This window comes from Ruegeria sp. YTSA226, assembly GCF_059609905.1.
Map to the genome: position 1 here is coordinate 338,303 of NZ_JBXWMQ010000004.1, position 55,532 is coordinate 393,834.

Here is a 55,532-nt window from a genome sequence, read left to right on the forward strand (position 1 = left end):
CCGGTGCATTCCGTGCTGTGGTTGATCCTGTCCTTCCTGTCCGCGGCAGGATTGTTTGTGCTGCTGGGGGCTGAGTTCGTGGCGATGCTGCTGATCATCGTCTATGTCGGCGCGGTCGCGGTTTTGTTCCTGTTCGTCGTGATGATGCTGGACGTGGATTTTGCTGAGCTCAAGGCCGAGATGGCGCGCTATATGCCGCTGGCCCTGCTGATCGGTCTGGTTATCCTGATGCAGTTTGTCATGGCCTTTGGGGCTTGGGACAGCGCGCAGGGTGCTTCCGCCAATCTGGCACAGCCGGTTCCGGTGGATCGTCACAATACCGAGGCACTGGGTGTCATCCTTTACGACCAATACTTCCTTCTGTTCCAACTGGCGGGCCTGATTCTGCTGGTGGCCATGATCGGCGCCATCGTGCTGACGCTGCGCCACCGTCAGGACATCAAGCGTCAGGACATCATCGGCCAGATGATGCGCGACCCGGCCAAAGCGATGGAGTTGAAGGACGTGAAACCGGGGCAGGGGTTGTGAGGTTCGGTGCCATCATATCTGGTTTTGCTGTGGCAAGTATGCCTTTGTCAGTAGTCGCGTTTCCAATAACGGAGTGCGATGGCCTGCCGTTGTTGTCCCATCATTGGATTGCAACTGAGCACCAAGTGATCGGTGACGGAGTTGTAGCTTTCTACGAAGCCGGCGGTCTTTGCGACGAAGAATTGGGATGCACGGAATCGACATTCCTAAAAATTTCAGCTTGCGAGACTGGGCAAACACTTAATGTCGTGACGCAACTCAACAGGGAATACGACAATACCCTTCTGGATCGAACTGACGAGGCAAGTGAAACCCTACAAAAACTGGCCAAAGGTGGTGCAAGCCATTCGTGGGATTCGGTGAAAAAGACATTCGATCAGAAAGCCTTCGACGTCAGCGAAATCACGGAAACGAATGAAAACTGCGCCTGTGCGGCGGCTTTTCCAGAGCTCCGTAACGGGAAAGAGAAATTCGAGGGACTATGAGACGATGATCGGACTTGAACACTATCTTACGGTCGCGGCGACGCTGTTCGTCATCGGCATCTTCGGTCTCTTCCTGAACCGCAAGAACGTCATCATCCTGCTGATGAGCATCGAACTGATGCTGCTGGCGGTGAATATCAACCTTGTGGCGTTCTCCAGCTTCCTGGGCGATCTGGTCGGGCAGGTGTTTACGCTGTTCGTGCTGACCGTGGCGGCGGCCGAAGCGGCGATCGGGCTGGCCATTCTGGTCTGCTTCTTCCGCAACCGCGGCTCGATCGCGGTTGAAGATGTCAATATGATGAAGGGGTAAGGGCACATGGAAACCACCATCCTCTTTGCCCCGCTGGTGGGCGCGATCCTGTGCGGGTTCGGCTGGAAGTTCATTGGCGAGAAAGCCGCCATGTGGACCGCCACGGGCCTGCTGTTTCTGGCCTGTCTGCTGTCGTGGATCGTCTTCCTGACGTTCGACGGCCACACCCAGCAGATCGAGATCATGCGCTGGATCGAAAGCGGCTCGCTGTCGACAAGTTGGGCCATTCGTCTGGACCGGCTGACCGCAATCATGTTGATCGTGGTGACGACCGTCTCGGCGCTGGTGCACCTGTATTCCTTTGGCTACATGGATCACGATCCGCAATGGCGCGAAGGCGAAAGCTATAAGCCACGCTTCTTTGCCTATCTGTCCTTCTTTACCTTTGCCATGCTGATGCTAGTGACGGCGGACAATCTGGTTCAGATGTTCTTTGGCTGGGAAGGTGTGGGCGTCGCGTCTTATCTGCTGATCGGGTTCTACTATCGCAAGCCCACCGCCAACGCCGCTGCGATGAAGGCGTTTATCGTCAACCGGGTTGGGGACTTTGGCTTTGCGCTTGGAATCTTTGCGCTATTCCTGCTGACCGACAGCATCAATTTCTCGGACATCTTCGCCTCTGCCCCGGCATTGGCCGAAGGGAAGCTGCACTTCCTGTGGGGTGAATGGACCGCGATCGAAGTGATCTGCGTTCTGCTGTTCATCGGTGCGATGGGCAAATCGGCACAGTTGTTCCTGCACACCTGGTTGCCGGATGCGATGGAAGGTCCGACGCCTGTATCAGCCCTGATCCACGCCGCGACCATGGTGACCGCTGGTGTCTTCCTGATCTGCCGCATGTCGCCGCTGATGGAGTTCGCGCCGGGTGCGACCGGGTTCATCACCTTCCTTGGTGCGTCGACGGCGTTCTTTGCCGCGACCGTGGGTTTGGTGCAGACCGATATCAAACGCGTCATCGCTTATTCGACCTGTTCGCAGCTTGGTTACATGTTCGTCGCCGCGGGCGTTGGTATGTACTCGGCTGCCATGTTCCACCTGTTGACGCACGCGTTCTTCAAGGCGCTGCTGTTCCTTGGCGCTGGTTCCGTGATCCACGCGATGCATCACGAGCAAGAGATGACCGAGTATGGCGGATTGCGGAAGAAGATCCCTTATACGTTTTGGGCGATGATGATCGGCACGCTGGCGATTACCGGCGTTGGTATTCCTCTGACCACATTTGGCTTTGCCGGGTTCCTGTCGAAAGACGCGATCATCGAAAGCGCCTTTGCCGGAGGCACCGGCTACGCGTTCTGGATGCTGGTAATTGCGGCGGTATTTACGTCATTCTACAGCTGGCGTCTGATTTTCCTGACCTTCTATGGCGAGCCGCGCGGGGACAAGCACACGCATGACTATGCGCATGAAAGCCCGTTGGTCATGCTGGTTCCGCTGGGCGTTCTGTCGCTGGGTGCGGTTTTCGCCGGGATGATCTGGTATGGCAACTTTTTTGGCCACACCGACAAGGTCGGCCAGTTCTATGGCATTCCGGTTGCAGAGGCTTCGGTGGATGGCCACGCGGCAGAGGGCGCGCATGGGGACGATACCCATGCCGAAGATGATCACGGCGACGATACGCATGCGGATGCCGGTCACGCGGAGGACAGCCATGGTGAGAAGGACGCGCAGGGCGGCGATCACCATTATGCCTTTGTTGGCACGCCCGGAGAAGGCGCGCTCTACATCGCACCGGACAATCATGTGCTGGACGATGCGCATGCTGTTCCGAAATGGGTCAAGGTCTCACCCTTCGTTGCGATGCTGCTTGGTTTCATCGTGGCCTATTGGTTCTATATCGTGAATACGACGTTGCCCGCGCGCTTGGCAGCAAACCAGCGTCCGCTTTATCTGTTCCTGCTGAACAAATGGTACTTTGATGAGATCTATGACGCGATCTTCGTCAAACCTTTCTTGGCACTTGGGCGGTTCCTGTGGAAACGCGGAGACGGCAACACGATTGACGGTTTCCTGAACGGGGTAGCGATGGGCATCGTGCCATTCTTCACCCGCCTCGCAGGCAAGGCGCAGACCGGTTACATATTTACCTATGCCTTCTGGATGGTCCTGGGAATTGCTGCCCTGGTCACCTGGATGTCGATCGGCGGAGGCGCACACTAATGGACAATATCCTCTCGATCGTCACCTTCATCCCCGCAGCGGCGGCCGCCATACTGGCGCTGTTTCTGCAGGGCGACGACGCAGCCGCGCAACGCAATGCCAAATGGGTGGCCATGGTTGCGACGACGGTGACCTTCCTGGTCTCGATTGGCATCTATACTGGCTTTGATCCTGAAAACACCGGCTTCCAGATGGTGGAAGAGGGCCAGTGGCTGATGGGTCTGAAATACAAGATGGGTGTGGATGGCATCAGCGTCCTGTTCGTGTTGCTGACCACTTTCATTATGCCGCTGACAATTCTGGCCAGCTGGAATGTGACAGACCGTGTTAAGGAATACATGATTGCTTTCCTGCTGCTGGAAACGCTGATGCTTGGCGTGTTCATGGCGCTGGACCTGGTGCTGTTCTACCTGTTCTTCGAAGCAGGTCTGATCCCGATGTTCCTGATCATCGGCATCTGGGGTGGTAAAGAGCGCATCTATGCCAGCTTCAAGTTCTTCCTCTACACGTTCCTTGGCTCTGTGCTGATGCTGGTGGCTATGGTTGCGATGTATGCGGATGCAGGCACGACGGATATCGAAGCGCTGATGGCGCATCATTTCTCGTCCGACAGCTTTACCGTTCTGGGCATCCATATCGTAGGCGGTATGCAGACGCTGATGTTCCTGGCGTTCTTTGCCTCATTTGCGGTGAAGATGCCGATGTGGCCGGTCCACACCTGGCTGCCGGATGCACACGTTCAGGCGCCGACCGCAGGGTCGGTCGTGCTGGCGGCGATCCTGTTGAAGATGGGTGGCTATGGCTTCCTGCGGTTCAGCCTGCCGATGTTCCCGGTGGGGTCGGCGGTGATGACCGATCTGGTGCTGTGGATGTCGGCCATCGCTGTAGTTTACACATCGCTGGTTGCTCTGGTGCAGGAGGATATGAAAAAGCTGATCGCTTATTCCTCGGTCGCACATATGGGCTTTGTCACCATGGGCATCTTTGCGGCAAACCAGCAGGGTGTCGACGGAGCCATCTTCCAGATGCTCAGCCACGGGTTCATCTCGGCAGCGCTCTTCCTGTGTGTCGGCGTGATCTATGACCGGATGCACACCCGCGATATCGAGGCCTATGGCGGTCTGGTGATCCGGATGCCCGCCTATGCGCTGGTCTTCATGCTGTTCACCATGGCCAATGTCGGTCTGCCGGGCACCAGTGGTTTCGTCGGAGAGTTCCTGACCCTGATGGGCGCATTCCAAGTCAATACCTGGGTGACTGCTGTGGCCGCGACTGGTGTTATCTTCTCGGCGGGATATGCTTTGTGGCTGTATCGTCGGGTCGTATTTGGCGATCTTATCAAAGAAAGCCTCAAGGCGATGACTGATATGAGCTCGCGCGAGCGGTTGATATTTGCCCCCCTGATCGTCATGACGATCCTGCTGGGTGTGTATCCATCGCTGGTAACAGATGTGATTGGCAACTCGACTGCCGCGCTGATTTCGAACTATGATACGGCTCTGGCCGCGGCTGAGACCGCGACCCAGACAGCCGCCTCGCATTAAGGAGGCTTTGGAGACATGATCCAGGCTGATCTGACAATTATCCTGCCAGAGATCGTTTTGGCACTATATGCGATGGCGGCATTGCTTGCGGCTGTTTACACCACCAAGGACGGGCTTGCGCCGACATTGGTCTGGGTGACAGCAGGGCTGATGGCGCTGCTGGCGTTCTGGATCGCAACAAATGGCGACGGAACAAACATCGCGTTTAACGGCATGTTTGTTGATGACGGGTTCTCGCGCTTTGCCAAAGTGGCGATCCTGCTATCTGCCGCAGCCGTTTTGATGATGAGCCAGGACTATATGACCCGCCGCGGGTTGTTGCGTTTCGAATACCCTTTGCTGGTGGCGCTTGCCGCTGTCGGCATGATGATGATGGTCAGCGCGGGTGACCTGATGTCTCTGTATATGGGTCTCGAGCTGCAATCGCTGGCACTCTACGTTGTGGCTGCGCTGCGTCGTGACAGCGCCAAATCCACCGAGGCTGGCCTGAAATATTTCGTTCTGGGCGCGCTTAGCTCGGGTTTGCTGCTGTATGGGGCTTCGCTTGTCTACGGCTTTACGGGTACCACGCTGTTCTCGGGCATCATTCAAACAGTTCACCACGGCGATGTGACCCTTGGGTTGCTGTTCGGGATGATCTTCCTGATCTCGGGGCTTGCGTTCAAGGTATCGGCCGTTCCGTTCCACATGTGGACACCCGATGTCTATGAAGGATCGCCCACACCAGTCACTGCCTTCTTCGCCACGGCGCCCAAAGTGGCCGCTATGGCCCTGTTTGCGCGCGTGTTGCACGACGCATTTGGAGGTGTCGTAAAGGACTGGCAGCAGGTGATCGTACTCTTGTCTGTTCTGTCTATGCTGCTGGGGGCCGTGGCTGCCATCGGACAACGCGACATTAAACGGCTGATGGCGTTTTCGTCGATTGCCCATATGGGGTATGCGCTGATCGGACTGGCGGCTGGGACCGAGCTGGGTATCAAGGCGATGCTGATGTATCTGGCGATTTACGTGACCATGAATGTCGGAACTTTCGCCTTTATCCTGATGATGGAACGGGACGGTAAACCTGTTACCGACATTGACGCCTTGCGCCAGTATTCCAAACGCGATCCGGGTAAGGCTCTGGCCGTGCTGATCCTGATGTTCAGCCTTGCCGGTGTTCCACCGATGCTTGGGTTCTTTGCGAAATTCGGCGTCTGGCAAGCGGGTATTGAGGCTGGCCTGACCGGTCTGGTTATCATGTCTGCCATCGCCTCGGTGATCGGTGCATTCTATTACCTACGGATCGTATACTATATGTATTTCGGTGCCGAGAATGACGACCCGATCGACGCAAATTCGTCTCCGGTTCTATGGGTTGCTCTGATGGGGTCAGCTGCATTGATGTTGGTTGGCGTATTCTATCAGTTTGGGATTGAGGGCGCAGCGGCAGCTGCAGCGGCGACGCTTGTTAACTGATTTCGACCATTGCCCGCGGCCTATTGTTCTTGTGACATGAGTGATTGGCCGGATGGATATGGGCTGCATGTATTGCAAGAGGTCGATAGCACTCTGAACGAAGCCGCCCGGATCGCGCCGATGGCTCAGGGTCCGGTCTGGATCCTGGCGCACCGCCAGACACAGGCGCGCGGTCGGCGCGGACGGGTCTGGACAAACCCCGAGGGAAATCTTGCCGCAACGCTGCTGATGCGGCCCGCAGGACGCCCGGAACAGGCCGCTCTGCGCAGTTTTGTCGCCGCCTTGGCCCTGTTTGATGCATGTGTGGCGGTCACCGGACGCATATCGGGTTTGTCGCTAAAATGGCCCAATGATGTGTTGCTGAACGGTGGTAAGCTTGCGGGGATTCTGCTGGAAAGTACCGGGCAGGGGCGGGACGTCTCGCATTTGGCAATCGGCATCGGCGTCAATCTCGCGCAGGCACCGGCTGCAGATAAAGTCGAACCAGGTGCGCTAAGGCCGGTTTCGCTGTTGTCCGAGACAGGGGCAGATGTCACCACCGAAGACTTTTTGACCGAGCTTGCATCGGCCTATGCGCGTTTCGAGGCCCAGTTTGTAACCTACGGGTTCGAACCCATCCGCGCTGCCTGGTTGTCCCGCGCAGCTAAGCTGGGCGAGGTCATCACCGCGCGTACTGTCACCACTGAGACGGTCGGGACCTTCGAAACGGTGGACGCACGGGGTAACCTTGTCCTAAACACCGCGAAGGGCCGCGTCAGCATACCTGCGGCAGACGTATTTTTCTGAAAGGGGCACCAATGCTTCTAGCCATCGACTGCGGCAACACCAATACCGTTTTCTCGATCTGGGACGGTGAGGAATTCGTCTGCACGCTGCGCACGTCTACGCACCATGCCCGTACGGCGGATGCCTATTTCACTTGGTACTCTACGCTGGTCAAACATTATGAGATCCAAGCTGATATCACCGATGTGATTATCGCCTCGACCGTGCCGCGTGTGGTTTTCAATCTGCGCGTCTTTGCGGACCGGTTCTTTGGCTGTCGCCCATTGGTCGTGGGCAAGCCGGAGTGTCTGCTGCCTGTCAGCCCGCGCATTGATGAGGGTACGGTCCCTGGCCCGGATCGCCTGGCCAATGCTGCCGGGGCGTTTGAACGGCATGGCGGGGATGTGGTTGTTGTCGATTTTGGAACGGCCACCAACTTTGACGTGGTGTCTTCGGATGGAGCATATGTCGGCGGCATCATCGCTCCAGGTGTAAACCTGAGCCTTGAGGCGTTGCACCAGGGGGCCGCCGCGTTGCCGCATATCGACATCACACGTCCGGAAAAAGTGATTGGAACAAATACGGTTGGCTGCATTCAATCTGGCGTGTATTGGGGCTATTCCGGTCTGATCGAAGGGCTGATTGCCCGGATAAAGGCGGAATATGGCATGCCGATGAAAGTCGTGGGAACCGGGGGGCTTGCGCCTCTGTTCGATCAGGCAGATGTTGGGTTTGACGCTATAGAAGACGATTTGACGATGCACGGACTGACCGTGATCCATCGCTATAACAAGGAAAATGGCTCAACATGAGCAGTGAACGACTGATCTATCTGCCCCTGGGCGGAGCGGGCGAAATTGGCATGAATGCCTATGTCTATGGCTATGGCAAACCGGGGAAGGAACGGCTGATCCTTGTCGATCTTGGCGTGACCTTTCCGGATATGGACACTACACCCGGTGTCGACCTGATCCATGCCGATATCAACTGGCTGAAAGAACGTGCCGACCGGCTTGAGGCGGTTTTTGTCACCCATGCGCACGAAGATCACGTCGGCGCTGTGGCGCATTGCTATGACGACTTGGGCGCCCCGATCTATGCACGCGCCTTCACCGCAAATCTCGCGCGTCGCAAGATGGAAGAGAAAGCCCATCCGACAGACGCGGTTCAGACCCTGTCAGCCTGGCCTGAACAGGTGACGGTTGGCCCGTTTACAGTCGGGTTTTTGCCGGTATCGCACTCGATCCCCGAAAGTGCGGCGCTTGTCATAGACTCGCCAGCGGGGAGGATCGTGCATACAGGGGATTTCAAGCTGGATGCCAACCCTGTGGTAGGTGAACCGTTTGATCAGGACCTTTGGGCAGAAATTTCAAAGGACGGTGTGAAAGCATTGGTCTGCGACAGCACGAACGTGTTTTCATCGCATGCGGGCCGCTCGGAATCCGAGGTAGGGCCCGAGATCACCAAATTGGTCGAAAATGCCAAATCAATGGTGGTTGCGACGACTTTCGCCTCGAACGTAGCGCGGGTGAAAACGCTGGCCGAGGCTGGCCAGCGCGCCGGGCGCTCGGTCGTTCTGTTGGGCCGTGCGATGCGGCGCATGATCGAGGCCGCGACCGAAACCGGCATTCTCACGGATTTCCCCAAGGTTATCAGCGCCGAAGAGGCCATAGATATCCCGCGCCAGAACCTGATGCTGATCGTAACCGGCAGCCAGGGCGAACGCCGTGCGGCCAGTGCCCAGCTTGCGCGTGGTAAATACCGCGGGATCGAGTTGAAGGAAGGCGATCTGTTCCTGTTCTCGTCGAAGACGATACCGGGCAATGAGAAGGGCGTGATCTTCATCATGAACCAGCTCAGCGAAAAAGGCGTTGATGTGGTGGATGACAGCTCGGGTCTGTATCACGTCTCTGGCCATGCCAACCGGCCTGATCTGGAAAAAGTGCACGCCATAGTCAACCCGCAGATGGTTATTCCCATGCATGGTGAACACCGACATCTGCGAGAACATGCTAAATTGGCCGAAGCGGGCGGGCGCACCGGGGTTGTGGCAGTCAATGGCACGATGCTGGATCTCAGCGGCAATGCCCCCAAGGTCGTCGACTACGTCGAGACAGGCCGAACTTATCTGGATGGAACCGTAAAGGTCGGAGCCTTGGATGGAGTTGTCCGCGACCGCATTCGCATGGCCTTGAACGGGCATGTAACCGTGACGGTTATTTTAGACGAAGAAGACGAACCGTTGGGTGAACCCTGGTGCGATACGATGGGCTTGGCCGAGACCGGAACATCGCGCGCAGCACTGGTCGAAGTTCTGGAAGAGGACCTGAACCAATTCCTCATGCGGGCGGATACCAAAACCCGGCGCGACGATGACAAGCTGGAAGAGGCATTGCGCCGGATCGTGCGTCAGACAGCAAAGACCGAGATCGGCAAAAAGCCCGAGGTGACCACGGTGATCAGCCGAATGAAGTAGGTTCGGCTAGAAGTCCTGTTCGGACATTGGATAGCCTTTGATCTGTAAGAACAGGCTTTGTTCTTCTTGATTGAGGAAGAACGGAACGCTTTGGGGTGGTTCGGGTCGTGTGACCCGGGCTGCAACTTCGGCCAGAACAACTTCGGTTATGAAGGGAAGATCAAGCTCGCGCGCCTTGTTCAACGGAACCCATTGCAGGTGAGACAACTCATCCGAAGCGCGGCCAAAGTCATCCAGATCGCCTTGCAGGGCGTCTGCATCTACCAAAAAGAATCGTGCATCAAACCGGCGCGTACGGCCGGGCGGGGTGACGGCGCGAAAAACAAACTGCAATGCCTGTGCAGAGGGCAGAAATCCTGCCTCTGCATAGCTTTGCCAGTCAATCGGCACCTCACCTGTCCAAGCGCCGGGAACTCCAAGCACCAAGCCGGTTTCCTCCCAGAGCTCGCGGATTGCGGCGGCCGCCAAAGCATTCTGCAGCCCGGGCGGAGACTGTTCAGCAAGCCGATCGCGGCAGAGCTGGGACATGTCAGCCGATAGCGGGACCAAGGCGTCCTCTGCGTCTACCGCGCCACCCGGAAACACGAATTTGTTCGGCATAAAAACGGCTTTTGCGCCCCTCTGACCCATCAAAATGGAAGGGTTCGTCATCCGGTCCCGCAACACGATAACTGTTGCAGCGTCCCGTATAGCCGTTTTGTCCGTACTCATCTCAGGGCCGACCCAATCATTCCGGTCATCGGTCCGTTTCGAACCCATGCATCCGTCGTGCCCACTGATAGGCGACAACGGCCCCTTTCATTCGCGGTAGCAGGAACAGTGTCAAGGCTGTACATCCGAATGCAAAAATCAGGAACATGTTCAGCGGGTCAGGGCGCCACTGGACATAAGAGATGTGCAAAGCGGGCGCCAGCAGGTGACCGACCAACAGGATCGTCAGATAGGCTGGACCGTCATCCGCACGGTGATGAAACAGTTCCTGACCACAGCTGCTGCAGCTGTCATTCACCTTCAGGTAGCTGTGCAACAGCTTGCCTTCACCGCATTTTGGGCAGCGGCAGCGGAAGCCTTTGATTAGCGCAGGCCGGGTTGGACGGTCGTTCTCGGATATTGTGTCGATCGTTTGATCTGTCATTTTGAAACTCGCGCATTCAGATTGCCCTGATATTGCGCTTGTTTTGCCCCACAGAAAAGGGGGGTGCGTCGCTTTGTGCCGCGATGAGATGTCCGGAAATTATGAGGTCGATGGCAGTGAGCAACAGAAAAAATTCAAATTGGGCGACGGAAACCGAAAACTGCACCGTTTTAACCTATGTGAGCAGCGACAAACCGGTCGCGAGAAACAAAGGAAAACGATATGAAAAGCGCGAAACTTATCCCGGCCATTCTGGTATCGGCCATTGCATTGACAGGCACAACCGCCTTGGCTGTCGGTCCGAAAGGCCGAGAGGACGTGACCTTTCAAGAGCTGGACCTGAACAATGATGGTCAGGTCACGCAGGAAGAAATGCAAACCTATAGGCAACAGCGTTTCACCAATGCCGACACCAATGGCGACGGCATGTTGAGCGTCGACGAGATGCAAGCGGCTAGCCAGAAGAAGGCGAATGAGCGTGTGAATCAAATGTTCGAAAAGCACGATGCCAATCAGGATGGCCTCTTATCCGATGATGAGTTGCCCAAGCCGCGCCGTGCTGGCAAGATGTTTGACCGCATCGACGCGGACAAAAATGGCACGATCTCGGAACAGGAATTTGCCGATGCGAAAAACCGGATGGGCTGGCATCACAAAAAACGTGACAAAGCTGGCACCGACGACAGCTAATGAAGGATGCGGGACCTGAGTACCTCATCAACGAGGGCTCGCAGCCAAAGTCAGGCTGCGGGCGACCCCGGAGACGATGCATTGTTGCGGCGGTTCGCCGAGGGTGACGCTGATGCGGCACGCATTTTGACCGATCGGCTTGGGCCGCGCAGTTTTTCGGTGGCGCTCAGGCTGTTGAACGACCGGGCCGAAGCCGAAGATGTCACACAGGAAGCCATGATGCGCCTATGGAAGATGGCGCCGGATTGGGTTGCTGGACAGGCAAAGGTGTCGACTTGGCTTTACCGAGTCACTCTGAACCTGTGTGTCGATATTCGGCGGAAGAAATCGGCGGACAGTCTTTCTGATGTTGCCGAACCTGAAAGCGATGCGATCAGTGCAACCGAACACCTTCAGGATGCCGCCAGGTTGGACGCACTGCAGTTCGCGTTGGCGCAACTTCCGGATCGGCAACGTCAGGCTGTTGTCTTGCGCCACATCGAAGAGTTGCCCAATCCCGAAATCGCGGGAATCATGGATATTTCCGTCGAAGCTGTAGAGAGTCTGACAGCTCGGGGAAAGCGGGCACTGGCACAGCAGTTAGCCGCAAGAAGAGACGAGTTGGGATATGCCGATGGATGAAAATAGCGACCTGAATCACCTGTTTCTACGTGCTCGGCAAGAAAATGAGCCGTTACCCGATGCACTCGCCCTTCGTATTCTGGCCGATGCGGAAACCGTTCGTTTGCAAAGGCTTCAGAAATCACCCCAAGGGTTCTGGGCACAGGCATTGGATAGTTTCTTTGGCTGGCAGGGGATGGGAGGCCTGGCGGCCGCGGGCATTGCTGGCATCTGGATTGGATTGACTGCCCCGGCCTTTTTGCCCGATCCGGCGACGTTGCTTTATTCGCAATCCTCTGGCTTCGAGGTTGCGGATATGGATCTGAATACAATCTTCCTGGAGGAAGGCGAATGAGCGAACAGTCAAAACCTAAACGCCGGTGGATGCCTGTCCTGCTGATCGTGTCCCTTGCTATCAATCTGCTAGTCATCGGTGCGGTTGTTGGCACGGCGCTGCGCGTCAGAAACAATGACCACGTCAAAGCCCCTCCGGGATTTGGATCGGCGCTTTATCGCGCGCTTCCCAAGCATGAACGCCAAGCGATGCGGGCCGAGCTTTCGGGCCTGCACCGCCAAGGTGTCGATCATCGGACGGCGGATTTTCAAGCCCTTGGCGACGCACTTCGCGCCGAACCCTTCGCAGCTGACGCTGTAGAGGCTTTGTTGGGTCAGCAGGCGCAGGTGATGTCAGAGATGCAGTCTGCTTTGCAGGAGCAGTGGCTGATCCGTGTGTCAGCCATGAGCCCGAAAGAACGCGTCGAATACGCTGATCGTCTGGAAGATGTGGTGCACCGAAAATCGAAAGCGGGCAGAAAACACGACTGACCGGATCAGGCTGCGTGATTCTGGACCATGACCTGATTGCGTCCCGCCTTTTTCGCAGCATACAGGGCCGTATCCGCAGATTTTATCATGTTGTCCAATGGTGCGGGTGGGATGCCCTGGCGAAACGTGTTGTCATCGGCCGTAATGAGGCCGATGCTGATTGTCACTGCGATTGGTTCGGCGGCCTCGGATAGGTCAAATGGACACTGGCAGATGTCGTTGCAGACGGTTCGTGCGATCCCCAATGCTCGAGGCCCCGTAGTTTCAGGCAGACCGATCAAGAATTCTTCGCCCCCGATCCGGGCCACAAAGCCGTCAGAACCAATGGAATTGCGCATGCGCTTGGCTGTTTCGATCAAGACCTGATCGCCTCCGGCATGGCCAAACTTGTCGTTGATTGATTTGAAATGGTCCAGATCGGCCACCATCACGGTAAAACCGCGCCCGGTCTGCGCAGACTGCCGGGCGATTTGCTTCAATGCTCGCATTGCATAGCGGCGGTTATGCAGGCCGGTCAGTGGATCCACCCAGGATTCCGCGATGCCACGCCGCAAAGAATCCCGCATCTGGTCAATTCGGCTTTTGCGGGCAAGCTGGTTATCAAGCCGCAACAGAGTTTCACGGGGGCAGAACCCCGCCATACAGATGGCATCCGCGCCACGATCCAGCGCTTCGGCAGCCAGAGACGCGTCATCCTTTCTCAAGATGCCGATCAGCACCGTGTGCCGTGTTGCCCCGCGCGATTTCAAATCCGCCAGAACACTCAGGCCTGAAGATTCGCCATCAATTTCGACAATAATCGCGTCCGGGATGGGGCCGGAAAGCAGGCGGTGAAGGTTCGATATCGTGTGAATTGACAGACTGTGATGCGTATGTTCGGACAGCGCCTTCTGCCAAAGCGCCCCGGTTTTAGCGGATTGCGTCAGTAGGGCGGCGCGCGCAGCTTTGGGTGGCGTAGCAAAGGCGCTTGTCGCTTCGGCAAATCCCAAACATGGCGATCCGCTATTGTCTTGCAATTCCTGCGTATCGGCGCGTGCCCTTAGCAAGCTGCGAACCCGAGCTAGCAACAACGTGTCCTTGAACGGGTGCGCCAATACATCGTCCAACCCATCTGACAATGCCCTCAACCTTGCGGATTTGTCGTTTTGCGGCGCGATAGCGACAATGGGTATATCCGCCAGATCCGGGTCGGCCATTACCACTTTCTTGACATCTGCCGCCGTTCCATCCGGCAATGACTGCGCGGTTAAGATCAAATCGGGGCGCACACGTTTCAACAGCCCATCAAGACCCCGCAGATTTTCCCCCTGTGCGACGTGATACCAGGCCGCAGTAAGCTGTACCTTCAGCATAATTCGATTGGTTGAGGTCCCGTCCAGGACAAGGATCGTTCCTTGCACCGACATATCAGTCACCGTTGATTGCATGCGTTGCTAAAGTGTTTATGACTCTGGTTAACAAACCCTTTCCAATATCAGATCAGGGGCTTCTTTATGCCAATTTCCGCTCAATCCGCCGAAACGCTGGCGCTGAATGCCCTTGCCTGGCTTGTCGGCAATGATGACCTGCTGCCTGTATTTCTGGGTTCGACGGGGGCTTCGGTGCAGGACATCAAAGACAGGGCGGCAGAGCCGGAGTTTCTGGGCTCTGTTCTGGATTTTCTAATGCTTGACGATTCGTGGGTAGTCGAGTTTTGTGACGTCAATTCTGTGCCGTATGATCAGCCGGGCCAGGCCCGCGCCTTGTTGTCCGGCGGCGCGGAAGTTCATTGGACCTGAAAGCCTACCGGGCAGGAGTTTCACAATGCCAATCCAAGCCATCCTGTTTGACAAAGACGGTACCCTGTTTGATTTCGCGGAAACCTGGGGCTCGTTCGGGCGCAATTTTTTACTGCGAGTGACGAACGGAGATCATGCCCGGGCGGCCGAGCTTGGGCAGGTGATCGGCTTTGACCTCGAACAGGTTGCCTATTCTGAGGACAGTGTTGTCATTGCGGGCACCGTCGAAGAAATCGCCGAGGTTCTAGAGCCGCACCTCCCGGAAATGCCGCGCGAAGAGTTGGTGGATCTGTTGAATGCCGAGTCGGCCTCATCTCCGCAAGCCCAGGCCGTTCCACTTATCCCGTTCCTTGAGGGGCTGCGTGAGGCAGGGCTGAAACTGGGTGTTGCGACCAATGACGGAGAAATGCCCGCATCCGAGCATCTTTCGTCTGCAGGAATCCGCGAACATTTCGATTTTGTCGCCGGTTATGACAGTGGGCACGGATTCAAGCCAGGCCCGGGTCAACTCTTCGCCTTTGCGCAGCATGTGGGGGTAAACCCAGAAAACATAGCAATGGTGGGCGACAGCCTGCATGATCTGCAGGCCGGACGGGCAGCAGGTATGAAGACGATCGGGGTTCTGACGGGTCTGGCGCGTGCAGAAACGCTCGAAGCGATGGCCGATGTCGTCTTGCCAAACATCGGACATATACCTGCTTGGTTGTACGAAAATGCGTGATCGGGCTGTGAATTCGGCGGTTCAGACGTCGAAACCGACATAGCCTGTCGCAGACAGAGCGGCCAACAGTACGCGTTCGGGGCTTGCTTCTAGAAAGCCAAGTTCCGAGGAGTGTCCAATGACCGACAAGAAAGCACGCAGAGGTCGCAGCGGAGGACGGGCCGGTGCCGCCGAGAGACGGGGCGCAGCGGTTATTGATCAGATGCCGTGGAGCCCTCCGATCAACACCGACAAACCAACCGAACCGTTGGACGAGATCGGCGTCGCGGCGATCCACGAGGGCGCAATGCGGATTCTCGAAGAGATCGGGATCGAGTTCTACAACGAAGAGGCAATCGGAATCCTGCGTGAGGCCGGATGTACGATCAACGGCGACAACGTTCGAATGGGCCGGGACTTTGTCATGGAAATGGTGCGTAAAGCCCCATCCACCTTTACCATCACACCGCGTAATCCCGACCGCGCAATCGAGATCGGGGGCAAAAACCTGCTGTTCGGAAATGTGTCGTCCCCGCCGAACTACTGGGATATGGAGATTGGCACCAAGGTACCGGGAAATCGCGAGATGTGCCGGAACCTGTTGAAGCTGACGCAGTATTTCAACTGTATCCATTTTGCCGGCGGATACCCGGTCGAGCCAGTGGATATACATGCCAGCGTCCGGCATCTGGATGTTCTGTACGACAAGCTGACTCTGACCGATAAGGCGATGCATGCCTATTCGCTGGGCAAGGAACGCGTCGAAGACGTCATGGAAATGGTGCGGATTGCAGGGGGTCTGAGCCATGAAGAATTCGAAGCCAAGCCGAGGATGTATACCAACATCAACTCGACCTCGCCGTTGAAGCACGATCAGCCCATGATCGACGGTTGCCTGAGGTTGGCGCGGCGCGGGCAGGCGATTGTTGTGACGCCGTTCACCTTGGCCGGGGCGATGGCCCCCGTCACAATGGCCGGTGCAGTAGCGCAATCCCTGGCTGAGGCTCTGTGCGCGATTGCATTGTTCCAATATGTGCGACCAGGGATTCCTTGTGTCATCGGTACGTTCACCTCGAATGTGGATATGAAATCTGGTGCTCCGGCTTTTGGAACGCCGGAATACATGCGGGCGACACAGATGACCGGCCAGATGGCCCGATTTTACGACCTGCCCCTGCGGTCTTCGGGTGTCTGCGCGGCAAACGTTCCGGATGGCCAATCTGTGTGGGAGACCTCGAACTCATTATGGGCGGCGGTGCAATCGGGCACCAACATGGTCTATCACGCTGCAGGTTGGCTTGAGGGTGGCCTGATCGCAAGCCCTGAAAAGTTCATTATGGATTGCGAGATATTGCAGCAAATTCAGCGGTATATGCAGCCGGAATTGACGGCAACCGGCCCTGACGAGATTGCTCTGGATGCAATCCGGTCAGTCGGCAATGACGGGCATTTCTTTGGCATTCAGCACACTCAGGATCGCTATACCACGGCGTTTTATCAGCCGTTTCTGAGTGACTGGAAGAACTATGAGGGTTGGGAAGTCGCAGGAGGCGTCTGGACCGCTGAGCGCGCGCATCACATGTTCAAGGAAATCATCACCAGCTTTGAAGCTCCGTCAATGGATGAGGGCATCCGGGAAGAGCTTGCCGACTTTGTCGCACGACGCAAAACCGAAGGCGGAGCGCCGACAGATTTCTAGCGTAATCTCAGTCACTTCCACTTCGATACTTGCGTGAATTCTATGTGGTGACGCCCGCGTGTTGGGTGTTTGTTAACAAATTTCAGAGCACACTGCGTGAGAAACCAATTTGAGGTCTCTCATGCATGGTCTGATCAACCGGGCGATTCAATCCTTTGTTGCGGTGACCTACGGGCAGCCGTGCTGGATGCGCGTGTTGGATTCAGCCGAACTGGGCTTTGCCGAGTTCGAGGCCATGCTTGTTTACGACGATGATATTACCGAGCAGGTATTGGATAAGGTATGCACGGTCCTGAAACGTTCACGCAGTGACGTTCTTGAAGACCTGGGAACGTACCTTGTGTCTCATCCCAACATGGAAGACCTGCGCCGTCTGTTGCGATTTGGCGGTGTCAGCTATCTGGAATTTCTCCATTCGCTTGATGATCTGTCTGACCGGGTCAGATTGGCCGTATCGGATCTAAATCTTCCGGCACTTGAATTGCACGAGCTTTCATCGACGGAATACAGATTGTCCTGCCATCCAGGCCTGCCTGGCTTTTCAAGCGTCATGGTTGGTGTATTGCGCGCGATGGCTGATGATTACGGGGCTCTGGCTATGCTATCGCATGAGGGCCAGCAGGGTGAGATCGAGTTTATCTCAATCGTTCTGGTAGAAAGCGCTTTTTCAGAAGGTCGGCATTTTGATTTAGGGGCGCGAAAACCATGATGAACGCGAATAATTTGGCAGAGCTTTTGCAAACCCTGTGCCCGATGTTTTTGTTGGTGAACGAGGATGGGAAAGTGACCCGCGTCGGATCAACCTTGCAAAAGCTGCGCCCTGAAAAGCCGATGGAAGGTCAGAGCTTTCTGGATATCTTTGAGCTGCTTCGCCCTAGGGCGGTTACCACGGTTTCAGGCTTGATGTCACAGGCTGGCACCAAGTTACAGCTCAGGTTCCATGACGCCCCGCGCACAGCATTGAAGGGCCTTATCGCTCCGCTGCCCAAAGGTAAGGGGGCGGTCATCAATCTGTCTTTCGGAATATCGATTTTGGATGCGGTTCGGGACTATGCCCTGACCAGTGCGGATTTCTCGGGCACTGATCTGGCGATCGAATTATTGTATCTGGTCGAGGCGAAATCGGCAGCGATGGAGGCGTCCAGATCTCTGAACCTGCGCCTTCAAGGGGCGATGCTTGCCGCCGAGGAAAAGGCATTTACAGATACACTGACGGGGCTGAAAAATCGCCGGGCGATGGATGTTCTATTGGATCACATGATCTCGTCCAAATCTCCATTCGCGCTGATGCATCTGGATCTTGATTTTTTCAAATCGGTCAATGACCAATTCGGGCATGCCGCGGGCGACTATGTGTTGCAACAAGCGGCGCGGATCATGGGTGAGGAAACCCGCGGAGACGATACAGTGGCGCGTGTCGGCGGGGACGAATTTGTAATTATATACAAAGGATTGACGGACGAGGGTGTTCTCTCTGCAATCGCCAGCAGGCTGATCGAACGTCTGCGGGAACCGATGAAGTTCGACAACGTGTCGTGCCAGGTTTCAGCCAGTATAGGCACGGCGCTTTCGACCCAGTTTCCATCGCTTAAACCTGCTGAGATTTTGCATGCGGCAGACCTTGCCCTGTATGCGGCCAAGCGAAATGGCCGGTCTCGCCACTGTCTATATTCGCAGCTTGTGGATCACTCACACAGATAGGTTTCCCCCTAAAGGAACCGGCAAAGTGTATGTGGTCAGACGACTCTATTTCGATGAAGAAAAAGCTTTGAGAACGGACGCTATGTGTTGCTGCACCAGTGGCAGTTCACCCACAACCGGTAAAACCTGTCCCTTGAACTTGGCCTTGCTTAATTCTTGCGGCACATCCTCAAGAACATGGCCACCCGTGCAGGCAAAAAATGGCAAACACAGGGTTTGGGCGCCGGTTCCTGCGGCGGCCACAGAAATCGAAGGGGCCTCTTCGACAAACCCAAGGCGCAGGGATCCAAGTGGTATCAGTTGCAACAAAGTGTCGCCGAATGCCGTTGCAACGGCGGAAGGGTTTCTGCTGCGGCCCGATCCATGCGCAGCGATCACAAGGTCCGTTTCTTGTGACCGCCAGTCTTTGTCCTGCAGCGTTCCCTCAAGGGTTTGCGCGACCAACTGGGGCAATTTCGGGTCCGCGCCCAAGGGATCCAGAATAGGGTTTCGGCGGTCACCAATACGTTTCGGCAGCACATCTGTGACAAACCACCCTTTGGCCATGAATAGGGGATAGATGACGGCGTCGCCGGGAATCTTGTCCAGTGCGCTGTCAAGTGCCCCAGGGGCTGCCAGCGTTGCAGAATGAACCGAAACACCGGCACACAGGGCATTTACATCGGCCGCATAAGCCGCCAAGACCGCTTCGGCTGGTTCTGGGTCAGAAGGTTGGCCATGGGTAACGATAAGGGCGTGTGTCATAAATCTGTCCTGTCCGCTTTAGCGATAGGTGCGTCGCGCCGTGTAAAAGTCAATCCGCCTGCCGCACCGTCAGCCCAATAGGGTCAGCCAAAACCAGATGCTCAGGATAGATACTGCCGTCCCCAACAGAACAGAGGATGCAGCAACCCGTTTGGCGCGGCCATAGATGTTTGCAAAGATATAGGCGTTGAAACCAGGGGCCATGGCGGCTGTCATCACTCCGGACCGGAATAGATCCTGTGGCAGTCCAAGGGTGGATCCGAAAAGCCAGAAAAGGCTCGGGTGCAGCAGCAGAGAAACGCCGCAGACAAAGGCGATCGCCCTTAGGTCACCTTCGGGTCTGTATTTAACCAGAACGCCCCCAAGCGCGAACAGCGCGCCGGGAAGGGCCGCGCGGGTCACCAGGCCAAGGGCATCATCCACAACGGCTGGCACGCCGAGCCCGGACAGATTTACGATGAAACCCAGTGAGATCCCGACAATCAGAGCGTTGCGAAACATCGCGGTCAGGACCGAGCGAACCATTCGCGATCCTCCGTGGCCTCGGTTCCGGATCACCTCCATTACCGTGATGCCTAGGCCGTAACAAAACGGCGAGTGAAAGGCGATGACGGCATAATTGCCCGTAAGGCTTTCAGGGCCATAAGCCCGTTCAGTAATCGGCAATCCCAGCAGGACGGAATTGGAGAACAGGCAGCAAAAACCGATTGCGACGCAATCTTCCCATTCGCGGTTGAAGATCAATCGCGCGCCGAACAGGCCGGCACAAAAGCAAAGCGCAGCAGCAGAGTAAAAGCTGATCAACAGCTTGGGATCAAAACTGACACTGAGGTCGAGATGTGAAATCGCAAGAAACAGAAGGCAGGGGATTGCAAAACCCTGAGTGAACTTCATCAGGCCATCAATGTGGTTTTCCTTGAAGTATCCAAGAAGAGTGGAGACGTAACCGGCTCCAATAACAAGAAAAACTGGAAGGATGACTTCAATGAGATTTTGCAGCATGTCAGCGTTCCGCAACAGTTATTCGCGCGGGAAAGGATATCTGCATGATCTCGGCCAGGGCTCTACAGAGCCTGATGTATCACCATGCCGTCATAAGCAGGGGTGATGTTGTCTGCGGTTTCTGCGTCGACCGTGGCATAGTCAAGATCGATATGCATGTTGGTCAGAACCGCGGTTTTTGGTTGCAACAGGTCGATCCAGCCAAGGGTCTTTTCCAAATGCGCATGGGTCGGGTGCGGGGACCGGCGCAGCGCGTCGATCACCAGACAGTCCAGACCCTCTAATGTGGTCCAGGCATCGTCATATATCTCTGCCACGTCCGGCAGGTAGGCCAGATTGCCCATTTTGAAACCAAGCGCGTCGATTGAACCGTGGTTCACCTTAAAGGGGTGAAATGGGATAGGGCCTCCGGGGCCAGTGATCTCGAACGGGCCGTCGATTGTCTTGAGGTTGAGGATCGGCGGGTAGGGTGAGTTTTCGGGTTGGATGAAGGCATAGCCAAATCGGCCCAAAAGATCATTCTGGGTGTCGCCATCAGCCCAGACCGGCACCCGTTCGCGCATGTTGAAGACAATCATGCGCAAGTCGTCAATGCCGTGGACGTGGTCGGCATGGGAATGGGTATAGACCACCCCGTCCAACCGCCCGGTGCCGGTGTCCAGCAGCTGGCTGCGCATGTCAGGCGTTGTGTCGATCAGAACCGAGGTGGTGCCTTCGGGCCCGTCACGTTCGACCAGCATCGAGCAGCGGCGGCGGATGTTCCTGGGGTTTTCGGGGTCGCAGTCGCCCCAGTGACCGCCAAGACGTGGCACTCCACCTGACGAGCCGCAGCCCAAAATGGTGCAGCGCAGCGTGGTCATGCCGCCGCCTTGTGAGAGGCGACCTTGGTGAAGAGTCTTTCGAAATTGGCCTGCGTCTGCGCCGCGAAATCGGTATAGCCCATGCCAAAGACCTCGGCGCCTTTGCGGGCGGTGTGGGCGGTATAGGCCGGTTCATTCCGTTTGCCGCGATACGGGGGGGGCGCCAGGTAAGGTGCGTCGGTTTCAACCAGGACGCGGTCTACTGGCGCATTTGCGAAAATATCGCGCAATTCCTGGCTTTTGGGAAAAGCGGCGATGCCCGACATGGACAGGTAAAACCCAAGATCCAGGGCGGACTGTGCCAGCTCGGCCGAAGACGAAAAACAATGCATCACACATGAATAGGGTGCATTGCCGTATTCTTCGGCCAGAATGCGGGCCATGTCTTCGTCCGCCGCGCGCGCATGAATGATCAAAGGTAGTCCGGTACGCTGAGCGGCCTCGATATGAACGCGCAGGGATTGCTGCTGAACCTGCGCACTGTCGGCGGTATAGTGATAATCCAGCCCGGTTTCACCGATACCAACAAACTTGGGGTGCTGTGACAGTGCCACCAGCTCGTCCACAGTTGCCATCGGTTCATCGGCTGCACTCATCGGGTGCGTGCCTGCCGCGTAGAATACCGGCGCGTGAGCCTCAGCTATGGCGCGCACAGTGGGTTCGTTCCTCAACCTGGTGCAGATCGTCACCATCCGGGTCACACCGGCTTCGGCCGCATTTGCGACGATCAGGTCCAACTGTCCTTCAAAATCGGGGAAGTCCAGATGGCAATGGCTGTCGGTGATTTGGGGGGTGTCGCTCATCTGTTCTGACCGGCGGTTTCCTGTATCTTGAACACCGTATCTAGGACCAGAGCGGCAGGGTCAAGGTTCACCGCCTGCCCGTGGCGGGCGCGGGCGGTGATCTGGGCTGCGGTTTCCGCCCAAAGGCGTGCCTGCTCCGGCGATCTGGACAAACGGGACAGGATATCACCTTCGTTCGGCGCGGCCTCTGGCGATGGCGGAGCACCAGTCGCACCGGTCACAGCAAGACGTGACAAGGCAATGTCGATCAGCGTCAACAGCAACTCGAACCGTTCGGCTGCTCCGCGCTGTGCGGCGGCCTCGGCCAGAGCCAGAGCGCGTTGTCTGTCCAGCCGGGGCAGGGTGCCCAGGATCACGATGAGCTCGGCATATATTTCGAGTCCGCTCAGATTTATCAGGCGGACGGCGTCCCCAACGGACCCGCTGGCCAGAGCGGCCAGATGGTCGGGGTTTCCAGTCAGCTCAACCCCGGTCTGGGTCAGTGCGGCGTTCATATCTTCGGCGTTCAGCGGCGAAAGGCGCAAGGTACGGCACCGGGATCGGATCGTCGGCAAAAGGCGGGACGGTTGATGCGATATCAACAGCAGCGTTGTCCGCGCAGGCGGTTCTTCTAGCATTTTCAGCAATGCGTTGGCGGCGCTGATGTTCATTTCATCCGCAGAATCTACGATGACGACACGGCGGCCCCCATCGGCCGAGGACAGGCCGAAGAACTTCCCAAGTTTGCGAATGTCGTCCACAACGATTTCATTTCGCAACCTGCCCTGATCGTTCACGGATCGTTTGATGGCGGCCAGGCCAGGCTCGGCACCAGCCAGAATACGATGAACAACCGGGTGATCTGGTGGAACCTCAAGCGTTTCAGGGGGAGGTGGCGCGCCAAACAGCCCGTCCTCTTCGACAGCCGGGGTCGCCAGCAGAAACCGCGCGATCCGCCAGGCCAGCGTCGCCTTGCCCACACCTCGGGGGCCGGTCAGCAGCCAGCCATGGTGCAGGCGATCAGAAGCATAAGCGCTAAGAAAGGCCTGCTCGGCCTCTGCCTGCCCAAACAGATGTGGCGTTTCGCGCGGATGAAGGGCACCGGGTGCCTGGTCCGGGATTGGGATGTCGTTGTTCATCAATCGTCTGTCACAAGGCTTGCATGACGATATCTGTCACATCGCGGGCAACGCTGTCCATGTCCCTATTGCCATCGACCAGGCGAAACCGGTCGGAAAATTCATCCGCCAGTTCCAAAAAACCGGCCCGCATCTTCTGTTGCAGGTGAATGCCGAAATCCTCGAACCGTTCTTCAGTGCCCTGCCGGCCCTTGGCCCGAGAGAGGCCGGTTTCAGGATCCATGTCGATCAACACGGTCAGATCCGGTTCACGTTTGATCATCAGCTTATGCAACTGATCGACCAAACCACGCAGGTCGCCGCGTGATAGGCCCTGATACATGCGGGTGCTATCGGCGAAACGGTCGCAGATGACGATCTTGCCCGCAGCCAAAGCGGGTTCAATGGTGCGTTCCAGATGGTCGCGCCGCGCAGCAGTGAACAGCAGGATTTCCGTCTCAGCTGACCAGCGATCGGGATCGCCTTCAAGCACCAGCCTGCGGATTTCCTCGGCCCCGTCAGAGCCGCCAGGTTCACGCGTTAGAACGACATCATGCCCGAGCCCGCGCAAATGCTCGGCCAGCATACGCGCTTGCGAGGATTTGCCTGATCCATCGATACCTTCGAAAGTCAGAAATAACCCGCCTGCCGTCACATCGCGCCCAACGGGTTACCAATGACATCTTTCGCGACAATGCCGCCAACTGTCATAATCCGCACGAAGAAACCGCCCTTTTCGACGCTTTCCGCTGCAACCAGGGGTCTACGGATCTCGGGCAGGCCATCGGGTTTGATGACAAGCTCAGCGATTTCCTGTCCTTTGGCGATGGGGGCCTCAAGCGGACCGTCATAGACTATTTCTGCCTCAACATTCTTATCCCCGAGAACAGGCAGCAGCAGTGTCAAATCCTCATGCGGGACAAGATCAACCGTTTTCGAAGTGCCCATCCAGATATCGGCTTGTCCTATCGGTTTTTCTGCTTCGGCAAGCTGCCTCTCGACAAAATTGCGAAACGACCAGTTAACGACGGCCTCAGCCTCCTCTGCGCGGCGGGCGACGCTGTCGAGCCCCGACAAAACGAAAATGACCCTGCGATCCCCCTGCTGTGCCGATCCTACAAGGCCATAGCCCGCTTCTTGCGTGTGGCCAGTCTTTAGCCCATCCGCACCAATCCCAAGTTTCAGTAAGGGATTCCGGTTACGCGAATTTGACGGCACCCGGTTGTCGAATTCGAACTCTTCCTCGGCGAACAGAGGGTAATATTCGGGAAAGTCGCTAATCAGATGGTCGGCCAGAATGGCGAGGTCATGCACAGACATCATGTGGCCTGCGGCTGGCCATCCGTTCGAATTCGCAAAGTTCGAATTATTCATGCCCAGCTGTTGCGCGCGTTGGGTCATGAACCGGGCAAACCCAGCTTCGGTTCCGTCCGGGCTGAGGGCTTCGGCGATAACAACACATGCGTCATTTCCTGACAGGACTATGATCCCGCGCAGCAGGTCTTCGACCCGGACACGGTCCTGCGTGTTCAGGAACATACTTGAGCCCTTATAGCTGGTCGCATGTTCGGAAACCGGAAGTTCCTCATTCAGTTCCAGGCGACCGTCCCGCAGCGCTTCGAATGCTACAAACAGGGTCATGAGTTTGGACATGGACGCGGGCGGCAACGGCTGGTCTGCGTCTTTGGACAAAAGAACGGTTCCTGTCGTTTGGTCCATGACATAGGCAGCACGGGCTTGGGTATCGAAAGCTTGTGCGGGCAGGGCAAACATAGCCAAACCGAGGGTCAGTACAGATGATCGAAATGAGGACAGCACGAGGGGGACCTCCTTTTGCTTAATTCTTCACGGTATAGGCGTCAGAAAAGCCCAGATCTTTGACGTCGCTTTGCATTGCGTTTCGTTCCGCCCGCGTCAAAGCAGGACCAACGATCACCCTCCAAACGGTTTTGCCATTGGCTTCGAGTTTTTGAACTTTCGCAGGCAACCCGTTTCGCCGAATTTTCTCGGCAGCACCTTCGGCATTTTCTTCAACTGTGAAGGTGCCCACCTGAATAAACGGTTTTGAAAGCGATGAAACGGAGGCAGCCTCAGTGCTGGCTGCGGTTGCTGCCGGGGTAGGGGCGGCCTCTTCGATGGCCGCTGCAGCGCCCTCTATCGGGTCCAGAGGTGTTTCGGTGATTTCGTCGGCAGACTTCTTTTGCCACCATTTACGCTTCGGTGCAGCCTCGGTTGGCGGCGTGACAGTGGGATCGGTCAGATTTGCGGTTGGTGCTGGCTCAGGCGCCGCCTCGATAATCTCTGTTGCCACCTCATCGGCCTTTTCTGCGGTTTCAGCCACGGCTGCAGCTGTCGCAGCACCAGCTGCGGCAACTGGAGCCTTCTTTTGCCACCATTTACGCTTGGCTGGTTTATCAACGTCTTCGGACACATCTGCCGTGGTCTGGCTATCGGTTTTCTTGTCCTGAGGTTCAACCGCCTCAGCCGTTGGGGTCTCTTCGGGTTCAGCGACCTCTTCGGGCTCAGGAGCTTTTTCTTCTACTTTCTCGGCAGGCTTGCGTCGCAGGGCAACAACTTCAACCCGAGTCGGTGCGCCTGCGAGGATACCCAGTTTCGCGGCGGCAGTCGAAGACAGTTGCAGCGCAGGGCCCGGCAAGTTGCGTTCGCGGCGGAAAAGTGCGCCGGTTACGGATTTGTTGTTCTTTGTATTCGTTATCCGAACACGTTCAGGCTGTGTAACGTCCGGGTGCGCGACCCAGATTCCGCCCAACGAGGGGCGCCCATCCCACAAACCGGCTTCGGTGACCTTGAAGACATCAGGAGCTTCAACATCATCACGCGCGTTCCCTGTCGTTTTGGGAAACAGCTCTAATTTGCCATCGTCCTGCACGCTTTCGTCCGCCTGCTCGGTGGATGTTCCACCCGATGTCAGGGCCTCGTCGCACCCTGACAGAGCAGCAACTGTTATTACCAGAACCGCCAGTGCCCGCGGTTTTGCGCGTGTCGTGGTCGCTCGATCCATATTTGCAATCCCTTGCCTGTAAGGGGCCTCTTTCATCGTACCCCGCCGCCGATCGCTGGTTCTGAACTGCCAGCCTGTCACGGTCTTTCACGCAAAGCATAGCCTGCACGTTCGGCCATGGAAAGTCTGCTGCACAGGCTTCGGCAAGATTTCCCTATTTGGTCTTGCCACCGTTTAAAGATAGCCTTAGACCCGGCCCCACGCGGGGAGGTGGCAGAGTGGTCGAATGCGGCGGTCTTGAAAACCGTTGGGCGTGAGAGCGTCCCCAGGGTTCGAATCCCTGTCTCCCCGCCACTCATACCTGTCTCACTTGAATTGTTTTTTCTGATCCTGAATTGTGCCGCAATTCCCGCGAGTTGGCGCATGCGCTTTCAATCAGAGACGGAGCAGGCCGTACACTCAGAGCGCAATTCAGGCCTCAGTCTCAGTGGCGCATTTTGGCGGGGTCGCTTTGGGCTGGGTTTCCCTGATAACCTGCGATTTACAGGGAATTTTCGTGAGATGGCTTCGATTTCAGACATTATGCATGTCAAAATTGTATTTTTTCAGAGGTTTATGTTGCAAATTCCCTAAAAGGTGGAACAGGGAATTTTCTTGAGCGAACAGGGAATTATTCCGACGGATCAGGGAGGGCGAACCCTGTATCAGGGAGGCCGGTTCTTGAGGTGTCAAAAGTCGAACAGACATTCCTGTTCGGCCCAATCAAGTGGGTGGGTCACGCTGACCAGGCGCTTGAGTGTGAGTTCGGGCGGCTGGGTGCCGTCGAGAATCGCGGCCTGAATCTTCGGTGAGAGAAAGGCGAGCTGAGCACGGGTACGGATGAAAGCGCCGGGAACGCTTTCCCGGCGCGCGATTTCCATCAGTTGAACTCCTGCTTTCAGATCACGGGCCCAGCCATGGGCGCGGATCAGCATGGAACGGAGGTGGGGGTCGGGTTGGGGTACCGTGTCTCCGGCGATGACCTTGACCTCGACACCGCGGCGGCGCAGATCGAAGGATGCGGTGACGTGGGCGAGATCCGGGTGCAGATGGTCCGCGGCGATGCCAAGTGCGCTTGCCAGGGTTTTGCGGTTCAATTCGAGGTCGATCTGGCCTCGTGCAATTCTGCCGCTGGCCAGAATATCAGCGCCGAACTGACCGCCTTGGCCTTGAAGCCGGGTCACTAAATCCGCAACTGAAGTCTGCACCGCCTCGGCTGATCTGGCTTCCGGCAGCGCCAGAACTCGATGCGTGATTGCAGCGTCTTGCAATTGTCTGACGATGACATCAATGACAGCGTTTTCCAGCGCCGGGCCGGGCAGTCGCCAGCCGGAGATATCCTTGCCGCCCGAGATCAACCGATTGGAGATATAGTAGCGCAATCGTCGGCCTTTGCGCGTGGTGTGGGTTGGCGTCAACCTGTCACCAGTTTCGTCCTGCATCAAACCGGTGAGCCAGGCGCCGGGGTCATTGGAGCGTTGGCGCGCATCGGAGCCGCCGCGTACCCGGGAGCGGTTCGATGCCTGTCGCATTTTCTCCTGTACCCGGTCCCAGACGCCCTGGTCGATGATCGCCGGGTGTTGTCCGTCCCAAGTCTTATCCTTGTGGCGGATTTTTCCGAGGTAAACCGGGTTGCGCAGCAGGTAATAGATCTGGCCGCGTGACAGCGGACAATCCCCCTTCACGCTGCCATCTGTCCGAATAACCCGTTTTGACCGCAGCCCTTCTGCCGTTGCTTCTTCTTCTACTTTGCGCAGGCACCCCAACTCGTCATAGAGACCAAAGAGATGCCGGACCGTTCTGGCCTCCTCCTCATTCACCACCAGCGTTCTTGCTTTTGGATCGGGGTGGCGATCATAGCCAAGGGGCAGATTGCCGCCCATCCAAAGCCCCTTTTTCTTTGACGCCGCGATTTTGTCACGGATGCGTTCAGCAGTGACCTCGCGTTCGAATTGGGCAAAGGACAGAAGCACGTTCAGAGTAAGACGACCCATGGAGGAAGAGGTGTTGAAGGCCTGCGTGACGGACACAAACGAACAATCCGCCTGTTCCAGCCGTTCGACCAGCTTCGAGAAGTCGGCGAGCGATCGGGTCAGCCGGTCGATCTTGTAGACCACCACCATGTCGATACGCCCGGCATCGATCTCTTCAAGCAAGTGTTGAAGGGCAGGGCGTTCGAGTGTGCCGCCCGACAGGCCACCGTCATCGTAGCGGTCTGACAAAAGGGTCCAGCCTTCATGTCGCTGGCTGGCGACATAGGCCGCGCAGGCCTCGTACTGGGCATCGAGTGAATTGAAGTCTTGGTCCAGCCCATCTTCCGATGACTTGCGCGTGTAGATCGCGCATCGGGTTTTGCGGCGCGGCCTCATTTTGCCGCCTTTCCGGTGAGCCCGAAGAAGCGCGGCCCCGACCAATGCGCGCCGGTAATCTCCCGAGCGATGGCCGAGAGTGAGCGATAAGACCGACCGCTCCAGACAAAACCATCCTTGGTGACATCGACCACATGGGTCACGCCGTTCCACTCGCGCAGCAGGCGCCCGCCGGGTTTAAGGGCAGGGCATTTAGGCCGGGGTTTCTTATCAGAGCCCTTTTCCAGCGTGGCTTTGACCTGGCGGGGTAGCCCGCCATGACGGCGGGACTGCATCTCAAAGGCGATAAAACGGCGCAGGAAGGGTTGGCTGAGCATGGCGGGTGCGGGTTGATCAAACAGTTGCTGCCAAATCGTAACCAGATCCAATCGACCCATGGCGGCGAGATCGGCGACATCGCTCGTCTTCGTCATGACTCTTTTCCTGTTCCCACCGTCAGGTGATACGTGGATGGTCCATTTGGTTTGTCGGATGCCCGCCTTTCAATTGTGACGCCTTTTTTCCGCAGACCGCTTAGAGCCGCTCGGACCGAATGAGGCTGCCACCCCGTTGCTTTGCAGAGCGCCTCAAGGCTGGTGCCGCTCGGGCGACGCAACAAAGCTTGCAACTTGTCAATTTTGCTTTGTTTGGATTTGGACATGTATTGTCTCCTCTGATCTGGGGCTGGCGAAATGCCGAACCCCGGTACCGAGGAGCGCCCGAATGGCTCGGGCGTAGAACCATTGATGCGTGGTTTATAGCAACAGTCCAGCCCTTTCTGGAGCAGCCTCAGAAGGGGTGTGTTTTGCAGGGCGCTGCTGCTGTACCCCCGATTATTCGTCAACAATCTTAATTGGTTACGATTTGGTTGCGTTTGGTTTGGGGGTTGCGTCTCGTATTGATGACACCTACATTTGGCTCAATCGCCCGGACTATCAGGGCGGGAAACTGCTCCCGCAGGCAGCACTCATTGGAAACACAGGTTTCCGCAGAGAGCATTCGAAGGGGCAACGAACCGGATCGATTGGTCCGGAGAGTTGTTAATCGTGCTCTCTCCGAATTCCCAACACGATCCTTTCTTGTCGACGCTAACGAGCGTCAAACGAAAGGAGGCGGCTATGTCTGCCAAAAATACACAGAGCGACGCTAAGGCGTCCAACACACCGATCTGGATGGCGGACAAAGTCGTCCAATCTCAGATCAGCCAGATCAAGCCATACGACAACAACAACCGCGTGCACGCGGCCAAGAGTATTGACAAGCTGAAGGCGTCGGTGGCCCAGTTTGGATTTGTCACTCCGATCCTTTTGGATGGTTCGGCCACAATCATTGCGGGTCATGGCCGCTATGAAGCCGCTAAGGCCCTGGGGTTGATGTCCGTGCCGACTGTTGTCGCGGATCACTTGTCAGAAGCAGAAGTGCGCGCTCTGCGCATTGCGGATAACAAGCTGGCGGAACTGTCGGACTGGAACGAAGCTGCTCTGCAGATCGAGTTTGCCGAGCTGATGGATCTCAGCCTTGATGGCGAGCTCGATTTTGATCTGGATATCACAGGGTTCGAAACGCCGGAGATCGACATCATCATCGACGCTGCGAGCGAGGCTGCGGAGACCGAAGCTGAAACTGTAGAAAACCCGGACCCTGCGGCACCTGTCGTCACGCAGCCGGGCGACCTCTGGCTTCTCGGAGATCACCGCATCTTCTGCGGGGATGCCTTGCAAGCCCAAAGCTACGACACCTTGCTGGAAGGCGAGACACCACAGATGATCTTCACTGATCCGCCTTACAACGTACCGGTCAATGGGCATGTCCGCTGTGGCATCAGTGGCGAACATCTCGAGTTCGCCATGGCGTCGGGTGAAATGTCTAACAGTGAGTTCCGCGTCTTTCTTTCAGGCGTGGTCACCCGGCTGTTTGACTGCTTGCCGGACGGAAGCATTGCGATGATCTGCATGGACTGGCGTCACATTGAAGAACTGATTGCGGCCGGCAAGGCAGGCGGCTTGGATCTCATCAATCTTTGCGTCTGGAACAAGACTAACGGAGGGATGGGCAGCCTTTATCGTTCCAAACACGAGCTGGTCGCAATCTTTAAGAAGCCCGGCGCGTCGCATATCAACAATGTCGAACTGGGCAAACATGGGCGCAACCGCACCAATGTCTGGGATTACGCCGGTGTGAACAGCTTTGGGGCAGGACGCGAAGCGGATCTCGCTGATCATCCCACGGTGAAGCCGACAGCTTTGATGGCAGATGCCATGATGGATGTAAGTCATCGCGGCGATGTCGTGCTGGACGTCTTTGGCGGGTCCGGCGCGACCTTGCTGGCAGCTGAGAAAACCGGGCGCCGGGCGCGGCTCATTGAGCTTGACCCTGTTTACGTCGATGTCGCCATCCACCGTTGGCAGGAGATGACCGGTGAAAGCGCGGTGCATGCTGTCACGGGACAAACGTTCGATACGCGTTCTGCAGCCAACGACACCACTTCAGAGCAGGAGGTGGATCATGTCTGACGATACGAAAGAGTATGAGGTGGGCTACGGCAAGCCGCCCAAAGCGACCCAATTCAAGAAAGGCCGCTCCGGCAATCCGAAGGGACGACCAAAAGGTGCCAAAGGGGTGAATGCTAGCTTGAAACGCGAACTGGAAGCCAAGATCACCGTCCGCGAAGGCAACAACGAAGCTCGGATTTCCAAGGCGGAGGCAATTGCAAAGCGGCTCACGGCCGGTGCGTTGAAGGGCGACACGAAATTGCTAATGGCGCTTCTCAAGGTCGACGCTGATCTGTTCGGCGGTCCAGATGATGGGAGCGAACAGGCTGGCTCTGAAGTGAATGGGCCGGAGGCAGTTGACTATGACATCCTCCGGGATTTCTTTTCCAGCCAACTGGACGGTGACGGTGGTCCGGAAAACGAGGAGGCGGAAGATGACGACTCCTGATCCAAAAATGGTCCTGCAAGCCGCTCGCGAGGTTTGCCGGGACAATTTCTTTCCTTTCGTGTGGCGTGTGTTTGACACGCTGCACCAAGGGACTGACCGCAGCTTTGATCCGGCTTGGCATGTGCGTGCCATGTGCCATGAGTTGGACAATGTCCGCCAAGGCGAAAACAAGCGGCTGATCATCAACATCCCGCCACGTTGCCTGAAATCGGTCACCGTGGCCGTTGCATATGTCGCTTATCTTCTGGGGCACTCACCCAGCGCCAAGATTATTGTTGCCAGCTACGGGCTGGATTTGGCGCGCAAGCATTCTGAAGATTGTCGTCGGATCATGTCCGCGCGCTGGTACCGGGAAATGTTCCCTGAAACGGTTTTGGCCCAAAAGGGCAACTCCTCAGAAGAAATCCGCACCACAAAGGGAGGCAGTCGCAAGGCTGTCTCCATCGGCAGTTCTGTTACTGGCCATGGCGCTGATTACATCATCATCGATGACCTGCTGAAAGCTGGTGATGCGGGTTCCGAAGCCGAGCTGGTCAAGGCACAGGAGTTCATTGAGGGGACCTTGCTGTCGCGCTTTGACAACCCGGCCGAAGGGCGTGTGGTTATGGTTGCACAACGGTTGCACGAGATGGATCCGCCAGGCTACCTGCTTGAACGCGGTACCTATCGGCACCTGAATCTGTCTGCCATCGCCGAAGAATATGAGACGGTGCCTCTTGGGCGTGGAATGGCCATGCACCGCAAACCGGGTGATCTCCTTTGCCCGTCGCGCCTGGATCAGCAAACGCTGGATACCAAGCGCCGTGAAATGGGCGCAGCCGTGTTCAATTGCCAGTATCAGCAGAACCCGATTGCACCAGACGGATCGCCCCTTCGCTGGGAGTGGTTCAGTATTTATGAGACCATCGAAAATCGTCGCTGGTTCCAACTGGTGGTTCAAAGCTGGGATACGGGCATGTCAGCGGATCCCCGGTCCGACTTCTCGGCCTGTACAACCTGGGGATTCCGCGAAAATGCGTGGTACCTTCTCGACGTCTGGCGCGGGCAGGTGGACTACCCAGACCTGAAAGCCAAGGCGCTACAGCTTGTCGGCCTTTGGGATCCGGATCGTGTTTTGATCGAAGATGCGGCCTCCGGTAAACCGCTTCTGGACGAGCTGTTTCGTGATGACCGTCGGCGCTACGAACGCATTAAACCCGACAAGGACAAGGAAACCCGGTTCCAGTCCGCTTGCGGTCCTGTCGAAGAGGGCAAGGTGTATCTGCCTGCAGACGCACCCTGGCTGCCGGTATTCAAACGAGAGCTTCAGTCCTTTCCACGCGGGCGTAACGACGATCAGGTCGATAGCTTCGCGCATTTTCTGAACTGGTCCAAGGGACTGGGGTTCTACCGGGCATTGGGTCGCGACCACCGGATCAACATCGAACGTCGGGAGCGTAATCGAGAGAGGATCAGGCGACGGTAGAACCTCAGCGTCAAGCTTGAAAACTCGTTGAATAGTGCTGGGAGGGCCGATGTCGGACCAATCCTGAGAGCGGCCCCAATGACCGCTCGCAACCACAAACCAGTCTCATCGCTAATGCTGTCGGATGACGGCTTCGAGCCCAATCTACCGATGCTGCAGCTAGTTCGAATGGGCGTGATGAGCACAGAACGGACGTCCCCGGGTTTGATCACTCCTCCTGCCGACTCCTGAGAAGAGGCAATAATACACACGCATAAGCCACCTATGGATTTACATCTAAGAAGCTTTCGTTGGAACGGAGGTCACTAAATTCGAGCCTGGCTTCAACTCTCCACCTGTAAACAATTGTACATGATCCAAAATTCTTTTCAGTTTTTTGCCATTAGGCCTGTCGGTACAAATCATCACTACAAACAAGGCGAATTTTGGCTTGGAGCGTTTCTCTGCCCCTGTTTCGCCGATGACAAGGAGGAAAGAAATGTTCAAGATTTCAGCGGGTCTCGGGTGCGTATTTGCTGCGGCAATCACCGCTTCGGCGGCCCAGGCAAACGAATGCGGTGAAGTATCACTGATGCAGGCCGATTGGGGGTCAGCGCAAATTGTGACCGCGGTCTCGAAGTTTCTGATGGAGCAAGGCTATGGTTGCGAAGTGACCACGGTTCCGCTCTCGAGCAACCCTGCGCTGGCATCCGTATCCGAGACCGGAGAGCCCGATATTCTGACTGAAATCTGGACAAACGGCGCGCCGGCTTACCAAGGGCTGGTTGCTTCAGGTGCGATCATTCCTGTGACCGAAGTTTTGTCAGATGGCGGTGTCGAAGGGTTCTTTGTTCCGAACTACCTTGTGGAAGAGCATCCGGAACTGGCAACAATTGAAGGCATCGCAGCCAACCCCGAACTCGTCGGAAATCGCTTTCACAACTGCCCCGAGGGATGGACCTGTCTAAATGTCAGCACCAACCTGATGAAGGCAGGCGGGCTGATTGATGCAGGCATTGAAAACTTCGTGCATGGATCAGGCGAAACCCTTGCGGCTTCGATCGCTGCCGCCTACGAAAACAAAGAGCCATGGTTCGGCTTTTATTGGGCACCAACATCGGTACTGGGCAAATACCCGATGACCCTGGTCGATATGGGCCCCCATGACCCTGAAAAGCACGCCTGCAACATCACAGCGGAATGCGCGACGCCAGAAATGAGCGCCTTCCCCCGCAGTGAAGTCGTTACAGTTCTGTCGAAAGAATTCATGGCCGAAAACGCAGCAGTGTCTGACCTGATGACAAATCTATCCTTCACCAACGCTCAGATGGGCGAAACGCTGGCATGGGTTGAAGACAACAATGCCTCCTACGATGAAGGCGCGGTGCATTTCCTAACAACCTACAAGGATGTCTGGGGGGCGTGGCTTAACGATGCTGCGCGCGACAAACTTTCCGCCTTGCTGCAGTAAACTGCATGGACAGGGGCATCCTCAGCGATGCCCCTAACGCACTGAAGTAGATCGGAAAGTGGGAAAAATGGCCTTCTATGACAAGTTATTCAGCGCATTGGGTTTGAGCGAATGGTGTGGCACGTCCGATGACAAAGCGCCTCTTTCGCTGGCTGATCTTGCGGCGCAAGCAGGAGGAGAAGAGGCCTCTGAGCCGCTCATTCCAATTCCCTCGTTTGATAATCTGCACGAAAGCTGCAACCGCATATGGCAGTCGCGCGATGTAACCAACGGGATCGAAGAAGGGTTTCTGGCAGCCAAACCGGTCCTGAAAACCGTTCTGGACCCGATCACGCAGCCATTGAGCTGGATATTGGATGGCGCACTTTGGCTGTTTGAAGCGACGCCATGGTTCATCATGGTACCGCTTCTGGTGGCGATTTCCTGGTACGCGTCACGTTCGCGCCCTGTGACGATCTTCGTGGCCGCCTCGATTATGATGCTGGCCCTCGTAGACCACTACGATGTGGCGATGCAAACCCTGTCGATCGTCTTTGTGTGTACGACGATTTCGGTGCTGTTCGGTGTGCCCATTGGAATTGCCATGTCGAAATCCGACCGATTGCAAAAAGGCGTCGTTCCGTTGCTCGACCTGCTGCAGACCCTGCCGACATTCGTGTACCTGATCCCTCTGATTTTCTTGTTCTCGGTCACGGAATCCAAACTGTACGGGATTGCGATCATCCTTTACGCGATTGTGCCGGTGATCCGTTTGACCGACCTTGGCATCCGGCTTGTCGACAGGGATGTGATCGAGGCGGCCAATGCCTTTGGCATGAAGGACCGCCAGAAACTGATGCGGGTGCAACTCCCTTTAGCGCTGCCCAATATCATGGCCGGAATCAACCAGACCATCATGATGAGCCTTGCCATGGTCGTGATCGCCTCTCTTGTTTCGGCCCCTGGCCTTGGCGTGAACGTGTTGCGCGGTATCCGAAACCTTGAACTGGGTGTGGGCATCGTCGCGGGCATCGGCATTGTTCTGCTGGCCGTGATCCTTGACCGCGTATCCAAGGCAGCTCTCACACGGGTCGATAAGACCCAAGTCAAACATTAAGGAGCCGGTTCAATGACACAACCAATGGTCCGCCTGTCCGGGCTCTATAAAATCTTTGGCGCCCGCGACAAGGACGTGTTGCAGCATGCCAAAGGAGGCATGGGCAAGGAAGAATTGCTGGCGCAGCACGGGCACGTGTTGGGGCTCAACAACATCAACGTCGATATGCAGGCGGGGGAAATCACAGTGGTCATGGGCCTGTCCGGCTCTGGGAAATCTACTCTGATCCGCCACCTGAACCGGTTGATCGAACCCACTGCGGGCGAGATCATCGTGCAGGGTGAGGACGTGATGCAACTGTCCGAGGACGGGTTGCGCCATGCTCGACAGGAAAAGATGTCGATGGTGTTCCAGAAGTTCGCGCTTTTGCCGCACAAAACCGTGCTGAAGAACGCAGGCATGCCGCTCTCGGTGCGCGGCGAGGACGAGGCGACTTGCGACCGTGAAGCCGCCAAGTGGCTGGATCGCGTGGGTCTGAGCGGGTTCGAGAACCATTATCCAGCGCAATTGTCCGGTGGGATGCAACAGCGTGTGGGCATTGCCCGGGCGCTGACCGCGAACACACCGATCATGCTGATGGACGAGGCTTTCTCGGCTCTTGACCCACTGATCCGAACAGACATGCAGGACCTGCTGCTCGAGCTGCAAAAAGAGCTGCACAAGACCATCATCTTCATCACTCACGATCTAGATGAGGCGTTGAAGCTGGCCGATCACCTTGTGATCCTTAAAGACGGCTTTGTCGTGCAGCAGGGCGAGCCGCAGCATATTCTGTTGAACCCCAACGATCCTTACATCGAAGACTTCGTGAGCGACATCAACCGAGCACGGGTTCTGCGGGTCCGCTCGATCATGACCCCGCTGGACGGTGGCCAAGTGCCAGAAGATGCCCATGGCGAAGTGGACGTGAACGACACGCTCGAAAGCATGATCGCGCGGTCCGGCGGGGATACGTCACACGCCTATGTTGTCAAGGATGGGGAGAAGACAGTCGGCTCACTGGATATGACTGAACTGGTTCGCGCACTCGTCCCTCGCGTCGCATCCGAAGCAGGCGCACGTCAGTCCTGACGCGCGCTGACGACAAAGCTGGAATTCATCAGATCAGGCCCGAAATAGCCGCATGGTTGGGTCGGCTTCGATCTGTTCGAACAGCCAGTCAACAAACGTATCGAGCTTTGGGTTGGGTGCACGTTCTTTTTGCGTCGCCAGATACCAGCTGCCTGGCTCGGGCACCGAAATATCAAACGGTTTGACCAGGCGCTCCCTTTCAAGGTCACGCGTGCAAAACGGTGCTCTTGCGACGCTGATACCGTGATTTTTTAGAACAGCTTCACGGACCAGCGGGTAATTGTCGAAAACAGAGCCAAATTTCATCGTTTCGCGATCTAAGCCCGCCGCATCCAACCAGCAGTCCCAGTCATCCGGCTCATTCCATGTGTTTGGGACACTCAGCAACAGGAAATTTCTTAGCTCTTCCAGCGGCATTCCACCGCTTGCGGTTTTCAAGGCCTCCGGAGCACATACCGGGTAGATATCCGTTTCGAACAAGGGGCTATAGTCAAACCGTTTGTCAAATGGTGGCGCGTTGAACACGCCCACATCGAACCGGTGCATGTCATAATCACCGTCTTCAAAAGTAGAGACGATGCGCACGCGTGTGTCCGGATTATCCTGAAGAAAGTCTGCCAATCTGGGCTGTAACCACATTGTATTGAAACTTGCGTAGGACTGAACGAGCAACACGTCCGGTTCCTCAGGTGTCTGGATGCGCCGAGTGGCTTTGATGATTCCCTGAATGTGTTCGCGTATCGGCGGGTAATATTGCTCGCCAGCCGGTGTTAGCTCGACCGAACGGCTTGTGCGTTCCAGTAGTTTAACACCGATTGTTGTTTCTAATGCTTTGACCTGGTGGCTGACTGCCGCATGCGTCACACAAATCTCGTCAGCGGCCTTTCGGAAACTCTTGTGACGCGCCACCGCCTCAAAAGCGCGCAGTGAAACCAGCGTGGGCATGTGAGTGGTCATTGCTGCATCTCCTCGATGAAATCAATTCTGCTTACCCTCAAGCAGAGTTATCCGACGACGGGCGCGAACATAGCAGGGTATTGATACTCTTTTTCATAACCTGTCAGGGGGTAGCACGCAATTCGCGGTGCGATGTGATCGGTTAGAATTTCTTGATGAAAGGAAATTTCTTTCAATTCTTCCACGGGGTGAGAAATGCCAGATTAGCAGATAGAGATGTTATGGGATTCCACCTTCATGCCACCACTTTCACCCTCGCCAAATGCATATGGCTATCCGTTGCTGATTAAACACTTGCTGGCCGGATCCCAGCTCGCGTCAGCCAGCCAAGAGATCGTCAGCGGCACCGAAATGCGGTTGAGCTATGCGGACTTGGGCAAACGCGTGCGCCAACTTGCCAATTCTTTAAAGGCGAGCGGGATACATGAGGGTATGCGCGTTGGTGTCATGGATTGGGATACGCACCGTTATCTTGAGTGTTTTTTCGCGATCCCGATGATGGGCGGGTCCCTTTTCACGATCAACGTGCGTCTGTCTCCTGCTCAGGTTCTTTATACGATCAACCATGGACAACCGGATCTGATCATCGTGCACCGCGATTTCATGCCGCTCATTGAGGGTATCAAATCGGGCTTTGATCGGGACATCACCATCGTGCCGATTGGAGACGGAGAAGGATATGAAGAGTGGATAGGCAAAGCCCCAGGCAGCTTTGACTTCCCGGACTTCGATGAAAACCAAACGGCAACCTTGTTTTATACAACCGGGACCACCGGCAATCCCAAGGGGGTGAGCTATTCACATCGGCAGTTGGTCCTTCACACATTGAGCTTGATCGCAGGTTTCGGCGCATGGCCCGGGAATGCCGGATTTCATCGCGGCGACGTCTACATGCCGCTGACGCCCTTGTTTCACGTCCACGGCTGGGGATTTCCATATGCCGCAACGATGCTGGGGCTGCGTCAGGTCTATCCCGGTCGATATGACCCTGACACAATCTTGCGATTGATTGCAGACGAAAACGTCACCTTTTCACACTGCGTGCCCACGGTTCTGTCAATGGTGCTCGACCATCCGGGCTGCCCACAAATTGACCTGGACAGATGGAAAGTGATCATTGGCGGGGCCGCTTTGCCGCGAGGCCTGCAGGACCGCGCCGCGGCGGCAGGCATATCCTTACATGCGGCCTATGGGATGTCCGAAACCTGTCCGTTTCTGACGGTGGCCGATTTGTCCAGCAATGACCCCGAGATGCAGGCGCAAACCGGCTTTCCCGGCCCTCTTGTCGACCTTCGTGTTGTGACATCGGATATGCAGGACGTCCCACATGACGGCGAAACAACCGGCGAAGTTGTTGCTCGGGCTCCCTGGTTGACACAAGGCTATCTGGATAATGCGCAAGCCTCGGATGAGCTTTGGGACGGTGGGTATCTGCATACCGGGGATGTTGGGTATATCCGCGAGAATGGATCGTTGCAGATTACTGACCGCCTCAAGGATGTGATTAAGACCGGCGGCGAATGGATATCCTCACTGGCACTGGAAAACATAGCATCGTCTTGCAGCGGCGTTGAGGACGTCGCAGCAATCGGGCTGCCGCACGCGAAATGGGGCGAAAGGCCAGTGTTGGTCGCTCAAGCCGCAAAGGATGCCGACCCGGATCTTGTGCGCTTGAGAGTCATGGAAGAAATCCAGTCGTGGGTTGACGCAGGCGAGATCTCAAAATGGGCAGTTCCAGACGAATTAATCTTTGTCGACCGCCTACCTAAAACCAGCGTCGGCAAGCTCGACAAGAAACTCGTGCGGCAAGATATTTCAACGCGCTCGGACCTAAAATCATGACAGACAAACAACGTCGTATTCAGGCGCTTATTCAATCGATTGTCACCTATCTGCAGGCTCACAGAGCTGCCACGCGCGGCGTTGATCTGACGTTGGACAAGCTGGCAGCCATGGATCTGTCCGATGAGAAGCTCATTGACTTACCTCCCCATGGAACCCGGCATGATGAGGTTCTGAAGAACGCTGTCGCCGGGATTGCAGCCCCGGAATTGCAGGAAATCGCAGGCTGTCTGAAAGCGGCCAAGGATGATCTGATCTGGCGCGAAGACAACGCCCAATTCTATCCCCCCGGTGCCGATTTGGGAGAGGGATACACAAGGTGCAACCTGCATACTCTGCTGATCGGGCCGGATGCATGTGGATATCACCATCTCGATTTCAACCTTGGCATTTTCATGCTGGGACCAAGGACGCTGTATCGCGACCACAACCACGACGCGCCAGAACTGTACCTGAACCTTTCCGAGAAATCTGGTTGGCGGTTTGGCACCCGTGACTGGCAGGATTATCCGGCTGGATCACTTATCTGGAACGCGGCGGGCGATCCCCACGCCACCCGGGTCTATGACCAGCCATTCATCTCCGTCTTTGTCTGGCTCGAGAACGTGAATTCACCCTGCAATGTAATCCACTTCGACGATTGGGCAGAGATCGAACAAGATCTTGCCAAACAGTCCAATTGAGGTTTCCAAACATGATTTCCATTAAACATACCGAGGGTGTCGCTTTCATTGAGCTGAATGCCCCGCCAGTGAACGCTCTTGGTCTCAAGATGCGACTGGCGCTTTCCTCGGCCATCCACGAGTTGGACGCCGATGAACAGGTCAAAGCCATCGTTCTATGTTCGGCTCTGCCGCTCTTTTGCGGCGGCGCTGACATCGTCGAGTTCCGTACCGGGGCAGTTTGGGACAAGCCGGACTTGCCAGACCTGTGTGAAACGATTGAAACCAGCAAGAAACCCATTATCGTCGCGATAGCAGGTCCCGCGATGGGTGGTGCGCTGGAGATCGCGCTTGCCTGTGATTACCGTGTCGCCACGCCGGATGCCGTGATGGGCCTACCTGAGATCAAACTGGGGCTGCTGCCTGGTGCCGGAGGCACCCAGCGACTACCCCGGATTGCCGGGCTGGAAGCGGCAACGCAAATGATCCTCTCGGGTGATCCCGTGAAAGGCGAATATGCCCTGTCTTGTGGGCTGGTCGACGCACTATTTGAGAACGACCAGGATTTTCGCGCGCATGTTTTGGGTTTCGCCACCCGTGTCAGCCATGAGGGCGATCCGAAACGCGGTTGCATGGATATGACCGTCACACACCCTGATCCGAAGGGATATCTGACGGGTTTCCGAGACCAGATAGCGCACACGTCCAAAAACCTTGTCGCCCCTGAACGCTGCTTGGTATCCATCGAGGCCGCGTGCGAATTGCCGCTGGCCGAGGGGTTGGCACAAGAGAAGGCAGGTTTCGCTGAACTGCTCGACACACCTCAATCGCGCGCGGGGCGGCATCTGTTCTTCGCAGAGCGTGAATGCACCAAGGTTCCCGGCGTTACCCGTGCTGACCAACCACGTAGCATTTCATCGGTCGCCGTGATCGGTGCCGGAACGATGGGGCGCGGCATTGCCATCGCCTTTCTGCAGGCGGGATATCCGGTCACGCTTCTGGAAACCACACAAACTGCGCTGGAACAGGGGCTGGAAAAGGTCCGGGAGCATTTCCAGCGTGCGGCTCAAAAAGGGCGGCTCAGTGCCGATCGGGCAGAGGCAATCTCCGCCAACGCCACCGGGACGCTCAGCTATGCAGGCCTTGCGAAGGCTGACCTGATCATTGAAGCGGCGTTTGAAAGCATGAATGTCAAACGCCAGATTTTCGAAGCGTTAGACCTACACGCCAAACCTGGCGCAATACTGGCTTCAAACACATCGACGTTGGATCTTGATGAAATAGCCACGGTCACGTCCCGCCCGGAGGATGTGATTGGTCTCCATTTCTTTAGCCCGGCGAACGTCATGCGCTTGCTAGAGGTGGTGCGGGGCGCCAAGACCGCTCCCGATGTCATTGCAACGGCAATCACGGTCGCAAAGAAGATCCGAAAGCTCCCTGTCACGGTTGGCGTGTGCTACGGCTTTGTTGGAAACCGGATGCTGGAACCATACTTCCGCGAAGGATCCCGTCTGCTTCTAGAGGGGGCGACGCCGAAACAGGTGGATGACGTCCTTGAAGGCTTCGGCATGGCCATGGGTATTCATGCGATGGCAGATCTGGCCGGAGTCGATGTGGGCGCACGCGTGCGTCAGGAACGGCGTAGTGAAATCGCGCATGACCCGACATACCAGGCTGTGCAGGACAGGTTGTTTGAACTAGGCCGACTGGGTCAGAAAACCGGGCGAGGAAGCTATGTCTACGAGGGGCGGACACGGGTCGAAGACCCAGAGATGGTTCAAATCAGTTCCGAGCTGGCGGACCTGCATGGCGTGAAGCGCAGGGACATCGACGATCAGGAAATCCTTGAGCGTTGTCTGTTCCCCCTGATCAACGAGGGCTTCTTGATCCTTGAAGAGGGAATTGCAACGCGCCCGGGTGATTGCGACCTGATCTGGGTCAATGGCTATGGCTTCCCAAACTGGCGCGGCGGCCCAATGCACTATGCTGGCGAGATTGGATTAAGTCAGATTATGGAACGCATGACCCACTATCGGCAGTCGCTAGGTGCCTATGGTGAGATGTGGTTCACGCCTGCGCCTTTGCTGGAACAACTTGCAACCTCGGGCGTGACACTTGACGCACATTTTGATGCCAAAAAGGAAAAATCATGAGAGAAGCCGTTATCGTCTCAACCGCACGAACCCCCATTGGGGTTGCCTTCAAAGGTGCGCTGAACAACATCAAGTCCCCTACCATGATGGGGCACGCCATGCAGCACGCGGTTGAACGTGCAGGCGTGGACCCCGGTTTGATCGAAGATGTTGTCATCGGATCGGTCCTGACTGCGGGAACAGCAGGCATGAATGTCGCTCGTTTGTCGGCGCTGGCTGCGGGCTTTCCCAATACGGTGGCAGGACAGACGATCGACAGGCAATGCTCCTCCGGGTTGATGGCCATTGCGACGGCTGCAAAGCAGATCATCGTGGATGGTCAGAACGTTGCCGTCGCTGGCGGGCAGGAGAATATTTCCGCCCTGCAGAATGCCTATCTGAAATGGGCGGGCGATGAGAAAGATCCAAACGTTATCGCCCAATCTGAACATGCCTATATGCCGATGCTGATGACGGCGGAAAATGTGGCGCAGGTATATGGGATCAGTCGTGACGCCCAGGATGAATACGCTGCACTTTCCCAAGGTCGGACGGCCCGGGCTCAGGCCGCTGGCGCCTTTGATGACGAGATCGTTCCGATCACTGCGATAAAGCGGGTCAAAAACCGCGAAACCGGAGAGGAAACCCTGGACGAGGTGACCTTGTCAAAAGACGAAGGCAACCGGCCGGGCACGACGGCCGAAACTCTCGGGGCATTGAACCCAGTTGTCGAAGGAGGCGTGATTACTGCCGGAAACGCAAGCCAACTCTCTGACGGGGCCTCGGCTTGTGTGCTCATGGAAGGCAAAGTGGCTGAGCAGCAGGGCCTCACACCGCTAGGTATCTATCGCGGCATGGCTGTTGCAGGAAACGCACCGGAAGAGATGGGGGTCGGCCCGATCTTTGCAATTCCAAAGCTGCTGAAGAATGCAGGTCTTCGCATCGAAGACATCGGCCTTTGGGAGCTTAACGAAGCCTTTGCCTGCCAGGTTCTGTATTGCCGTGACCATCTTGGGATCGATCCCGAAATCTACAACGTGAACGGCGGTGCAATATCGATTGGCCACCCCTACGGCATGACAGGTGCGAGACAAGTCGGGCATGCTCTGATTGAGGGGAGGCGTCGTGGCGTGAAATACGTGGTGACCTCCATGTGTGTCGGCGGAGGCATGGGCGCCGCAGCACTGTTCGAAGTCGCCTGACCCCACTGAAATTAGTTCAAGCAGAGCGTTATCTGGTTGAGACATTGACATTCTGTCATCTGCGAGGGTCGCCATCTGCAAGCCTGCGTTTCATGTCGACCGGAATTGGTGATACCTCCTGAGGCGTTATGACCAATGTCGCGCCAACGATCCTTTCCACGGTTTCCAGCCAGTTTGTCGATGACTGGCTGGCGGCGCTGCGTGCCCTGTGCCCAGAGGCGCAGATGGCTTCGCTGCTGAGCCGGTCCGGTCTGAACGCGGATACGCGCTCGCCGAATGGTCGCGTCACGCTGGATCAGATCGTTTGCCTCTATCAACTTGCTGCAGTTGAGACCGGCGATGAGATGATGGGGCTTTGGAGCAGGCCCGTGCGACCGCGTGCCCTGCAACACCTTCTGACGACAGTGCGCGAAGCCACATCCTTGCCATCTGCACTTTACCGGTTTTCGACCTTCTGGAATTTGCTGCTGGATGACTATCAGTTTGATCTGGATGACACTGACAGCGCCCTCACACTGAGCCTGAACCCGCAAACAGATGCGCCTGTGCAACGGTTTGGCCACATGCTGATCCTCAAACTTGCCCACGGGCTCATGTCTTGGCTGGCAGGGCATGAGGTTCCGGTTAAAGCCGTTGATTTCGCGTTTGATCGCCCGGACTTTGATCAGGATTACGCGATCATCTTTCCTGCATCGCTGCGGTTTGGCCAGCCCGCCACCGCAATCTCGTTCGATCCGAATGCACTGGGTCCCGTGCAGACGCGCAGCACCGCTGACCTTGACCGGTTTTTGCAAAACGCGCCGCGGGACTGGATTTTCACCTCGTCGCGTGAACACACCCAATCGCTGCGCGTGCGCACCTATCTGGGCCAAGCGGGATGGGACGCGGCCACCCTGACCCAGACAGCATCCGCAATGCACATGACCCCGCGCACCCTGATCCGCAGGTTGCAGGCGGATGGCACGTCGTTTCAGGCCATAAAAGACGCCCTGCGCCGCGACACCGCGATCCGCGACCTGCAGGCGGGGCGCAAAAGCGTTGAGGCAATTGCGCAGGATGTGGGCTTTTCCTCGGCTGCCAACTTTCATCGGGCCTTTCAGCGTTGGACCGGCAGCAGGCCAAGCTCCTACCGCAGGAAAAAACGTAAGGCGCCGTTTTTGTCACTTTTGGACAATGATCTGTCAGCGCAAGAGATAGAGCTTAGCAAGCCCGATCGCTAAATCTTGTTGCAACAAAGCATTCTTATCTAAATTTTCGCCTTTACAGCCCATCAATCCGGCCATCCGTGGCTGCGGGGTTATGGCGTCATATGAGAATGATCGCCCCTGAAAGGACCGACCAATGTCAGACAAACTCGCCACCATACTCCAAGCCGCACGCGACCACGCCGAGCAGGTCATCCTGCCCAATGTGGACGCCTGGAACGCCGCAAAGAAGTGGCCCCGTGATGCGTCTGACAAGGCCGGGGCCGCTGGCCTGACGGGGCTCTACGCCCCCGAGGAGTTTGGTGGTCAGGGCTTGCCACTGGCAGAGGGCATTCAGGTCTATGAACAACTGGGGTTGGGCGATGGTGCCTATGCCTTTGCCCTGTCGATGCATAACATCTGCACCTTCGCGGGCTGCGGTTATGGCACGGATGCGTTCAAGGAAAAATGGGCGCGGGATCTGACTTCGGGGCGCAAACTGGCGAACTTTGCACTGACTGAACCGCAATCCGGCTCGGATGCCACAAACATGTATTCGCGCGCCCAGATCAATGATGACGGCACTTGGACGATCAGCGGTGCGAAGGCATGGGTCAGCTTGGCCGGTGAGGCTGATGTCTATTTCACCGTGGTCAAAACCAGTGACGCACCCGGCCACAAGGATATGGCGATGATCGCCATTCCCGCCGACGCGCCGGGCCTCAGCTTTGGACCGCTCTATGATACCCCGTCCTACAGCTTCTTGCCTCTGGCCGAGATGTACATGGACAAGGTGGTGGTGAGCGAAGACAACATCATCCTGCCGATCGGTCAGGGCTTGCAAGGCTCGCTCATGGCGATCGATATCGCCCGTGTGTCGATTGCGTCAGGATGCTGTGGATTGATGCAAGCCGCATTGGATACGGCTCTGTCCTATTCCAAGAACCGCAAGATGTTTGGCGGCAAGAACCTCGATCTGGACGGAATCCAGTGGATGCTGGGTGAGGTTGCGACCGATCTTGAAGCCTCCAAGCTGCTTTATCGAAAGGCGGCAGAATCCCTTGGCACACCCGAAGGCCCTCTGATGGCCGCTCATGCCAAACGGTTTGTGCCAGATGCCGCAGTGAAGGTTGCGAACACCTGTACGCAAGTGTTGGGCGGTATGGGTCTGCTGCAGCCTTATGGTCTGGATCGTTTGTCCCGCCTCGCACAAATGCTGCGGATTGTGGACGGGACAACCGAAATCAGCCGTGTAGTTATCGGGCGGGCCCTGCAAAAACGAGCGGCAACCTTGCCTGATTTGCCAGTACCGAAAGGATTTGGTGAAACCGGCTGAACGTTCCACCCCCCGGTGAAGCGGAACCAACCTGAAAATCTCCTCACAGATCGGTAAAATCGAAAGATCGGCCGCACACGTGCGGCCGGTTACTCGAGATTGCAGACCTTGGTGCAAACGCAGCGAATTCACACTTTGTCCGCAATCTGTGAATTCGACCTTTGATCCTTGCTGCGCTCTGCACGAATGGCTGGTTTTCCCACTGCGCGGCAGCACCTAATCTTACGCTGATGCAGCATTTTCCACGCTGCGAGCGCACGCAGCAGGAAAGCCGAATTTACAGAATGGGCTCGAAGCAGACGTTCGGTTAATTCCGCTGAATGTCCGCCTTGCGGACAAAGCCGCCTTGTGCACCTGCAGCTATTGCTGGTGCAGCATCGGTTTGCAACTGCGGCACGCTCGCCGCTGCCTTGCAGGCGAAGTCGCCGGACCGGACGTTTCAATGTCGGCGGTGTTAACGCGTTTGCTCAATCTCAATGCCCAGTGATTTGTGCTTAGGCCGCCGAACCCTCGTTCGGAGCTCTTAGCCTTGAGACAGACTTTGGCATCGCGGCATCTTTGGCAACACCTTGGGGCCAGGTCACCAACAGGATTGCGCAGCCGGAGATGCCGTTGTCCTCGATAACTGGCGCGACAGAAGCTGCAGTTGCCGTCAGGTGTCTCTGGCTTGGCTTGGATACAACAACGCAGATATCGACTGGCGTGTCGCGCGGCAAGCCTTCCGCAATCCATTACGCGAACATCCGACCGGCCTAGCGCACGGACATGTAAAGTGCGGTTGTCATGCCTGGCCCTGACAATCGCGTGCTGTCTGGGGTCGGATCATCGGCGGCCCCGGTACCGGTCGCCAGAACAAGGGTATTGGCAACGGCCCGTTCGGTCAGGCTGCGCGTCAATCCAGCACCAGCGGCGCAAGCGGCGGTGACACCCGGCACCATTTTGACGGGAATACCAGCGGCCCGCGCCGTTTTGATCTCCTCAGTCGCGCGTCCAAATATTCCCGAGTCCCCGGATTTCAGGCGCACAACCCGGCGTCCTTTTCGCGCTTCGGACACGACCAGCGCGTTGATGCTATCTTGCGGCTAGGCGTGACCTCGCAGCAAATTTCCTTTCGAAGCTCAAGTCAGTCATTGCGGCCTTCGGCTTCGAACACTTCGGCGATCTCTTTCTGAGTGAGATCCGCCTTGCGTCCTCCGGCAATGTTCACCTTCAACTGCGGCCGCGTTTGACCGCCAAGCGCTGTGAGAGCAGCGACGGTCGCCAAGTATCTGTCACGCAGAGGCAATTCCGGGCGGGCAAATTGCAGGCCGTAGGCAAAACCCACCAAGCCCTCGGCCATATCGGGCAATAGGTGTCCGTATCTTTCGTTCAGAGCATTTTCCATTCCAGGGTTCAGCCGTTCGGAAAGCTCCCGTCCTATGTCGGTTGTGGTTTGAGTCACGCCAAAGGCCTTCTTGATATGTCAGGTTCCGGTATTTGCGATCTGGTCGCGATTTTTATCATGGGCATCGCTGAATTCACGCACCAGGAAGTCAACGAACGCCCGTGTCTTCGGGGCCAGATTGCGCCGATCGGCAAACATCACGACGATGTCCGTGCTGGCCGGGGAATATTCGGGAATGACGTGCACCAACTCGCCCGAGAAGAACCGCGGGTTCGCCATGTAGCAGGGCAATCGGGCGATCCCGATGCCAGCAAGTGCGGCGCGAAAGATCACGTCGGTGCTGTTGCCCTCGAAAGTCCCTTGTGCGTCAAAGCTGTCGTCACCGTCGTGCCACGTATTGCGACTGCTGCTGCCCGCGATCCGAAGGCAATCGTGATCGGCCAGATCTGCGAAACACTTCGGCGTTTCTCGGCGCTTCAGATAGGCAGGCGCGGCACAAAGCACCCGGCGGCTTTGCATGATGCGGCGAACAACGATGTCGGGATCCTTGCGCTGTTCAGCAAAGCAGATGGCAACGTCGAACCCTTCGCTTTGCAGATCGATTTCACGATCCGTCAAATCCAGCGAAATCTGGATGTCTGGGTTTTGCGCCATGAGGTCCGGCAAGGCGGGAATCAGCTGCGACTTTCCAAACGCGACGGTCGAGGCGATTTTCAGCTTGCCGCGCGGTGTGCCATCCATGTTCAGGATAAGCGCTTCGGCCTCTTTGAACTTTTCGGCCATCGCCTTGCATTTCTGATAGAGTTCATGGCCTTCCTCGGTCGGCGACACACCCGTCCGGGTCCGGTTTAGCAAGCGACAATGAACATGATCCTCAAGCAAACCAATCTGCTTGCTGACCGCCGAAGGGGTCTGCCCCATGGATCGCGCGGCGGCCGAGATGCTCCCACGCTCGACCACAGTCGCAAAAATCAACATTTGCGCTGAAATATCCATGTCTCACCACCTGCCTGTTCCACATTGGCACAGGGCCTATGCCAATTTCGGAAATTGTGAGCGCCACCAAACACTCCTATCTCTGCAGTGCGGCACAAATACCGCACCGCAGCAATAGACGAGGCGCGAACATGGCAATCACACGCTCAAGCAGTTGGCTGGACGCCGTTCTGGACGTCAGCCGCTTAATAATTCATCAAAATTGGGACGGTATTCGCGACGCGCAGGCCAAACGGAAGATCTATCGCGACACCTACCACGAGCTTTCGATGCTCACCGACCGCGATCTGGCAGATCTGAGAATTCCCCGCAACGGCATCCAAAAACTGGCGCTGGAGGCGGCTTATGGCGTTTAGTGTCCACTCAACCGCGACGATCCGACCTGACAAAGCCAACTTGGGCACGTTGTCCAACGCGATTTACAGATTTGCGGCAAGATCCACAGCAATGGCGAAATCCGTTCTGAAGGCAATACATGCAGCCCGGACGAAGTCGGTTTTGGCGAACATGAGCGATCAGCAATTGGCCGCGATCGGCATCACGCGCTCCGAGATTCTGCAGTACGCGGAACGGCTCATGGCGCAGGAAACAGACGGAAAAAACCAAGACCAATGCGGCGGGCCCCAATCCGAGGATTGCTTGCGAACTTGAACAAGAATTGCTGGTCCTCGCTCCTCCCAGAGTAAGCCAGCAAAAGCAGCGGCGACGAAAAATATCAACAGGGACCGCCAATGCTTTTGGGCCAGCACCTTCACCTCCTCCCGAAGGTGCTGGCCCAACCCACGTCTGCAATCGGAGCGACAAGGCGATTGTCCATCTCAGACATCATCAAAACTTTGCCATTCGCCGACTCTATCCAGCCGAGCAAAACGAGATCTGCGAGCACTTTCGACGGCTCGACGCCGAAGCTCGGCGCGCGCGGTTCTGGTGGACTGTCAGCGACGAGAGTCTGACGACCTACGTTCAGAGCATTCCTCATTATGACAGCATTCTCTGTGGCGCGTTTGCAAAAGGGCGTCGGAGGGGCGTCGCCGAACTCCGCGGTGACGACCAGACCGGATCTACAAAGACGGAAGCCGCCTTTTCTGTCGAACCTGATTGGCAAAACATCGGAATTGGTGATGCGCTGTTCGAGCGCATTATCGCAATCGCGCGGAAGTGGGGCATCAGTTCAATTGAATTGATGTGCCTGCGAGAGAACCGCCGCATGAGGCATCTTGCAGCAAAGCACAATGCTCGGCTGTGCATCGATCAGGGCGTTGCTAAAGCCGTTTTGCATCCAAACTGGTCATCGCCCTCCTCCCAAGCCGCAGAAATCGTTGGTGAAGTCAGGGGATTTCGCTTGTTCATTTGAGTGGGGGGAGAAGCAAACGTCCCGAAACGTTGCGTTAGCACATACTCGAAAACTCTCAAAGTCCCGCAAAGTGGACCAAGCACCGTTCTTGCCGGCTAGGCTCTCATCAAATGCCCGAAAGAGATCTAAGGTGCGACACGACCTCGTCCGAACCGTGGCCGGCTTTCAGGCAGGCAAATACCACCGGCAGATCGCCCCGCATTCTCGCGGCGTCTCGGCGCATGACGTCCAAAGATGCCCCCACATGAGGGGCAAGGTCGGTTTTATTGATGACTAAGATGTCTGACCTGGTGATTGCTGGGCCACCCTTGCGTGGGATTTCCTCGCCTGCGGCCACGTCGATCACATAGATTGTCAGGTCCGCCAACTCCGGGCTGAAGGTGGCCGATAGGTTGTCGCCACCGGATTCGATCAGGACGACCTCTACGTCGGGGTGACGCAGCCGCATCTCGGCCACGGCAGCCAGGTTGATCGACGCGTCTTCGCGAATCGCCGTATGAGGACAGCCGCCGGTTTCCACTCCAATCACGCGATCCGAAGGCAGGATTTGCATGCGCATCAGAGCTTCGGCGTCTTCTTGTGTGTAGATGTCGTTGGTGATGACGCCTATCGAGTAATCGTCTTTCAAAAGTTCGGCAAGCCTCGCGGTCAGGGTCGTCTTTCCTGCACCGACCGGGCCGCCGATACCGATGCGCAAGGGGCCGTTGAGTTGTGTCATGATTGGAAGAGCCTCGGTTCAAGAGTTTCGTGGGCCATCGCGGAGATGTCTGAGAAAAAGGCGTTGCCAAAAACGTCCGTGGTGTCCGCATTTCTCGTGTCTTCGGCGACCTGAAGGCAAAAGGGCTGCAAGTTCAGGATCACCCGTTGACCGGCCGTCTGCCCGATGGGGCTCAGGCGGATGGCCGAGGAGGTCAGGTTTGCGACAAAGGCCTGCAGATAGAGAACGGCAGTCGTATCGATATCCAGCTCTGCCAATCTAGCGGCGCGACCGACGGCAACGGGCAACAGCATGTCAGGCAGCGCCAAACCCCAGACAGCATTAACCGTCGCAACAAAGGCAGCGCCCTGCCTTTCAGCTTCGCGCAGACGCTCTTCGGCGATAGCAAAGGAACGTGCTTTCGCGTCCATCTCCAATGGGTCGTCGGCAGCATAAGCCAGCCGCATCCAGATCGCATCAGCGCGGCCTGAGCCATCACTCAGGCAATCTCTCAGCCAGTCTTCCAAACTGGTCGCGTCGGCGGCAATCCAACCCTCGTTGATCGCTGTTTCAAGTCCGTGCGAATAGGCGAAGGCCCCCACTGGAAACGCGGGCGACAGCCATTGGGTCAGCGTCAGTAAGTGCGCATCAATGGGCGTGGGCATGGGCCGAGTGTCCGTGATCATGCGCATGGGTGCGCCCGTGACCATAGGCGCCGCCTTCCGGAGTGAAGGGTTCGGTGACTTGGGTCACTGTGGCACCGAGGTGGCTCAGCATATGAGCGATGACGGGATCATCCTGGATCAAAAGGCGGGTCGCCTCGATCTGACAAGGCGTGTGGCGATTGCCGATGTGCCAGGCGAGGCGGGGCAGGTCTTGCCCGGAAACGGCCAAGAGGTTTTCGGGTGCCGCCGTCACTTTGACCAGACGTCCATCGCCCAGTTCCAGCACGTCGCCATCGTTCAGGGATACGGTCTGTTCGAAGTCCGCGACAAAGGACCAGCCTTCGGTCGTTGTCAGTTTCTTTCGCCGGAAAAATCGGGCGTCGTAGGTCAACGCGCAGTCCGCTATCGCATTGTCTGATGTGCATGCGGGATGGAGCGTTTGTGCAATGGGAATATCGGTCATGAGGCCTCAATACAGAAAATACCGCTGCGCCATGGGCAGCTCGGTTGCAGGTTGGCAGGTCAGCAATTCGCCATCAGCCCGCACCTCATAGGTTTCGGGGTGCACCTCGACCTCGGGCATGGCGTCGTTCAGGACAAGATCCGCTTTGCCGATACCGCGCGTGTTCTCCACCGGCAAACTTGTCTTGGCCAATCCAAGCGCATCTCCCAGTCCTTCGGAGTGTGCCGCCTCGGAAACAAAGGTCACGGCATTGGCTTCCAGCGACCGGCCAAAGGCCCCGAACATCGGGCGAGTATAGACCGGCTGCGGTGTCGGGATTGAAGCGTTTGGATCGCCCATCTGCGCACACACAATGCTGCCGCCCATAAGGATCATCTCAGGCTTCACACCGAAAAACGCCGGGTTCCATAGGACCAGATCGGCGCGTTTGCCTTCTTCGATCGAACCGATGTGCTTTGACAGCCCGTGCGCAATGGCCGGGTTGATCGTGTATTTCGCGATATAGCGACGGACGCGGAAATTGTCGTTGTCGCCGACCTCCTCGGCCAAGGCGCCCCGCTGTTTCTTCATCTTGTCAGCGGTTTGCCAGGTGCGAATGATCACTTCGCCCACACGCCCCATGGCCTGGCTGTCTGAAGCGATGATCGAGAACGCCCCCATGTCGTGCAGGATGTCTTCGGCGGCGATCGTCTCGCGCCGGATGCGGCTTTCGGCGAAAGCCACATCCTCTGGGATGGATTTGTCCAGGTGATGGCAGACCATCAGCATGTCCAGATGTTCGTCCACTGTATTGACCGTAAAAGGTCGGGTCGGGTTGGTCGACGACGGCAGAACATGGGCCTCGCCACAGATCTTGATGATGTCAGGGGCATGGCCGCCCCCTGCGCCTTCGGTGTGGAAGGCGTGGATGGTGCGGCCCCTTATGGCGGCGATGGTGTTTTCGACAAAGCCGGATTCGTTCAGCGTGTCGGTGTGGATCATCACCTGAACGTCCATGTCGTCCGCCACAGATAGGCAACAGTCGATTGCGCCGGGCGTCGTGCCCCAATCCTCATGCAGCTTCAACGCGCAGGCACCGCCCTTGACCTGTTCCTCTAAAGCGGCGGGGAGCGACGCATTCCCCTTTCCCGCAAAGGCGAGGTTCATCGGAAACGCATCCGCCGCCTGCAACATCCGCCCAATGTGCCACGGTCCCGGTGTGCAGGTCGTGGCCAGCGTGCCATGGGCCGGGCCAGTGCCGCCGCCCAGCATTGTGGTTAGACCAGAATACAGAGCATCCTCGATCTGTTGCGGGCAGATGAAATGAATGTGGCTGTCGAACCCACCGGCCGTCAGGATCTTGCCTTCGCCAGCGATGGCTTCAGTGCCAGGGCCGACGATGATGTCGACGCCGGGTTGTGTGTCTGGGTTGCCCGCCTTGCCGATCTTGTGGATCTTGCCGTCTTTCAAACCGACGTCCGCTTTGTAGATGCCGGTTGCGTCCACGATCAGCGCGTTGGTGATAACGGTATCCACCGCACCCTCGGCGCGCGTGGTCTGAGCCTGACCCATGCCGTCACGGATCACCTTGCCGCCACCGAATTTGACTTCTTCGCCGTAGGGACCTGTCAGGTCCTTTTCCACTTCAATGATCAGGTCAGTATCGGCCAGCCGCAGCTTGTCGCCGGTGGTGGGGCCGAACATGGCGGCGTAGTCAGAGCGGGGGATTTGGGTGGGCATCAGAGATCTCCCATCACAAGCTGGTTGAACCCGAAGACACGCCGTGCTCCGCCAATCAGGATCAGTTGCACCTCGCGCCGTTGACCAGGTTCAAACCGCACGGCTGTCCCGGCTGCGATATCCAGACGCATGCCGCGTGCGGCGTCGCGGTCGAAATCGAGCGCCGCGTTGGCCTCGCCGAAATGGTAGTGTGAGCCGACCTGTACCGGTCGGTCGCCCGTATTGGCGACCATTAGCGTGATCGGCTCCGCCCCTGCGTTCAGAGTGACCTCACCATCCGCCGGAAAGAGTTCGCCGGGGATCATTGGCGTCTCCGAACCCGGATTGCCTTGCGCTTGGCCATGAAGGCCGCCGCGCCAATCAACAGCAATGCGACGGGTACGGCCCAATCTGCTGAATGCCCATGCGGCAGGCTGGCAGGATGGGCCAAGGCGGGGGAAGCCAGAAACAAAGCGGGAATAGCGTAACGCATGAGAGACTCCTATCGGATGGGATTGTGGACGGTGACTAGCTTGGTGCCGTCCGGAAAGGTGGCTTCGACCTGCACTTCGTGGATCATCTCGGGAATGCCGGCCATGCAGTCGTCGCGGGTGATGACCTCGGCGCCTACCTCCATCATGTCGGCGACCGAGCGGCCATCGCGAGCGCCTTCGACGACCGTGTCGGTGATCAGCGCGATGGCCTCGGGGTGGTTCAACTTGACGCCACGGGCAAGGCGCTTGCGGGCCACTTCGGCAGCCATGGCGATCAGCAGTTTGTCTTTTTCGCGGGGGCTGAGTTGCATGGGTCAGAGTCTCCAGGATTTCGGCAGGGTGGTTTCGGTCAGGCGTTCCAGCACCGGCACCAGCCATTGGCGCAACAGATAGGAATCGGCGGCAAGAAGTCGGATGGTCAAAAGATCGGGCGCGACAAGGCTTGCGCCGCCGGTCTTTGGCAAAAGTTGCCGGACAATAGGCAAAAGCGCCTCGGCACGCGGGCCGAAGTAAAGGGCGCTGGCAAGGGCGGTCATGCCGCCTGCGATGGCTGGACGGTCAAGACTGGCGCTGATTGATCCGGTCAGGTTAATGCGGTCCCAATAGATCGGGCGACCATCGTGGCGCAGGGTGATCCGGTCGCGAAAACTGCCCGAGATACGGGTTTCACCCATGGCGCGGCGACCGAAGACGACGGGTTCGACCAGCACGGCCTCGGCTCCGTCGGTGACGTCCACGTCAAGGCGACGGTTGAGACAACCACCGTCAAACATGATCAACTCTTGCGGCAACCAATGCAGTACCGCGCCCTTGGCGACAGACAGGCGCGTGCTGACACACGCAGCGCCAGATGTGCTGCGATAGGCACGTTCTGCGGCTTGGGTTGTCAGGGTCAGGCGGCTGTCCGGCCCGGCGCTGGCCGAAGCCTCAAACCGGTCGCCGCCTGTTAATCCGCCCGAAGTGTTCAGCACAATGGCTTCGACGGCATCCTTGCGACGCGGAAAAGCCACCTTGCTAGCGCCCGAGGTTCTGAAGCGGTCTATGCCCGTACGTCCGTCACGGCATTTGGTCGACAAGGTCATGGCACCGATGGATCTCGGGGCGGTGTTCGCCTCTCGTGATGCCAGATGTGGTTGACCCATGCGTTTGTCGCCCCCGGTACTCGACCCGCATGGTTCACCATGCAGATTGGGGGGTGATCCACCGCTGCGCGCCAGGAAAAAGACCAATCCCGGAGTTCTGCCTATTTGCTGTGCGAAAGTGACCCCACTCGCCCAGAAGTTCAGCAATGATGAGATGCCGACACGGAAATGCCTGAATGACGTGTCGAACGGGTGACAGGGACTTCGTCTGTTAAGTGTGCGTCAGCCATAAGGCGGCAGAAAGCTTGATTGCTGACTCTTAGATCGTTCATGATCGGATCATGAGCAGTTTGAAAACCTTTCTGGTCCTGCTTCTTATCCTGCCGAAGCAAAGTCCGGCGGCAGATGATCCCCTGATGTCTTCATTCGCGGCATGTGCAGGACGGTTCTCGGCCGAGTTGGAACATGCCTGGCTTATGAATGATGACCGCACGGATCAGATCGCGCATCGCCGGGCGCAGTTCATCGACCTTCTGAACACGACGGTGCCCGACGATCAACGACGTCATGCCCTTCACCTGCGTATCGACGCCAAGATGGCGCATGCGAAATTGCTGTCCGCCGCCAGATTCTCACACGATGCGGATCGCTCCAAA

Annotated in this window: 59 protein-coding genes and 1 tRNA gene (2 of these 60 running past the window's edge); 34 read left to right on the forward strand and 26 right to left on the reverse strand. The window is 57.0% G+C overall.

What is annotated here, in order from left to right:
- The 9 genes from AC2FFF_RS08730 to AC2FFF_RS08770 all read left to right on the forward strand — a co-directional run.
- Positions 1-528, forward strand: partial view of an NADH-quinone oxidoreductase subunit J gene (locus tag AC2FFF_RS08730; RefSeq protein ID WP_281972815.1) — the 3' portion only. The gene continues 75 nt to the left of window position 1, outside the view; only the last 528 of its 603 coding nucleotides appear in the window; its start codon lies beyond the left edge, outside the window; its stop codon occupies positions 526-528.
- A 125-nt stretch (positions 529-653) separates the two neighbouring features.
- A complete protein-coding gene (locus tag AC2FFF_RS08735) occupies positions 654-1,013 on the forward strand; it encodes a hypothetical protein (RefSeq protein WP_496689759.1) in 360 nt (119 codons plus the stop codon).
- 4 nt (positions 1,014-1,017) lie between these two features.
- Positions 1,018-1,323 (forward strand): NADH-quinone oxidoreductase subunit NuoK, encoded by a 306-nt coding sequence (gene nuoK, locus AC2FFF_RS08740; RefSeq protein WP_050602759.1) that lies wholly within the window; start codon positions 1,018-1,020, stop codon positions 1,321-1,323.
- Positions 1,324-1,329: 6 nt separating this feature from the next.
- Positions 1,330-3,480, forward strand: coding sequence for an NADH-quinone oxidoreductase subunit L (gene nuoL / locus AC2FFF_RS08745; protein WP_281972817.1), 2,151 nt, complete (start codon positions 1,330-1,332; stop codon positions 3,478-3,480).
- Positions 3,480-5,024 carry an NADH-quinone oxidoreductase subunit M gene (locus tag AC2FFF_RS08750; protein WP_281972818.1) on the forward strand — a complete coding sequence of 515 codons (1,545 nt, stop codon included), beginning with the start codon at positions 3,480-3,482 and terminating at the stop codon, positions 5,022-5,024. Before nuoL ends, AC2FFF_RS08750 begins: the two co-directional genes overlap by 1 nt.
- Positions 5,025-5,039: 15 nt before the next feature.
- Positions 5,040-6,482, forward strand: coding sequence for an NADH-quinone oxidoreductase subunit NuoN (gene nuoN / locus AC2FFF_RS08755; protein ID WP_271950168.1), 1,443 nt, complete (start codon positions 5,040-5,042; stop codon positions 6,480-6,482).
- A 36-nt stretch (positions 6,483-6,518) separates the two neighbouring features.
- Entirely contained in the window at positions 6,519-7,268 is a 750-nt protein-coding gene (locus tag AC2FFF_RS08760) for a biotin--[acetyl-CoA-carboxylase] ligase (RefSeq protein ID WP_281972819.1), read from the forward strand.
- 11 nt (positions 7,269-7,279) lie between these two features.
- Positions 7,280-8,059: a type III pantothenate kinase gene (locus tag AC2FFF_RS08765; protein WP_271950166.1), complete on the forward strand. Its 780-nt coding sequence runs from the start codon at positions 7,280-7,282 to the stop codon at positions 8,057-8,059.
- Positions 8,056-9,723: a ribonuclease J gene (locus AC2FFF_RS08770; protein WP_281972820.1), complete on the forward strand. Its 1,668-nt coding sequence runs from the start codon at positions 8,056-8,058 to the stop codon at positions 9,721-9,723. Before AC2FFF_RS08765 ends, AC2FFF_RS08770 begins: the two co-directional genes overlap by 4 nt.
- A gap of 6 nt (positions 9,724-9,729) precedes the next feature.
- Here the strand turns inward: AC2FFF_RS08770 and AC2FFF_RS08775 are convergent, their stop codons facing one another.
- Both AC2FFF_RS08775 and AC2FFF_RS08780 read right to left on the reverse strand, forming a co-directional pair.
- Complete coding sequence (locus AC2FFF_RS08775; RefSeq protein ID WP_281972821.1) at positions 9,730-10,434, reverse strand: NUDIX hydrolase; 705 nt, start codon at positions 10,432-10,434, stop codon at positions 9,730-9,732.
- Positions 10,435-10,459: 25 nt separating this feature from the next.
- Positions 10,460-10,858, reverse strand: a complete 399-nt coding sequence (locus AC2FFF_RS08780; protein WP_142634860.1) for a DUF983 domain-containing protein — start codon at positions 10,856-10,858, stop codon at positions 10,460-10,462.
- Positions 10,859-11,080: 222 nt separating this feature from the next.
- Between AC2FFF_RS08780 and AC2FFF_RS08785 the strand changes: the two genes are divergently transcribed.
- Genes AC2FFF_RS08785 through AC2FFF_RS08800 form a run of 4 tightly spaced genes read left to right on the forward strand, consistent with a single transcriptional unit; the run spans position 11,081 to position 12,973 of the window.
- Positions 11,081-11,548, forward strand: a complete 468-nt coding sequence (locus AC2FFF_RS08785) for an EF-hand domain-containing protein (protein WP_142634858.1) — start codon at positions 11,081-11,083, stop codon at positions 11,546-11,548.
- Between the two features lie 6 nt (positions 11,549-11,554).
- Positions 11,555-12,169 (forward strand): RNA polymerase sigma factor, encoded by a 615-nt coding sequence (locus AC2FFF_RS08790; protein WP_281972822.1) that lies wholly within the window; start codon positions 11,555-11,557, stop codon positions 12,167-12,169.
- A complete protein-coding gene (locus AC2FFF_RS08795) occupies positions 12,162-12,503 on the forward strand; it encodes a hypothetical protein (RefSeq protein WP_281972823.1) in 342 nt (113 codons plus the stop codon). The genes AC2FFF_RS08790 and AC2FFF_RS08795 overlap by 8 nt, the downstream gene beginning before the upstream one ends.
- On the forward strand, positions 12,500-12,973 hold the full coding sequence (locus tag AC2FFF_RS08800) for a periplasmic heavy metal sensor (protein ID WP_496750639.1): 474 nt from the start codon (positions 12,500-12,502) through the stop codon (positions 12,971-12,973). The genes AC2FFF_RS08795 and AC2FFF_RS08800 overlap by 4 nt, the downstream gene beginning before the upstream one ends.
- A gap of 5 nt (positions 12,974-12,978) precedes the next feature.
- Here the strand turns inward: AC2FFF_RS08800 and AC2FFF_RS08805 are convergent, their stop codons facing one another.
- Positions 12,979-14,379, reverse strand: a complete 1,401-nt coding sequence (locus AC2FFF_RS08805; RefSeq protein WP_281972825.1) for a diguanylate cyclase — start codon at positions 14,377-14,379, stop codon at positions 12,979-12,981.
- An 87-nt stretch (positions 14,380-14,466) separates the two neighbouring features.
- On the opposite strand from AC2FFF_RS08805, the gene AC2FFF_RS08810 reads away from it, so the two are divergent.
- The 5 genes from AC2FFF_RS08810 (at position 14,467) to AC2FFF_RS08830 (ending at position 18,851) form a co-directional block, all read left to right on the forward strand.
- Positions 14,467-14,751 (forward strand): DUF3572 domain-containing protein, encoded by a 285-nt coding sequence (locus AC2FFF_RS08810; protein WP_142634849.1) that lies wholly within the window; start codon positions 14,467-14,469, stop codon positions 14,749-14,751.
- 25 nt (positions 14,752-14,776) lie between these two features.
- The gene (locus AC2FFF_RS08815; RefSeq protein WP_142634847.1) at positions 14,777-15,472 is read left to right on the forward strand and encodes an HAD family hydrolase; all 696 of its coding nucleotides are present in this window, start codon (positions 14,777-14,779) and stop codon (positions 15,470-15,472) included.
- A 118-nt stretch (positions 15,473-15,590) separates the two neighbouring features.
- Positions 15,591-17,150 (forward strand): trimethylamine methyltransferase family protein, encoded by a 1,560-nt coding sequence (locus tag AC2FFF_RS08820; RefSeq protein WP_281972826.1) that lies wholly within the window; start codon positions 15,591-15,593, stop codon positions 17,148-17,150.
- A 121-nt stretch (positions 17,151-17,271) separates the two neighbouring features.
- Complete coding sequence (locus tag AC2FFF_RS08825; protein ID WP_281972827.1) at positions 17,272-17,859, forward strand: heme NO-binding domain-containing protein; 588 nt, start codon at positions 17,272-17,274, stop codon at positions 17,857-17,859.
- Complete coding sequence (locus AC2FFF_RS08830) at positions 17,856-18,851, forward strand: diguanylate cyclase domain-containing protein (protein ID WP_281972828.1); 996 nt, start codon at positions 17,856-17,858, stop codon at positions 18,849-18,851. The genes AC2FFF_RS08825 and AC2FFF_RS08830 overlap by 4 nt, the downstream gene beginning before the upstream one ends.
- Positions 18,852-18,896: 45 nt before the next feature.
- Here AC2FFF_RS08830 and AC2FFF_RS08835 read toward each other — a convergent pair whose 3' ends face one another.
- The 8 genes from AC2FFF_RS08835 to AC2FFF_RS08870 all read right to left on the reverse strand — a co-directional run bounded on the left by AC2FFF_RS08835 (position 18,897) and on the right by AC2FFF_RS08870 (position 26,379).
- Positions 18,897-19,595 (reverse strand): CbiX/SirB N-terminal domain-containing protein, encoded by a 699-nt coding sequence (locus tag AC2FFF_RS08835; RefSeq protein WP_282021415.1) that lies wholly within the window; start codon positions 19,593-19,595, stop codon positions 18,897-18,899.
- Between the two features lie 69 nt (positions 19,596-19,664).
- Positions 19,665-20,597 carry an AEC family transporter gene (locus AC2FFF_RS08840; RefSeq protein ID WP_281972830.1) on the reverse strand — a complete coding sequence of 311 codons (933 nt, stop codon included), beginning with the start codon at positions 20,595-20,597 and terminating at the stop codon, positions 19,665-19,667.
- 62 nt (positions 20,598-20,659) lie between these two features.
- On the reverse strand, positions 20,660-21,457 hold the full coding sequence (locus AC2FFF_RS08845) for an MBL fold metallo-hydrolase (protein WP_271950144.1): 798 nt from the start codon (positions 21,455-21,457) through the stop codon (positions 20,660-20,662).
- Positions 21,454-22,260 carry a TatD family hydrolase gene (locus tag AC2FFF_RS08850; RefSeq protein WP_281972831.1) on the reverse strand — a complete coding sequence of 269 codons (807 nt, stop codon included), beginning with the start codon at positions 22,258-22,260 and terminating at the stop codon, positions 21,454-21,456. Before AC2FFF_RS08850 ends, AC2FFF_RS08845 begins: the two co-directional genes overlap by 4 nt.
- The gene (locus AC2FFF_RS08855) at positions 22,257-23,378 is read right to left on the reverse strand and encodes a DNA polymerase III subunit delta' (protein ID WP_281972832.1); all 1,122 of its coding nucleotides are present in this window, start codon (positions 23,376-23,378) and stop codon (positions 22,257-22,259) included. Before AC2FFF_RS08855 ends, AC2FFF_RS08850 begins: the two co-directional genes overlap by 4 nt.
- Positions 23,379-23,388: 10 nt before the next feature.
- On the reverse strand, positions 23,389-24,012 hold the full coding sequence (gene tmk, locus AC2FFF_RS08860) for a dTMP kinase (RefSeq protein ID WP_281972833.1): 624 nt from the start codon (positions 24,010-24,012) through the stop codon (positions 23,389-23,391).
- Positions 24,009-25,175 carry a D-alanyl-D-alanine carboxypeptidase family protein gene (locus AC2FFF_RS08865; RefSeq protein WP_425595590.1) on the reverse strand — a complete coding sequence of 389 codons (1,167 nt, stop codon included), beginning with the start codon at positions 25,173-25,175 and terminating at the stop codon, positions 24,009-24,011. Before AC2FFF_RS08865 ends, tmk begins: the two co-directional genes overlap by 4 nt.
- 19 nt (positions 25,176-25,194) lie before the next feature.
- Positions 25,195-26,379: an SPOR domain-containing protein gene (locus AC2FFF_RS08870; protein WP_281972834.1), complete on the reverse strand. Its 1,185-nt coding sequence runs from the start codon at positions 26,377-26,379 to the stop codon at positions 25,195-25,197.
- 204 nt (positions 26,380-26,583) lie between these two features.
- Between AC2FFF_RS08870 and AC2FFF_RS08875 the strand changes: the two genes are divergently transcribed.
- Positions 26,584-26,673: transfer RNA gene (locus AC2FFF_RS08875), tRNA-Ser, on the forward strand.
- A gap of 374 nt (positions 26,674-27,047) precedes the next feature.
- Here AC2FFF_RS08875 and AC2FFF_RS08880 read toward each other — a convergent pair.
- From AC2FFF_RS08880 to AC2FFF_RS08890, 3 genes are read right to left on the reverse strand one after another with little or no spacing between them, the layout of a single operon-like run.
- Positions 27,048-28,772, reverse strand: a complete 1,725-nt coding sequence (locus AC2FFF_RS08880; protein WP_496710016.1) for a recombinase family protein — start codon at positions 28,770-28,772, stop codon at positions 27,048-27,050.
- Entirely contained in the window at positions 28,724-29,140 is a 417-nt protein-coding gene (locus AC2FFF_RS08885) for a DUF2924 domain-containing protein (protein ID WP_271950132.1), read from the reverse strand. The genes AC2FFF_RS08880 and AC2FFF_RS08885 overlap by 49 nt, the downstream gene beginning before the upstream one ends.
- Positions 29,137-29,367 carry a DUF3489 domain-containing protein gene (locus tag AC2FFF_RS08890; RefSeq protein WP_496677439.1) on the reverse strand — a complete coding sequence of 77 codons (231 nt, stop codon included), beginning with the start codon at positions 29,365-29,367 and terminating at the stop codon, positions 29,137-29,139. Before AC2FFF_RS08890 ends, AC2FFF_RS08885 begins: the two co-directional genes overlap by 4 nt.
- A 457-nt stretch (positions 29,368-29,824) precedes the next feature.
- Between AC2FFF_RS08890 and AC2FFF_RS08895 the strand changes: the two genes are divergently transcribed.
- The 6 genes from AC2FFF_RS08895 to AC2FFF_RS08920 all read left to right on the forward strand — a co-directional run bounded on the left by AC2FFF_RS08895 (position 29,825) and on the right by AC2FFF_RS08920 (position 36,728).
- A complete protein-coding gene (locus tag AC2FFF_RS08895; protein WP_271950128.1) occupies positions 29,825-31,219 on the forward strand; it encodes a site-specific DNA-methyltransferase in 1,395 nt (464 codons plus the stop codon).
- Complete coding sequence (locus AC2FFF_RS08900; RefSeq protein WP_271950126.1) at positions 31,212-31,646, forward strand: DUF5681 domain-containing protein; 435 nt, start codon at positions 31,212-31,214, stop codon at positions 31,644-31,646. Before AC2FFF_RS08895 ends, AC2FFF_RS08900 begins: the two co-directional genes overlap by 8 nt.
- Complete coding sequence (terL, locus tag AC2FFF_RS08905; protein ID WP_282168758.1) at positions 31,633-33,111, forward strand: phage terminase large subunit; 1,479 nt, start codon at positions 31,633-31,635, stop codon at positions 33,109-33,111. Before AC2FFF_RS08900 ends, terL begins: the two co-directional genes overlap by 14 nt.
- A 478-nt stretch (positions 33,112-33,589) precedes the next feature.
- Positions 33,590-34,561, forward strand: a complete 972-nt coding sequence (locus AC2FFF_RS08910; RefSeq protein WP_142638587.1) for an ABC transporter substrate-binding protein — start codon at positions 33,590-33,592, stop codon at positions 34,559-34,561.
- Between the two features lie 67 nt (positions 34,562-34,628).
- Entirely contained in the window at positions 34,629-35,657 is a 1,029-nt protein-coding gene (locus tag AC2FFF_RS08915) for an ABC transporter permease (protein WP_058274114.1), read from the forward strand.
- Between the two features lie 12 nt (positions 35,658-35,669).
- A complete protein-coding gene (locus tag AC2FFF_RS08920; RefSeq protein ID WP_058274115.1) occupies positions 35,670-36,728 on the forward strand; it encodes a quaternary amine ABC transporter ATP-binding protein in 1,059 nt (352 codons plus the stop codon).
- Positions 36,729-36,761: 33 nt separating this feature from the next.
- Here the strand turns inward: AC2FFF_RS08920 and AC2FFF_RS08925 are convergent, their stop codons facing one another.
- Positions 36,762-37,685, reverse strand: coding sequence for a LysR substrate-binding domain-containing protein (locus AC2FFF_RS08925; RefSeq protein ID WP_058277183.1), 924 nt, complete (start codon positions 37,683-37,685; stop codon positions 36,762-36,764).
- Positions 37,686-37,901: 216 nt separating this feature from the next.
- Between AC2FFF_RS08925 and AC2FFF_RS08930 the strand changes: the two genes are divergently transcribed.
- The 6 genes from AC2FFF_RS08930 (at position 37,902) to AC2FFF_RS08955 (ending at position 46,043) form a co-directional block, all read left to right on the forward strand.
- Positions 37,902-39,527, forward strand: a complete 1,626-nt coding sequence (locus AC2FFF_RS08930) for a fatty acid--CoA ligase (protein ID WP_496882919.1) — start codon at positions 37,902-37,904, stop codon at positions 39,525-39,527.
- A complete protein-coding gene (locus AC2FFF_RS08935) occupies positions 39,524-40,210 on the forward strand; it encodes a dimethylsulfonioproprionate lyase family protein (protein WP_142638590.1) in 687 nt (228 codons plus the stop codon). The genes AC2FFF_RS08930 and AC2FFF_RS08935 overlap by 4 nt, the downstream gene beginning before the upstream one ends.
- Before the next feature lie 11 nt (positions 40,211-40,221).
- Positions 40,222-42,342: a 3-hydroxyacyl-CoA dehydrogenase NAD-binding domain-containing protein gene (locus tag AC2FFF_RS08940; RefSeq protein WP_496882920.1), complete on the forward strand. Its 2,121-nt coding sequence runs from the start codon at positions 40,222-40,224 to the stop codon at positions 42,340-42,342.
- Complete coding sequence (locus tag AC2FFF_RS08945; RefSeq protein ID WP_496882921.1) at positions 42,339-43,523, forward strand: acetyl-CoA C-acyltransferase; 1,185 nt, start codon at positions 42,339-42,341, stop codon at positions 43,521-43,523. The genes AC2FFF_RS08940 and AC2FFF_RS08945 overlap by 4 nt, the downstream gene beginning before the upstream one ends.
- A gap of 128 nt (positions 43,524-43,651) precedes the next feature.
- Positions 43,652-44,743, forward strand: coding sequence for an AraC family transcriptional regulator (locus tag AC2FFF_RS08950; protein WP_246097261.1), 1,092 nt, complete (start codon positions 43,652-43,654; stop codon positions 44,741-44,743).
- A gap of 121 nt (positions 44,744-44,864) precedes the next feature.
- Positions 44,865-46,043 carry an acyl-CoA dehydrogenase family protein gene (locus AC2FFF_RS08955; RefSeq protein WP_142638596.1) on the forward strand — a complete coding sequence of 393 codons (1,179 nt, stop codon included), beginning with the start codon at positions 44,865-44,867 and terminating at the stop codon, positions 46,041-46,043.
- A gap of 752 nt (positions 46,044-46,795) precedes the next feature.
- On the opposite strand, the gene AC2FFF_RS08960 is transcribed toward AC2FFF_RS08955, so the two are convergent.
- Genes AC2FFF_RS08960 through AC2FFF_RS08970 form a run of 3 tightly spaced genes read right to left on the reverse strand, consistent with a single transcriptional unit; the run spans position 46,796 to position 48,423 of the window.
- On the reverse strand, positions 46,796-47,113 hold the full coding sequence (locus AC2FFF_RS08960) for a uroporphyrinogen-III C-methyltransferase (protein ID WP_281995687.1): 318 nt from the start codon (positions 47,111-47,113) through the stop codon (positions 46,796-46,798).
- Between the two features lie 53 nt (positions 47,114-47,166).
- Positions 47,167-47,484, reverse strand: coding sequence for a carboxymuconolactone decarboxylase family protein (locus AC2FFF_RS08965; RefSeq protein ID WP_281995615.1), 318 nt, complete (start codon positions 47,482-47,484; stop codon positions 47,167-47,169).
- Between the two features lie 21 nt (positions 47,485-47,505).
- Positions 47,506-48,423, reverse strand: a complete 918-nt coding sequence (locus AC2FFF_RS08970; RefSeq protein ID WP_282022501.1) for a LysR family transcriptional regulator — start codon at positions 48,421-48,423, stop codon at positions 47,506-47,508.
- Between the two features lie 131 nt (positions 48,424-48,554).
- Between AC2FFF_RS08970 and AC2FFF_RS08975 the strand changes: the two genes are divergently transcribed.
- Together AC2FFF_RS08975 and AC2FFF_RS08980 are read left to right on the forward strand one after the other, a co-directional pair.
- Positions 48,555-48,779: a DUF1127 domain-containing protein gene (locus AC2FFF_RS08975; RefSeq protein ID WP_282022500.1), complete on the forward strand. Its 225-nt coding sequence runs from the start codon at positions 48,555-48,557 to the stop codon at positions 48,777-48,779.
- Positions 48,780-49,081: 302 nt separating this feature from the next.
- On the forward strand, positions 49,082-49,777 hold the full coding sequence (locus AC2FFF_RS08980; RefSeq protein WP_496750631.1) for a GNAT family N-acetyltransferase: 696 nt from the start codon (positions 49,082-49,084) through the stop codon (positions 49,775-49,777).
- Between the two features lie 106 nt (positions 49,778-49,883).
- Here the strand turns inward: AC2FFF_RS08980 and ureG are convergent, their stop codons facing one another.
- From ureG to AC2FFF_RS09020, 8 genes are read right to left on the reverse strand one after another with little or no spacing between them, the layout of a single operon-like run.
- Positions 49,884-50,495, reverse strand: a complete 612-nt coding sequence (gene ureG, locus AC2FFF_RS08985) for an urease accessory protein UreG (RefSeq protein WP_496750628.1) — start codon at positions 50,493-50,495, stop codon at positions 49,884-49,886.
- The gene (locus AC2FFF_RS08990; protein ID WP_271952428.1) at positions 50,492-51,139 is read right to left on the reverse strand and encodes an urease accessory protein UreF; all 648 of its coding nucleotides are present in this window, start codon (positions 51,137-51,139) and stop codon (positions 50,492-50,494) included. The genes ureG and AC2FFF_RS08990 overlap by 4 nt, the downstream gene beginning before the upstream one ends.
- On the reverse strand, positions 51,123-51,602 hold the full coding sequence (locus AC2FFF_RS08995) for an urease accessory protein UreE (protein WP_282022499.1): 480 nt from the start codon (positions 51,600-51,602) through the stop codon (positions 51,123-51,125). The genes AC2FFF_RS08990 and AC2FFF_RS08995 overlap by 17 nt, the downstream gene beginning before the upstream one ends.
- A 6-nt stretch (positions 51,603-51,608) precedes the next feature.
- Positions 51,609-53,321: an urease subunit alpha gene (gene ureC / locus AC2FFF_RS09000; protein ID WP_142639059.1), complete on the reverse strand. Its 1,713-nt coding sequence runs from the start codon at positions 53,319-53,321 to the stop codon at positions 51,609-51,611.
- Positions 53,321-53,626 carry an urease subunit beta gene (locus AC2FFF_RS09005; protein WP_281995608.1) on the reverse strand — a complete coding sequence of 102 codons (306 nt, stop codon included), beginning with the start codon at positions 53,624-53,626 and terminating at the stop codon, positions 53,321-53,323. The genes ureC and AC2FFF_RS09005 overlap by 1 nt, the downstream gene beginning before the upstream one ends.
- A complete protein-coding gene (locus AC2FFF_RS09010) occupies positions 53,623-53,793 on the reverse strand; it encodes a hypothetical protein (RefSeq protein WP_185956729.1) in 171 nt (56 codons plus the stop codon). The genes AC2FFF_RS09005 and AC2FFF_RS09010 overlap by 4 nt, the downstream gene beginning before the upstream one ends.
- Positions 53,794-53,802: 9 nt before the next feature.
- A complete protein-coding gene (locus AC2FFF_RS09015) occupies positions 53,803-54,105 on the reverse strand; it encodes an urease subunit gamma (RefSeq protein WP_142639062.1) in 303 nt (100 codons plus the stop codon).
- Positions 54,106-54,108: 3 nt separating this feature from the next.
- Positions 54,109-54,936: an urease accessory protein UreD gene (locus AC2FFF_RS09020; protein ID WP_281995607.1), complete on the reverse strand. Its 828-nt coding sequence runs from the start codon at positions 54,934-54,936 to the stop codon at positions 54,109-54,111.
- A gap of 281 nt (positions 54,937-55,217) precedes the next feature.
- Here AC2FFF_RS09020 and AC2FFF_RS09025 point away from each other — a divergent pair, with 281 nt between their 5' ends.
- A protein-coding gene (locus AC2FFF_RS09025; RefSeq protein WP_281995606.1) for a hypothetical protein crosses the window boundary here: on the forward strand, positions 55,218-55,532 show its 5' portion. 63 nt of this gene lie beyond the right edge of the window; the window shows 315 of its 378 coding nt (coding positions 1-315); its start codon is at positions 55,218-55,220; the stop codon falls past the right edge of the window.

Coding starts and splice junctions, on each gene's coding strand:
- AC2FFF_RS08830 (WP_281972828.1), top strand. CDS start 17,856: ATGATGAACGCGAATAATTTGGCAGAGCTTTTGCAAACCCTGTGCCCG.
- ureC (WP_142639059.1), bottom strand. CDS start 53,321: ATGCCCACCCAAATCCCCCGCTCTGACTACGCCGCCATGTTCGGCCCC.
- AC2FFF_RS08920 (WP_058274115.1), top strand. CDS start 35,670: ATGACACAACCAATGGTCCGCCTGTCCGGGCTCTATAAAATCTTTGGC.
- AC2FFF_RS08835 (WP_282021415.1), bottom strand. CDS start 19,595: ATGACACACGCCCTTATCGTTACCCATGGCCAACCTTCTGACCCAGAA.
- AC2FFF_RS08785 (WP_142634858.1), top strand. CDS start 11,081: ATGAAAAGCGCGAAACTTATCCCGGCCATTCTGGTATCGGCCATTGCA.
- AC2FFF_RS08885 (WP_271950132.1), bottom strand. CDS start 29,140: ATGACGAAGACGAGCGATGTCGCCGATCTCGCCGCCATGGGTCGATTG.
- AC2FFF_RS08945 (WP_496882921.1), top strand. CDS start 42,339: ATGAGAGAAGCCGTTATCGTCTCAACCGCACGAACCCCCATTGGGGTT.
- AC2FFF_RS08815 (WP_142634847.1), top strand. CDS start 14,777: ATGCCAATCCAAGCCATCCTGTTTGACAAAGACGGTACCCTGTTTGAT.
- AC2FFF_RS08930 (WP_496882919.1), top strand. CDS start 37,902: ATGTTATGGGATTCCACCTTCATGCCACCACTTTCACCCTCGCCAAAT.
- AC2FFF_RS08855 (WP_281972832.1), bottom strand. CDS start 23,378: ATGAACAACGACATCCCAATCCCGGACCAGGCACCCGGTGCCCTTCAT.
- AC2FFF_RS08935 (WP_142638590.1), top strand. CDS start 39,524: ATGACAGACAAACAACGTCGTATTCAGGCGCTTATTCAATCGATTGTC.
- AC2FFF_RS08990 (WP_271952428.1), bottom strand. CDS start 51,139: ATGCCCACGCCCATTGATGCGCACTTACTGACGCTGACCCAATGGCTG.
- terL (WP_282168758.1), top strand. CDS start 31,633: ATGACGACTCCTGATCCAAAAATGGTCCTGCAAGCCGCTCGCGAGGTT.
- AC2FFF_RS08845 (WP_271950144.1), bottom strand. CDS start 21,457: ATGACCACGCTGCGCTGCACCATTTTGGGCTGCGGCTCGTCAGGTGGA.
- AC2FFF_RS08795 (WP_281972823.1), top strand. CDS start 12,162: ATGGATGAAAATAGCGACCTGAATCACCTGTTTCTACGTGCTCGGCAA.
- AC2FFF_RS08955 (WP_142638596.1), top strand. CDS start 44,865: ATGTCAGACAAACTCGCCACCATACTCCAAGCCGCACGCGACCACGCC.
- AC2FFF_RS08805 (WP_281972825.1), bottom strand. CDS start 14,379: ATGTCGGTGCAAGGAACGATCCTTGTCCTGGACGGGACCTCAACCAAT.
- AC2FFF_RS08770 (WP_281972820.1), top strand. CDS start 8,056: ATGAGCAGTGAACGACTGATCTATCTGCCCCTGGGCGGAGCGGGCGAA.
- AC2FFF_RS09015 (WP_142639062.1), bottom strand. CDS start 54,105: ATGCAACTCAGCCCCCGCGAAAAAGACAAACTGCTGATCGCCATGGCT.
- AC2FFF_RS08790 (WP_281972822.1), top strand. CDS start 11,555: ATGCGGGACCTGAGTACCTCATCAACGAGGGCTCGCAGCCAAAGTCAG.
- nuoL (WP_281972817.1), top strand. CDS start 1,330: ATGGAAACCACCATCCTCTTTGCCCCGCTGGTGGGCGCGATCCTGTGC.
- nuoK (WP_050602759.1), top strand. CDS start 1,018: ATGATCGGACTTGAACACTATCTTACGGTCGCGGCGACGCTGTTCGTC.
- AC2FFF_RS08900 (WP_271950126.1), top strand. CDS start 31,212: ATGTCTGACGATACGAAAGAGTATGAGGTGGGCTACGGCAAGCCGCCC.
- AC2FFF_RS08760 (WP_281972819.1), top strand. CDS start 6,519: ATGAGTGATTGGCCGGATGGATATGGGCTGCATGTATTGCAAGAGGTC.
- AC2FFF_RS08890 (WP_496677439.1), bottom strand. CDS start 29,367: ATGTCCAAATCCAAACAAAGCAAAATTGACAAGTTGCAAGCTTTGTTG.
- AC2FFF_RS08970 (WP_282022501.1), bottom strand. CDS start 48,423: ATGGATATTTCAGCGCAAATGTTGATTTTTGCGACTGTGGTCGAGCGT.
- AC2FFF_RS08925 (WP_058277183.1), bottom strand. CDS start 37,685: ATGACCACTCACATGCCCACGCTGGTTTCACTGCGCGCTTTTGAGGCG.
- AC2FFF_RS08950 (WP_246097261.1), top strand. CDS start 43,652: ATGACCAATGTCGCGCCAACGATCCTTTCCACGGTTTCCAGCCAGTTT.
- AC2FFF_RS08820 (WP_281972826.1), top strand. CDS start 15,591: ATGACCGACAAGAAAGCACGCAGAGGTCGCAGCGGAGGACGGGCCGGT.
- AC2FFF_RS08870 (WP_281972834.1), bottom strand. CDS start 26,379: ATGGATCGAGCGACCACGACACGCGCAAAACCGCGGGCACTGGCGGTT.
- AC2FFF_RS09020 (WP_281995607.1), bottom strand. CDS start 54,936: ATGGGTCAACCACATCTGGCATCACGAGAGGCGAACACCGCCCCGAGA.
- nuoN (WP_271950168.1), top strand. CDS start 5,040: ATGATCCAGGCTGATCTGACAATTATCCTGCCAGAGATCGTTTTGGCA.
- AC2FFF_RS08995 (WP_282022499.1), bottom strand. CDS start 51,602: ATGACCGATATTCCCATTGCACAAACGCTCCATCCCGCATGCACATCA.
- AC2FFF_RS08850 (WP_281972831.1), bottom strand. CDS start 22,260: ATGAGCGACACCCCCCAAATCACCGACAGCCATTGCCATCTGGACTTC.
- AC2FFF_RS08895 (WP_271950128.1), top strand. CDS start 29,825: ATGTCTGCCAAAAATACACAGAGCGACGCTAAGGCGTCCAACACACCG.
- AC2FFF_RS08825 (WP_281972827.1), top strand. CDS start 17,272: ATGCATGGTCTGATCAACCGGGCGATTCAATCCTTTGTTGCGGTGACC.
- AC2FFF_RS08750 (WP_281972818.1), top strand. CDS start 3,480: ATGGACAATATCCTCTCGATCGTCACCTTCATCCCCGCAGCGGCGGCC.
- AC2FFF_RS09010 (WP_185956729.1), bottom strand. CDS start 53,793: ATGCGTTACGCTATTCCCGCTTTGTTTCTGGCTTCCCCCGCCTTGGCC.
- AC2FFF_RS08910 (WP_142638587.1), top strand. CDS start 33,590: ATGTTCAAGATTTCAGCGGGTCTCGGGTGCGTATTTGCTGCGGCAATC.
- AC2FFF_RS08915 (WP_058274114.1), top strand. CDS start 34,629: ATGGCCTTCTATGACAAGTTATTCAGCGCATTGGGTTTGAGCGAATGG.
- AC2FFF_RS08800 (WP_496750639.1), top strand. CDS start 12,500: ATGAGCGAACAGTCAAAACCTAAACGCCGGTGGATGCCTGTCCTGCTG.
- AC2FFF_RS08780 (WP_142634860.1), bottom strand. CDS start 10,858: ATGACAGATCAAACGATCGACACAATATCCGAGAACGACCGTCCAACC.
- AC2FFF_RS08765 (WP_271950166.1), top strand. CDS start 7,280: ATGCTTCTAGCCATCGACTGCGGCAACACCAATACCGTTTTCTCGATC.
- ureG (WP_496750628.1), bottom strand. CDS start 50,495: ATGACACAACTCAACGGCCCCTTGCGCATCGGTATCGGCGGCCCGGTC.
- AC2FFF_RS08975 (WP_282022500.1), top strand. CDS start 48,555: ATGGCAATCACACGCTCAAGCAGTTGGCTGGACGCCGTTCTGGACGTC.
- AC2FFF_RS08840 (WP_281972830.1), bottom strand. CDS start 20,597: ATGCTGCAAAATCTCATTGAAGTCATCCTTCCAGTTTTTCTTGTTATT.
- AC2FFF_RS08810 (WP_142634849.1), top strand. CDS start 14,467: ATGCCAATTTCCGCTCAATCCGCCGAAACGCTGGCGCTGAATGCCCTT.
- AC2FFF_RS09005 (WP_281995608.1), bottom strand. CDS start 53,626: ATGATCCCCGGCGAACTCTTTCCGGCGGATGGTGAGGTCACTCTGAAC.
- AC2FFF_RS08775 (WP_281972821.1), bottom strand. CDS start 10,434: ATGAGTACGGACAAAACGGCTATACGGGACGCTGCAACAGTTATCGTG.
- AC2FFF_RS08940 (WP_496882920.1), top strand. CDS start 40,222: ATGATTTCCATTAAACATACCGAGGGTGTCGCTTTCATTGAGCTGAAT.